The organism is Geobacillus thermodenitrificans subsp. thermodenitrificans DSM 465 (assembly GCF_000496575.1).
GTDB lineage: Bacteria > Bacillota > Bacilli > Bacillales > Anoxybacillaceae > Geobacillus > Geobacillus thermodenitrificans.
The window spans coordinates 1-46,640 of record NZ_AYKT01000022.1 but is presented as its reverse complement, the minus strand read 5'-3'; the positions used below and the strand labels follow the sequence as shown (position 1 = coordinate 46,640).

Genomic DNA, 46,640 nt, shown 5'->3' with positions numbered 1-46,640 from the left:
ATCCCCTCTTCTTTAACGACCGTCAAATATTTTTTCTCCACTGTTAGGACATTCGCCATTTTCATCCCTCCATAAATAATAGAATGATATATGTTAAGCACTGCTTACCATAGCTACGGTGATATTCACCTACAGGCTGTCTTGTTAAATGCCAAACAAGTTCAATGGCTTGCTGCCGATATAAGAGACGACACTTTTCGTTTCGGTGTACAAATTTAACGTTTCAAGCGCCAGCTCACGGCCAAATCCCGACTGTTTGTACCCGCCAAATGGCGTACCTGGGAAAGCGGAAATCGGCGAGTTCACCATGACAATTCCAGCTCGGATGCGCGAAGCGACGCGATGGGCTCTTCCGTGGTCTTTCGTCCATACAGCCGACCCTAAGCCGAAAATCGTCTCGTTCGCTTGTTGAATGACCTCTTCTTCGTCGCGAAACTTCATGACGACAACGACCGGCCCGAAAATTTCTTCCTGTGCCACGCGCATGTCATTTTTGACGTTTCCGATCACTGTCGGCATATACCAGTAGCCTTTCTCGAACTCTTCACCTTCGGGAATTTTTCCCCCGTACAAAACCTCGCCGCCTTCTTCTACTGCCAGCTTCACATAGCTGTCAATTACTTGCTGATGGCTTCGCGAAATGACCGCTCCCATATGTACCCCTTTTTCAAACGGGTTACCGACGCGGATGCGGGAAGCTTTTTCAAGAAATTTCTCCATAAACTCATCGTAAATGGCTTCGTGTACAAATAGCCGTGAGCGAGCTTCGCACGATTGCCCCGTATTGTAAAAAATGCCGTAAAGTGAACCATTGACAGCCGCTTCTATATCACAATCGTCAAACACGATATTTGGGGATTTCCCGCCGAGTTCGAGCGTCACCCGCTTCAACGTGCCAGAGGCGCGGCGCATAATGTCTTTGCCGGTTTCCGTCTCCCCGGTGAAAGCCACTTTATCAATCCCCGGGTGTTCGATCATATACGGACCGATTTCGGAACCGCTTCCCGTAATCACGTTAACAACCCCATCAGGAACCCCAGCTTCTTGGCAAATTTCCGCCAACATGTAAGCAGTGATCGGCGTGTAACTGGCCGGCTTTAACACGACTGTACATCCTGCCGCCAGTGCTGGGGCCACCTTCCAAGCCGCCATCATCAACGGATAGTTCCACGGGATAATTTGGCCGCATACGCCAACCGGCTCTTTCACTGTATAGTTGAAAAATCCGTTTGGAACTTGGTTGGTATCCCCTTGCAGCGTGATCGCCGCGGCCGCGTAAAATTCAAAATCCTCAATCGCCTGCAAAATTTGCCCTTTCGCTGCATCGACGGTTTTGCCGCTATTTAGCACTTCCGCGTACACGAAATCGTCGAATCGCTCTCTCATAAGGCTGGCGATTTGATTCAGCAAGCGTCCCCGTTTCGCAGCCGTCATTTTCGGCCATTTTCCCGATTCAAACGCCACGCGCGCCGCTTCGACAGCCCGGTCTACGTCCGCTTTTGTCGCCTTGGCGACCGTCGCGATCACTTCTTCTGTCGCCGGATTGATCACCTCAAACACTTCGCCGTTGCTGCTTTCGACATGCTGGCCATTAATGAACAACGGATAATGTCTCTTAATCTTCATGAATGGCCTCCCCTTTCCCCTTGTCATCGTTTCTCCATCTTACCCGTTCAAACACACTTTTGCATCGATGGCAATAATATTGCGACACAAGCTGAGCGGTTCCAAACATCGATAATGGCACCACATTCACCGAACCGCAAAATGAACAGCGTACCTCCTTACGTGCCGGCATCCGTCAGACACCTCTTTCGTTTTATTATGTTTTATTTAATATCGTATATTTAACATAATACTATATAAACCAACAATGCTTTGTCAATAATTCATACTGAAAAAACAGAATTTTTTGCTTTCAGCACTATCATCTATGTGCAATCACGCTCAGAAAATGAGTTTTTCTCAGTTCGAAACAACGAATTTTTTAACGTTACACTGCCGTTCACTGTATGAATTTCTTATTTTCACTTCTATGAAATGAAGACGATCGTTTAAATTTCCATAAAAATAAGACGGTGCTACGCACCGTCCCCACTGCTTTCGATCATTCCCGTTTCGTTTATGTATTTCGGGCGCGTCAACAAGCCTCTCACCCATTGGATCTGCGTGTTTCATCACTTTCCTCTTCAAGCAACGACAAAATCCATTCTTTTAAATCAATGACGCGCAAATGCTTCGGTGCTGAATTTGTTCCGGTGACGATCATCGGGATGAGCGAATCGTGACGATGCAATGCGCCATGGCTCGCCCCGCCGACATGGGTCGGTGACCCCTCGCCGATAAATTCAAATCCCGGAGCGGCGCTGGCAATCAGAAACGCCCCTCGGTGCGACGTCAAAGAACTATACAACCGAGCCAACGCGTCTGGATAGTCACCGTATGAAATGCGTCCGCTGCTAATCGTCAAATCGAGCACTCCTAGCTCCCCTTGGACATCCCACCGCTGCTCGTACTCGTCTATTTGCGCTCCGCCTGGCCGAAACATGAGTTTGCCGCCCCGAACGCCTGAAATGACGTGCGCTATGTTTCCCTCCAACCAGGCGATGACATCGATCCGATCGTCCTGCTGCAACACCTCGGCAAGTTTCACTAATGGAGCACGTTGTGGATCAAGCGTATAAATAAAAGCCATACGCTCATTCACCGCCAGAACGAGTTCGTCGTCGTTTTGCACTCCGCGTTTAAGCGCCATCACTTTGTACGGCTGAAGCAATCGGCGCAAGTCGATGAGCGCTTTGTTCCGGTCGGCGCGAATCGGTGCTTGCCCATTATCTCCGATGATCATCCAACATTGGTCGCGAAGCGCTTCCTCCCAACTCGGATAACAGTTTAAGATGGCTTGCAGCTGCTTGTCCGTTTGAGCGATCCCTTTCGTATCCATCGGCCCGTGCTTATGAACCATTTTGTCCATATCCGGAAAATAAACAATGGTAAAAGGCGGCAAACGGTCTGTCCGAATAAGATGAATGAGCTCTTGAGCAGAGAATCGATTGTTAAATCCATACCGTTGCCAAAAGTGGCCGTTCTGTTTTGATGGGCCGATCCGTGCAAATGATCCGTATGTAAACAAGCGAGCGCCATGCGTTTTCCGCCTAGTGCGAAATGGCTTGAACAAAGTGAGCAGCGCCGGCAGGCGAAGCGGATGATCTGTATTTCCGCGATACAAAAGCACGTTAATCGAGGCGCTTTCCTTTCCTTTGGCTGCTAGCTCCTCGTGGATCGTCGCGATACTCTGGCTTAAATGTTCGTTGTTCAAGCGGTATAACATATCATCGATCGCCCGCAAAAGACCAAGTTTCCATAACTCACGCACATGGCTTCCATAGTTGATCAACCGTTTTTCCTCGTCATGAAACCAAACAAGTCCAGGCACCCGGTGGACGTCCGCATACACCCCGGTCAAAAGTGAACTGTCGACCGTAACCGACATCGTCGGGAACGAAGTAACCACGTTCGGGTATACCGCCCCTTTTTCCATGAAAAACTGAAAAGCCGGGGCTGTTCCTTCGCCCACTGCTTTTTCTAGGGCGGGATACATTAATGAATCAATGATCAACAGAATAATCCGTTTTGGCACCGTTCATCTCCCTTTCACGATTATGTCGCCAAACCGCTGTAGAAAATCCCTTCCTACAGCGTTAGTTTAGCCAATATACATGAGAGGAAACCAAAGCGGGGGCATACTAACAGAAAAGGCCGGCAGTCACAGTGCTGCCGGCCGATTAAGCAAAAGAACAACAATCGTTATGTTTTCTCCTCATCTCTTGGCTGCCAAGGGGCCGTTTCTTGGGCGAATTCTGTTGTAGCGAGCGGCGCTGTTTCCATTCGGCGTTCCATCCATCGGTTTAAGCTGCGAATCATATTTTGCATAGGCATCCGGGACATCGGCGCCATACGCGTGCCTCTTTTGGCACCAAGCATCGCGGCGGCAACAGCGCCGAAACCTAAGCTGATAAGTGCCCATATAGCGTTATTGTTTCGCCGTCGTCTAGGAAGCATGAACCATTGATTCCATAGACCGCGCCGAACAGTGAACCATCGGGATAAGCGATCCATCACACATACACCTCCTTTGCCTAGCGGCTCCTGTTCAACGGTTAATATACGTTGCTGATGGAAAGTCATACGTGGAAAACGTTAGCGGACATGAACGGCCCGAATTGGCTAAAAAGATGCATAACAGTCGAAAACGATATTTGGGCGTATGGTGAAAAAGAGGAAAAAGGAGGCGCAAGCACGCAGATAAAAACGAACCGGCAACGAATGGTGCCTCTCTTGGGGGGGCAAGCTTCATAGCGGTTGGGAGCGCCTTAGCTATAAAATGGAAACTTGTCCAAACGTGAAAGGATGGCCGAAACAGAAGACCATCCGTTTTACTTCACTTCGTACGCTGTCCATGTCGGCGGTTTAATTTTTGCCGACAATGAGATAATTTTCTCTTTCACTCGGTTTGCTTCTTTTCCCGTAAGCGGCATCGGTTGATAATTGTTTCTTGTTGTCACCGACGAAATACAAAACGGGATGATGCGAATTTCTTTCTTCTCGGTCTGCTCGCCGTTTTGGAAATAAAACGTCTGCTGGAAGACAAACGTATCTTTGTCGCTCGGGTTTTTGTTTCCGCCAAATATAAAGTTACCGAGGCTGTAAACAATCATTTTGCCTTTATACTCTTCAATTCCTTGAACGACGTGCGGATGGTGGCCGACAACTAAATCGGCGCCGCTGTCAATCGCAAAGCGGCCGAGCGCTTTTTGTGTGCTGTTTGGCACATAGCTTCGTTCCACTCCCCAATGGAAATGAATGAGAACGAGATCGGCTCCTTCGTTTCGTAAGGCGAGAATGTCATCGGCAATTTGTTTGCGCAATGTACTTGTATCGCTCCAGCCTTCATAGCCAAGCGCTCCAATTTGAATGCCTTTGACAGTTTTCATCAGCCGGAGCGTCCGACCGAAATAGCCGATCTTTTCTTTTTTTAGATTGGCAATCGTATCGTTATACCCTTGTTGCAAGTAATCGTACGTATGATTGTTGGCCAAGTTGACAGCGTCAATGCCGCCATAAGTTAAAATTTTCGCATAGCTCGGATCACCGCGGAAACGAAATTGTTTGTTGGCCTTGCGCGTCGCAGTCGTCAGCGTCGTTTCCAAGTTGACAGTCGTAAAATCATCTTTTTGGAAGATCGGCTCAATATATTTTGTAAAGTAGCGCAAGCCATGCTTCTTCGCTTCATCGTCAAACGAATACATATAACCGTAATTTTCGTCGCGTCCAAGCGTCACATCGCCCGCTGCACTTAACGTGATGCTCACCTGTGAGGCACGTGCTATAGCCGCTTTGTCAGCTGGACTGGGCAGCGGCGGATGCGCAGCCACCGGCTTTGTCGCCTCGCTCCCTGTCGCTAACACCTCTTGAGCGCCACGCTCAGAGGCATTGCTGCATGAAAATAAACATAGCGATAAAATCAATATAAGTGCTGCATTTCTTCCCCTAACCAATGCATTCATTCCCCATTCCCCTATCTACCAATCGGTCTTTCCTCATGCAAGCAGAACGCCGAAAATTCAGCCCATGATACACCCGCTCCTCCCTTTCCCGACCGTCTAAGCCACCAAATGATCAGTTTTATACTTTTTCGACGATTTTCCCTTGTCTTCCTTTTTTGTCATTCTTTTTTATCTCATGAATGGTGAACCATTTACGGGCGATGCCCCCCTTATCTTTGGTATAATGAATATGTATGTATTTCCTCGCTAATTCCACACTTTGTACTCCCCTTTCTGCTCGGGTAATGTCCGAAACGATCCGATGGAAAAAGGCGTACTCACACAAGGCAGCTTCTTCATTAGTTAGCCAACCTTATGCGAAACATTGCGAACGATATGGCAGCGATGGAGCAGGGCATACAGACGACGAAGCAAGATATGAACGCCATGAAACAAGACATGAAAACATGAAGCAAGATAGAAACGGGATATGGACACTATGAGACAAGAAGTAGAGGCAGTAAAATAAAATAAAGAAGAAACGAATGGACAAACAGGAAGAAAAGCTTCATGGGCTGAAAGAAAATCAACCGATTCATCAAAAAGCCACACGAGATAGCCCCGTGTGGCTTTGCTTGCATCCTCATACGTCAATTCCATCAATTCTCCCCTTGCAATGCTCGACTCGTTGCTTCCACTGCTTTATTGAGGGTATCTTGCGCGTCAACTCCTTCGTATAACCGTTCCATCGCCTTCACGATACGTTGCCGCGATTCCGGAAAGACCGTGATGAGCGCCCCTTGGGTGGCAGGGGTTGATTTTGTTCCATGCAGTTGATCGACGGTCACTTTTAACTGCAGGTATCTGTGCCATTCATCTTTGACAAGCGGTTCCTCATAGGCTACCGGGTGGATGGCAAAATAACCCGTCCGCACATGCCACTCGGCTTGAACCGGAGCGGTTGTCAAGTATTTCATGAACTCCCACGCCGCCTTTTATTCCGCTTCGCTGCTTCCTTTTATCATCCAAAGCGAGACTCCTCCGATAATTGACCCCTTGGCGTTTGACCCCATCCGGAACAGGCAAATAGGAGACACCAACATCAAACGGTGAATGATTGATCACTGTTTTGACACCAGCGGACAAATCCAAGTACATCGCCACTTTCCCCACTTGAAAAGCGGCGCGCATATCATCCCAGTTTTGACCGGCGTGATAAAACGTGCCGCCCCGGTGCATGTTGCGGATCAGCTCAAACACCCGTTTTCCTTCCTCTTTATTAAACACTGCCTTCGTTGCATCGCCGCTTCGACCGTTATCACTGTTCACATCCAATCCCCCTTACACCGCCACCATTTCTTCAAAAAACCCGCCGTAGTTCAACATTGAAAATCCGTATTGCACTGTTTCGTTTCCTTCTTCGTCAGCTTTTTCTCAGCTTCTTTCAGCTCACTGTAGGTAAGCGGGGGGCTTCTTTGGATCGAGCTCGGCCTCGTGAAATGCATGTTTATTGTAAATACTGTCTAGACCTATTTTTTGATTTACGAGAAGAGTTTTTAGGGTAAAAAAAGACGCCCTGCTAACGCAGAGCGTCCTGCTTTTGAATTCCATTCTTTTCACTAAGTAACGACAAACCATCATCCAATCGCGATTAACGAACTCCTCTCATCAATCGCTGGATGCTTGGCGCTAGCGCGAATAAGATGAGACTCAATACGATGGCCGCCCCGCCGATCGTGCCAAAATACGCCGTTTCGTTTTCCGGCGTGTAAAAACGGACGAGTTGGGCGTTGATCGCTTGCGCTGCAGCGTTCGATAAAAACCAAAGGCTCATTGTTTGCGCCGAAAACGCCGCAGGGGCGAGTTTCGTCGTTGCCGACAGGCCGACTGGCGACAGACAAAGCTCACCGAGCACGACGATGAAATAGCTCAACACAAGCCAAATCGGATGGACGAGTTCTCCGGCGCTGAAATAACCTGGTACAAGGATGACGATAAACGACAGGCCAGCAAGCAAAAGACCAAGAGCAAATTTTTGCGGAATCGTCGGCTGCCGTTTACCAAGTTTCACCCACATCCAAGCGAATACTGGTGCTAAGGTGATAATAAACAACGGGTTCAGCGATTGGAACCAAGCCGGTGAAAGATGAATGCCAGCAACATCCAACTGTGTCCGTTTATCGGCATAATTCGCCAAAATGGTCGAACCTTGTTCTTGGATGGCCCAAAACATCGCCGAAGCGACAAACAGCGGTATGTAAGCAATGACGCGCGACCGCTCTTCGTCCGTCGTCTTCGGGCTGCGGTACATCACGACAAAATAAATAGTTGGAATGATGATACCTAAAATACCAACAAGCGAAATAAACGTTTCAATGGTAAACCAACCGTTTGGAATCAAGATAGCAAGCAATACAGCAATGACAATCGCTGCAACCGCAACGATCACAGTCGTTTTTTTCTTTTCAGCTGGCGTCAGCGGGTTCGGTACATACGTCCCAGCCAACCCGAGATTTTTCTTTCTTGTCGCCACAAATACAATAAGCCCAAGAAACATTCCAACAGCTGCGAGCCCGAAACCAAGATGGAAGTTGTATTTCATGCCGGCCGTGCCGACGACAAGCGGAGCCAAAAACGCCCCGAGGTTAATGCCCATGTAAAAAATGCTGAATCCAGCGTCGCGGCGGTCATCGCCCGGTTGATACATATCGCCAACAATGCTGGAGACGTTCGGTTTTAATAACCCTGTGCCAAGGACGATGAGCGCCATCGACACAAACAGCGCCGCCACCCCACCCGGGATCGCTAACGCAATATGACCGGCCATAATGAGAATGCCGCCATAAAAGACTGCCTTTGATGTTCCGAACACCCGGTCGGCAAGCCAGCCGCCGATAATGCCCGACATGTACACAAGCGCACCATAAATCGACGTAATCGCAAGCGCCAAATGCTCGTCGAGTCCTAATCCACCTTTCGATACTTCATAATACATGTAATACACTAAAATGGCCTTCATGCCATAGTACGAGAAGCGCTCCCAAAATTCTGTAAAAAAGAGCGTGAACAGCCCTTTCGGATGGCCGAAAAAGCCTCGCTGGGGAACGCTGGCAGCGATTTCTCGCTTATCGATTGGTGACATCAAAACCCCTCCTTCAATTCTTTTACTATAATAATTTATTATGTTTATATTGTCAAAAAACTTTTTGTAAAAAACTATAATTTATTTAACAAAAATGAGATTCTATCTTTTTATCTGAATAATACTATTTTGACAAAAATAATGAATGGTCGGAATATAATTTTCATCCCCGCCTACGCTCATGTTGAAGAAAGTGCCACATCGAGGCTGTCATCCCTCCAATACCTTTGCCGGCCAGCAGCAAGCCGCTGTTCGCCTTCTCATTTCTTCATCCGTTCACACTTTGTCCACACCGATAAATGACGATCGCGTCTCCATCAAAGCTTAGATCCTTGAAACAAGCATGAAACGCCCGCACTTCACACGCGGGCGTTTAGTTACGACAGACGACTTTTTGGGAGCGATGGAACAGGAAGAACAACAATGAAAAAGGACGTTTTCCGTTTGCATCATCCCCCCTTTATACAAAACAACGAGTTGAAGGGGGATGCTCTCCGTGCAACGGAAAACGTCCGAAGACTACTCCTTCATAAAATCTGTACAAAAGCTGATTGGATGAAAGCACGTTGCTGAGAGCCGCCTCTAGTCTGCTCGGGCATTACTTTCTGTCTGTCATGACGTTTCATTTCGTCAACCTTTAAGAGTCATTCATGACTTTTTCTATTGCATGCAAAACACGCGCCGGCGTTGGCAAATAGTCATCTTCATGAGCGAAGAACGGCACGGGGACATCAAATCCAGTCACCCTTTCGGCCGGTGCTTTTTGATAGAAAAACGATGTATCGTTGATGACAGCCAAAATATCATTGGCCAATCCACCTGTAGCGTGCGCTTCTTGAACAATCACTGTTCTTCCTGTCTTTTGCACTGACTCGGCGATCATATCTTTGTCAAGAGGATAAAGTGTACGAAGATCAATGACATCAGCATCAATTCCCTTTTTCGCTGCGGCTTCTGCCGCCTTCATAGCGACCGGCACCATCGCTCCCCACGCGATGACCGTCACGTCCTCCCCTTCGCGCAGTTTTTTTCCTTTGCCGATGTCAACCGTATACTTTCCTTCAGGAACGTCTTCGCGGAACGCCCGATAGTTGCGCATCGGCTCTAAAAACAGCACAGGGTCTGGATCTTCAATCGCAGCGATCAACAGCCCTTTGGCGTCATACGGCGACGACGGGCAAACGACTTTCACCCCTGGCATATGGGTAAACAGCGCTTCCGTGCTGTCTGAATGAATTTCCGGAGCTCGCACGCCTGCGCCATATGGAGCACGAATCACCAATGGAACCGTAAAATGCCCCCTCGTCCGCGAGCGCATACGCGCCGCGTGGGTCATGATTTGTTCATAGGCTGGATAAATAAAACCTAAAAATTGAATTTCGACAACAGGACGAAAGCCATTTAGCGCCATTCCAATCGCTGCACCTGTAAACCCCGCCTCGCTTAACGGAGTGTCAATCACCCTCTCCTCACCAAACTCCTGAAGCAGTCCGTCGGTGGCACGAAACACACCGCCGTTTCTTCCTACGTCTTCCCCGAGCAAAACGACATCGTCGCGCTCTTTTAACATGATGCGAAGCGCATCATTGACCGCCTGCACGAGTGTGAGCGATTTTGTGCTTACTTTTACACTCATCCTTCCATCACCCGTTTCCAATGAAGATAAGCCTCTTTCTGCTCAGCAATCGTCCACGTCGGTTCAGCGAATACGTAATCAAACATGTCGGACGCGTTGGCTTTTGGATAGCGCTCCATCTCAGCCACCGCCTGCTCGATCTCCGCGTTGACTTCTTCCTGTACTTGATTTGCCCATTGTTCATTCCACCAGCCTTCCCTTTGCATCAATCGCTCCACCCGCTTGATGGGGTCAGTGGTTTCACGCCGTTTCTTGCTCTCTTCTTGGTCACGGTATCTTGACGGATCGTCGGACGTCGTATGAGCGCCATAGCGCCATGTTACCGCTTCGATTAACGTCGGTCCTCCTCCGTGTCTCGCTCGTTCGAGCGCCTCAGCTGTTTGAAAATACACGGCAAACACGTCATTTCCATCGATGCGGACACCAGGGATGTCGTACGCCAACGCTTTTTGTGCAATCGTCTTTGACCTCATCTGGCGGGTGATCGGAACGGAAATCGCATATTGGTTGTTTTGATTGAAAAAGACGACAGGAGCATTGAAAACGCTCGCAAAATTCAATCCCTCATGAAAATCTCCTTCCGATGTCGCTCCATCCCCGAAGTACACAATGACGGCATTTTTCGTTCCCTTCCATTTCTCAGCACACGCTGCTCCCGCCGCATGGGGAAGCTGCGTGGCAATCGGAACGCTCGGCGGAACGATTTTTTTCCCTTTAGGCGGAACACACCCTTCTGTCCGCCCCTTCCAATACAAAAGTGTGTTCACTAAAGACCGGCCAAACGTCATCATCGCCCCGTGATCGCGGTAAGTCGGAAACATCCAATCCTCATCGTTGAGCGCTAGCGCACTTCCAACTTGACATGCCTCTTGCCCTTCGTACGGCACATAAGTGCCGATGCGCCCTTGCCGTTGAAGACTGACACATTTTCTATCAAACGTTCTCGTACGAATCAGATGGCGATACATCACCATCGTCAATTCTTTTGTTATTCGTTCGCGATACTCGGGCTGCACTACTGTTCCTTCTTCATTCAATACTTGCCAAATCGGAAAGTCCCGTTCCATAACATTCCTCCTCTCCATGATTGGCTCATTGTATAAGCATCTGACCGCTCGATTAGCTCAATACCGCCCGATCACTCGCTAGTTGTTCCCCACGGATGCGTCGGAATTCCGCCAATAGTTTTTCTACTGTTAAGCTTTTCTTTTCATGTTCATCTACCTCTAAAATGATCTGTCCTTTATCCATCATGATGAGACGGTTTCCTAAATCGATGGCTTGTTGCATATGATGAGTAACCATCAATGTGGTTAATTGATAGCGCGCAACAATCTCTTTAGTTAAGTGAGTCACCAGCTCCGCCCTTGCTGGGTCAAGTGCTGCTGTATGTTCATCAAGCAACAAAATGTCCGGTTCAGTAAATGTCGCCATCAGCAACGACAACGCCTGTCGCTCGCCGCCTGAAAGCAAGCCGACTTTCGTTTGAAGACGGTTTTCTAAACCAAGGTGGAGCGTAGAGAGCGCTTCTCGAAAGTCATCGCGCCGCTTTTTCGTCACTCCGCGGCGAAGTGTGCGCTTTTGACGACGCGCATACGCCATCGCCAAATTCTCCTCAATCGTCATGTTCGGCGCTGTTCCCGCCATCGGATCTTGAAACACCCTTCCGATATAGCGGGAACGAACATATTCTGGCATCATGGTGACATCTTGACCGTTAATAGAAATCGTTCCTTCATCAGGAAACAGCACTCCGGAAATCAAATTCATCAACGTCGACTTGCCCGCTCCGTTGCTGCCGATAATGGTGACAAAATCGCCCTTTTGCAGCGTTAAGTTAATATTTTGAAGCGCTATTTTTTCATCCGGAGTTCCTTCATGAAATATCTTATAAATTCCTTTTAACTGCAACATCCCCTTCACCCCTTTCGGCAGCAGCAGCCACAAAGGCTTGTGCCCGCTCTCGCCTTTTTTCCTCTTTGTACTTTTTCTCCCGTTGGTGCCGCACCATTTGCGGAACAACAAGGGCCAAAATAACGATGCATGCCGTAATGAGCTTCACATCTCCCGTTTCTAAAAATTGCGCACGCAATGCAAGGCTCACTACAATCCGGTAAATGATCGCCCCGCCGATCACAGCGAATGTGGCGCGCGCGATCGTTTTTGTTCCAAATATCGCTTCACCGATAATGACGGAAGCAAGGCCAATAATAATCATGCCGATCCCCATGCCGACATCGGCAAAAGCGCCGTATTGGGCAATGAGCGCACCTGAGAACGCCACCATGGCATTGGAAAGGCCTAATCCCAACACAATAAGCAAATTCGTATTTGCCGAAAAGCTGCGAATCATGCGTGGGTTATCGCCAGTGGCCCGAATGGCGAGCCCAATTTCTGTCTGCAAAAACCAATCGGTGAACCATTTAAACAGCAGCACAAGCAATGTCATCGACAGAAGAATTCCCCATGTTTTCGCCACAGCCGGTTCAAGGCCGATTTTCGTCCCCCATTCTTGAACGTTCGTAAAGATCGTTTCTTGATTGAGAAGCGGTACATTCGAACGTCCCATGATGCGAAGATTGATCGAATACAGCGCGATCATCATTAAAATTCCCGATAAAAGTGAGTTGATTTTCCCCATCGTATGAAGAAGCCCGGTCATGCATCCGGCAATGAATCCTACGAAAAGGGCCAGACATGTTGCCACCAACGGATGAACACCGCTGACAATCAGCGTTGCCGCCACCGCCGCACCTGTCACAAAGCTACCATCCACTGTTAAATCGGGAAAATCCAAAATACGGAACGACAAATACACCCCTAACGCCATAATGGCATAAATAATTCCTGATTCGATCGCACCAGTAATTGCTGTCAACAAGAGCGGTCATCCTTTCGAATTGGTTTATTCGATGTATTCGGCCATTTGATCCCATTCGGGCTTCAGTTTGATCCCTTGTTTTTCCGCCGCTTGCTTATTGATTACAAGTTTTAATTTTTTTGGATATTCCGGTTTGATTTCCGCTGGTTTTGCTTCCCCTTTTAAAATCGCTACCGCCATTTCACCAGCTTGATAGCCGATATCATAGTAGTCAAACCCGTACGCCGCAAAGCAGCCTCGTTTTAATGAATCAAGCTCCCCGGTAAAAACAGGGATTTTTTTCTCATTGGCAACGCTTACAACTGACTCAATGGCAGATACAACCGTATTATCTGTTACGATATAAAACACATCTGCTTTGCCTACTAACGACTCGGCTGCCTGCTTCACCTCTGCTGTTGTCGAAACAGACGCTTCTACCAGCTTCAAATCCGTTTGTTTTGCAGCCTCTTTCACTTTTTCAATTTGGGCCAAAGAGTTTTGTTCGCCTGCGTTATAAATGAGTCCCACTGTTTTAGCTTCCGTTTGCTCATCAATAAATTGAATTGTTTTTCGAATCGCATCGGGATGACTATCGGTTGTTCCGGTAATGTTGTCCCCCGCTTGATCCATTGATGGGACTAGACTGGCACCGACCGGATCTGTAACAGATGTAAACACGATCGGAATGTCCTTTGTTGCATTGAGCGCACTTTGGGCACTCGGAGTCGAATTGGCGAAAATCAAGTCAACCCCATCCGATACAAAATTATTGGCGATCGTTTGACTATTGTTCATGTCTCCTTGGGCATTTTGGATATTGTACTGAACATTTTCTCCCTCTTTAAATCCCCCGTCTTCTAACGCCTCCTTAAATCCGTCGAAGGCAGCATCCAATGATGGATGTTGAATAATTTGCGTGACACCAATAGTAACTGTTTTCTCCCCCTTTCCGTTCTCTTTCATGCCACTTGTTGCACTCTGTTCTTCTCCTTTACACCCCGAGAGTACCAATATGCTGAAAAGGATCGGTACACCGAAACGTTTGATCGTCTGTTTCATCCATATTCCCCCTTCTCCTTGAATAGCCATTGGCTAGATTGGTAGCTTTTTATTACTGAATTTTCTGCAAAAGATCTCTATAAAAAGTGGGCATGCCCCCGGTATAGCTGCATGAAAATTCGTTCATTTTTAGGTATGAAAGCGACTCTTTCCGATCCGTTTTCTCCTCTCCTAACGACGGATATCCCACTTCGGCCGTTTTTGATGCGCAAAGAAATGATTGCGTTGTTTACGCTTTTCGAGCCGCTCTTCACAAAATTGATCGGCGGCGTCCATCGTCGTTATCCCTTCCGATTCAGCTCGTGTATAAATGGCGATCAGTGTATCATAAATCGCTTTCGTTTTCGCCAACACTCGCTCTTTGTTCGCTCCGTACAGTTCATCGGCCACCTGAATCAGCCCGCCGGCGTTGACAATGTAATCGGGAGCATATACAATGCCTCTTTCTTTCAACATACGGGCATGGCGTTTGTCGACCAGCTGGTTGTTCGCTGACCCGACGACCGCTTTTACCCGCAGGCTGGCGGCTGTTTCATCGTTTATGACACCGCCAAATGCACACGGGACAAACACATCAGCATTGACGCGATAAATCTCCGTCCCATTGACAGGTTTTACTAACGCTCCGATTTGTTTCCCATACGCCACCACCTCTTCAACCGCCGCTTCGTTCAAATCGCATACATACAGATCAGCCCCTTCTTCAAGTAAGCGAAACGCCACTTTTTTTCCCACTTTCCCAAGCCCTTGCACCGCGTATGTTTTTCCATGCAAATTTTTGTTGCCAAACGCAACATAGTTCGTCGCCTGGATACCGTAAATGACACCGGCGGCAGTCGGCACCGATGAGTCGCCGCTTCCTCCATACGCTTCGGGGACGCCAACAATGCAGTTTGTCTCCTTCAGCGCATGCACGAAATCATCCGGTGTCGTCCCCATATCAGTGCCGGTGTAAAAGCGCCCACCTAGCGACTCAACGAACTGACCGAAAGCCCGAAACAATTCCGGTGATTTGTCTTTGCGCGGATCACCGATGATCACCGCTTTGCCGCCGCCAAAGTCGACATCGGCAGCCAAGCATTTATACGTCATCCCTTTGGATAGTCGAAGCACATCCGCTAACGCCTCTTCCGTTGTCGCATACGGATGCATCCGACAGCCGCCAAGCGCCGGTCCAAGCGCCGTGCTATGAATGGCGATGATCGCGTTCAGCCCGGTCGCTTCATCATGGCAAAACACAATTTGTTCATGCTCACGCATTTGTTCAAATAAGTCGAAGCTCTGTGCCCTTTCTGATGACAACATGACATTCATCGCTTCCTCTCCCCTTTGCTTTACCGCTTGAAAGCGTTTTCAAGTTAATATAACAAAAAATATGCAAACGTTAAAAAATCGTTATACTATTTCAATAGTAACTATGGTGGTTATAAGTGTCAACCCCCTTCCCAACCATTTTCTTTCGTCAAAAAAAGACGCCGTTTGACAGGCGTCTTTTTAATATCAGGAAAATATAGCGGATAATGAGCGCCATTGTGCTTTTGCTTCGGTCATCATTTGTTCAAACAACTCAGCGACGGTTGGCACATCATCGATGAGGCCGGCGATTTGTCCAGCATTGATAAACCCTTCCTGAAAATCCCCAGAGAGCGCGCCACGGCGATGGCGTTCTTCAGACGTATATTCTTGGAATTGCTCAGGCAGCATGCCTTGCCGCTCATATTCAAGCAGCTTCTCAGCATACGGCGTGCGCATAATGCGGCGGACGCGCCCGACCGAACGACCGACGATGACCGTTTCGTTGTCTTTCGCTTTGATAAGTTCCTGTTTATACGCTTCATGAAACGGAGCTTCTTTCGTTGCTACAAGCCTTGTGCCTAGCTGCACCCCTTGGGCGCCGAGAGCCATCGCAGCGAGCAAACCACGCCCATCACCAATGCCGCCGGCGGCGATGACAGGAATGCGAACAGCGCTGACAATTTGTGGAATAAGCGTCATCGTTGTCAACTCGAGCGGTGAGTTGATCCCTGCCGCTTCATACCCTTCGGCAACGACGATATCCGCTCCAGCTGCCTCCGCCTTTTTCGCTTGGTTGACCGATGCAGTAACAACCATAACTTTGATGCCGTGTGCGGCAAACTGTGGAATCCATGGCGCAGGGTTACCGGCAGAAAGGGAAACAACAGGCACTTGATGTTTGATGACAAGCTCGGCCATTTCGGCAGCGTGCGGTGTCACTTGCAACGGAATGTTCACCGCAAACGGTCGGCTTGTCCGATGTTTCGTTTCGACAATCAGCGTCTCCACCTCATCGGGTGGCATCGTTCCGACCCCAATCGTTCCTAGTCCCCCCGCCTCGGACACGGCGCTTGCCAGCTCAGCATTGCTGATGTTGCCCATCCCCCCTTGGATGATCGGATAACGAAGACCGAGCAGTCGACAAACATCATTCATAACATTCCCACCTCGTAAAAAATATGTTATACTAATCATAACGATACCATATTTTTGGGGGGATGGGAATGCTTTATCCGTATAACGGAAAAAAACCGAACGTTCACGAAAGCGTCTTTATTGCACCTGGAGCTCGAGTCATTGGCGATGTCACCGTCGGAGAAGAATCGACGATTTGGTTTAATGCCGTGTTGCGCGGCGATGAAGGGCCGATTACAATCGGTGCGCGAACGAGCATTCAAGACAACACGACATGTCATTTGTACGAAGGCTCTCCGCTTGTTATCGAAGATGAAGTGACCGTGGGGCATAATGTCGTACTCCATGGCTGCACAATCCGGCGCCGCTCAATCATTGGCATGGGATCAACTATTTTGGATGGAGCTGAAATCGGAGAGGAATGCATTATTGGCGCCAACACCCTCATCCCGTCCGGCAAAAAAATTCCGCCACGTTCGCTTGTGGTCGGCTCTCCAGGCCAAGTTGTGCGTGAATTAACGGACAAAGACTTGGCGCTTATTCAGCTGTCGATCGATACATACGTCCAAAAAGGGAAAGAGTACCGAAAACAACTGACAGCTGCTGAGTCAACTGACAAAGAAACAAGCAAACAAGTTTAAAGCGGTTTCAAAATCGTTGCGGCGCGTGTAGGGAAAGTTGGGAATCATCTCGCAGGTAAAGCCGCGTACTAATCCCTCTTTCCCACCGCTCTATTCCGTTTTCTGTCTCGGGCATCGTGGTCATTGGCAAAATGTTCATCATTACACAAAACGAGATGCATAGCTTGGCTTGCGCCATGCACCACGAATTCACTCAAACGACACCTTTTCTTTCTCCTGTTCTCCCTTTTTGCCAAGCTCCGCTCCTTCTCGAAATACCGCCTCAAAAAAGCGGCTGGCTGGCGCGGCAAGCTGTTGGTAGTAGTCATTGAACAAGGCAGCGGCATGGCTTCCCATCCACTCGTCTGGCAGCAATTCCTCAGGTAACCCCGGATCGATAAATAAAAACTTCCGATATTCATGAACGAGCTTCGTCCGTTCAACGAAACATTCCGCATCTGACATTTCGCCACGTTCGATTTTATGTTTATCAATCACGTATTTTTGACTATAAGTGACGATAAACTGCTCATATTTTTGATTGATTTCTTCTAAGTTCCAACACTTTTCGACGAGCTGTTTGTTCATGTGCGGCCCATCATACTCAGCAAGGAAAAAGTCAACGTACGGGTGAATATGATACTTGTCAATTAAGTCATACACTTGCTGCTCCAAATTATTCGGCGAGATCCAACAGCTGTTCGAAATCGTGCCAAACCCGCTCCAAACAAGCTCCTTTCGCAATTCGTCGCGCAAATGCCGCTTGTCTTCAGGAATCGTATAAATGAGAATGCGCCATTTGCCGTCCCAATGCTCGGGCCGCGTTTTATAAATGCGGCGCGCCGCCTCTTCCATCCGCTTCACACCGCGCTCAGTGAGTGAGTAATAGCTTTTATTGCCGCGTTTTTCAGCCCGAATCCAACCTTGTTTGCTCATGCGTGACACCGCTGCCCGCACCGCTTGGTCATTATGGCCAAACTCGCGAAGGAGGCGGATTAAGCTCCCGATCCAAATTTCACCGCCGTAATGGCGGATGTAGTCGCCGTAAATCGTGAAAATCATCGAGCGTGTATTCATCTGGACGGACTCCCTTTACCTTGTTTTTGAAATATAATCGTAACAAACTTTTATAACGGTGGCAAGTCGGGCGAGAAAAAAGCGGAATAAAAAGAGCCGCACCGCTGAAGGCAGGCGGCTCCCGACGGTTGCGAACAGGCGGCATTGGACGGAATGATCGAATGGCCGGCATTGAGGAAACAGCGGCACACTCAAGCATCCCTTCATCATGACTAGGTATCTCTCAACCCCTAGCCCAACGCTCTCACTGTTCGTCCGCATTTTTGACAATCGTTGCGATCCCTTGGCCGACGCCGATGCACATCGTCGCCAAGCCATAGGTGACGCCTCGTTTTTGCATTTCATAAATCAACGTCGTCAATATGCGGGCACCACTCGCCCCAAGCGGATGGCCAAGGGCAATCGCTCCGCCGTTGACGTTGACTTTCTCTCGGTCAAGCTCAAGCTGACGAATGCACTCGAGCGCTTGCGAAGCGAACGCTTCGTTCAGCTCGACAAGCCCGATGTCATCAACGGACAGGCCGGCGCGGCGCAGCGCTTTGCGCGTCGCAAAAATCGGACCGATTCCCATTACGGCTGGTTCAACGCCGGCGACGGCTGACGTCACATATTTGGCTAACGGCTTCAAGCCGAGCGCTTTCGCTTTATCGGCACTCATCAACAACAGCGCCGCCGCCCCGTCGTTCACTCCAGAAGCATTGCCGGCTGTCACCGTGCCGTTTTCAAACAGCGGCGGCAGTTTTGCCAGCTTCTCAAGCGTCGTATCCGGACGCGGATGCTCATCCTTGTCGACAACAATCTGGTTGCCTTTCCGATCATAGTACACAACTGGCACCAATTCATCCGCAAACCGGTTCGTTTCCATCGCCCGTTTCGCTTTCATTTGGCTCTCATAGGCAAACTCGTCCTGCGCCTCGCGCGTAATGCCAAACCGCTTCGCTACGTTTTCCGCCGTTTGTGGCATGCTGTCGGTGCCGTACATTTCCTGCATTTTCGGATTGATAAAGCGCCAGCCGATCGTTGTATCATACATTTCGATATTGCCGCGTGGAAAATCACTTGACGGCTTCGCCATCACAAACGGAGCGCGCGTCATGCTTTCCACGCCGCCGGCGATCATAATATCCGCCTCATCGGCGAAAATGGCCCGCGCTGCATAATTAACAGCATCGAGCCCGGAACCGCACAACCGATTGATCGTTACCCCCGCTACTTCCTTCGGCAATCCGGCTAAAAGTGCGGCCATGCGGGCAACGTTCCGGTTGTCTTCACCGGCTTGATTCGCATTACCGAAGACGACGTCATCAATTTGTTCCACCGGCAAGTTCGGATTCCGCTCGATCAGCGCGCGAATAACGACGGCGGCCAAATCGTCCGGCCGCACCTCTTTTAATGCCCCTTTGTAGCGGCCGATCGGTGTGCGCACAGCATCAACAATGACAACCTCTCTTCCCATCTTTTCTCCCCCTTGCCAACCGTAGCCGAGCGATCGGCTTGTCAGTCGTTTTCTCGATTCGTATAATCATAGACACCACGGCCAGTTTTGCGGCCAAGACGGCCGGCCTTCACGTATTGTTCAAGCAGCGGCGCTGGGCGATACTTTTCACCTAATTTTTCATGCAAATATTTTAAGTTGTTCAACCGTGTATCAAGCCCGACTAAATCAGCCAGCTCAAACGGGCCCATCGGAAAATTCAGGCCAAGTTTAATGGCTTTATCGATTTCTTCCGGCGTACCCACTCCTTCTTGAAGCATATAGAACGCTTCATTACCGACAAGCGCGCTGATTCGGCTTGTCACAAACCCCGGAAACTCATTGACAACAACGGTCTCTTTCCCCATTCGCTCAGCGACTTCTTTCACGACTTGCGCCGTCTCATCACTCGTCTCCAAGCCGCGGATAATTTCAACGAGCTTCATTTTATGCACCGGGTTGAAAAAGTGCATGGCGATCACTCGATCCGGCCGCTTCGTAAACGAGCCGATCTCCGTCGGGCTCATCGTGGACGTATTGGTGGCCAAATAACAAGATGCCGGCGCATGAGCATCGATTGTCTCAAATACTTGTTTTTTCAACTCTAGCTTTTCCGGTACTGCCTCAATAACCAAATCAGCTCCCTGTACCGCAGCAACTAGATCAAGCGAATACGAAAGACGCGTCTCCGCTTCTTGGCGCGCGCCAGGCGTCAATTTTCCTCGAGCGACCGCTTGTTCAAAAATGGAAGTGATTTCGTTCCGAGCACTGTCTAGTTGTTCTTGCTTCACATCAACCAACGTCGTCTGAAACCCTCCGACAGCGCCAACGTAAGCAATTCCTCTCCCCATCACGCCGCTGCCGACAACAACAAGACGTTCGATCATCGTCTTCCCCCTCTCCTATTTCACGTGTATAGCGGTGAACACTGCAAGTCGTCGGATGCTCGTCGCCAAACGGCGGAACCGTTTCCAACAACAACGATGGGGCACGGCCAACGGCCAAACACACCCCATCGCCGGTTGTCGCACACTCTATAAACTAAGACGTCATCCAAATGACAGTGTTGGCAGTCGTCTTAGACGCCAAACGGGTTGAGCGGACGCGGCCCGTAATACGACAGCACGCTCTTCGTCTCAGTATACAAATCAAGCGCTTCGACAGACAGCTCACGCCCAAATCCGGACTGTTTGTAACCGCCAAATGGCGTACCCGGGAAAGCGGAGAACGGACTGTTCACCATCACAATGCCGGAGCGCAGCTGTTTGGCGACGCGAACAGCACGCCCATGATCCTTTGTCCAGATAGCGGCAGCGAGCCCATAATCGCTGTCATTCGCCAGTTCAACCGCCTCGGCCTCATCGCGAAACTTCATCACAACAACAACTGGCCCAAAAATTTCTTCGCGAACCGCTTTCATTTGGTGATTTACGTTCGTCAAAATCGTCGGCTCATACCAATAACCATTTTCAAAGCCGGCGACCACCGCTTCTTTCCCACCGGCAGCGATCGTCGCCCCGTCGGCAACCGCCGATTGTACATATTCGTCAATCACCTCAAGCTGTCCACGGCTGATAATCGCCCCCACATGCGTGCTGGCATCAAACGGATTGCCGAGTTTCAACTGCTTCGTTTTAGCGACAAACGCTTCCATAAATTCATCATAGATGTCTTCGTGCACATACAAGCGGGACCGCGCCTCACAAGACTGACCGCTGTTATAGAAAATTCCGAACAACGAACCAGCGACAGCAGCCTCCAAATCAGCGTCCGCAAACACTAGGCTTGGCGACTTACCGCCCAACTCGAGTGTCACCCGTTTTAGGGTTTTCGACGCCTTCTCCATAATTTCCTTCCCAACCGGCGTCGATCCGGTAAACGCTACTTTGTCGACAAGCGGATGTTCAACTAAATAGTCTCCAACTTCCGCCCCAGCGCCAGTCACCACATTGACGACACCTTCCGGCACCCCAGCTTCATAACAAATTTCCGCCAGCACAAGGCAAGTGAGTGGCGTCAACGAAGCTGGTTTGACGACGACAGAACATCCGGCAGCAAGCGCTGGAGCAATTTTCCATGCTGCCATCATAAGCGGATAGTTCCATGGAATAATTTGCGCGCATACGCCAACCGGCTCTTTTTCCGTATAGTTGTGAAACGCCCCAGGCATCGGATTGACCGCTCCGCGATGGCCGATGATCGCCCCTGCGAAAAACTCGAAGTCTTCAATCGCTTGCATCACTTGACCTTGGGCAGCCGACAACGCTTTTCCCGTATTTAAAATCTCCAACTCTACTAATTCATTGAATCGTTCACGCATGAGCGCAGCGATTTGATATAAAATGCGCGCCCGTTTTTGTACCGGGAAATGGCGCCATTTCCCGCGGTCAAACGCTTGCCGCGCTGCCTGTACCGCCCGCTCAGCATCCTCACGCGTTCCTTTAGCGACGCGGGCAACCGGTTCGCCCGTCGCCGGATTGGTGACGACAAACGTTTCTCCTGAAGCACTTTCCACCCGCTCGCCGTTAATAATCAGCTGATAAACATCGCGTTTCGTCGGCATTCGCTCCATTTTCTTTTGTTTGACAGTTGCCATCATTTCTTCCCCCTTGCTTAGTTTCCCTGGAATATTGGTTTCCGTTTCTCAAAAAACGCCTTGACGCCTTCGCGGTGGTCTGCCGTCAATCCAGCAATGCGTTGGCATTCTGCTTCTCGTTCGAGGTAACGGTCAAACGTCGCTTCTTGACTTTCGTGAAGCAACCGTTTCACAAGTCCAATCGCCTTCGTCGGCATAGCAGCCAATCGCTCGGCAAACTGCCTCACTTCCTCTTCCCAACGATCTTGCGGAATGACGGTTGTCGCTAGTCCGAGCGCGACGGCTTCCGTAGCCGCTACTTTTTCCCCAAGCACAGCAAGTTCAAGCGCCTTTGCCGTCCCAATGAGGCGCGGCAAATAATACAGGTGACCAGCATCCGGCACAAGTCCCACATGGATAAATGCCGGGGCGAAACTCGCTTTTTCCGAGAGAAGACGGAAATCACACGCGAGCGCTAAGCTCATGCCCGCACCGGCCGCTACCCCATTCACCGCGGCGACAACCGGTTTTTCTAGGCTGTGGAGCGCTTTCATCATCGGTGCGTATCGAGTGCGCAGCACTTCCCCATGATCCATCTCTTCCGTTACGCCGCTCAAATCTTCCCCAGCACAAAACGCCCGTCCTGCGCCTGTGATGACCACACAACGGACATCACGATCTGCTCCGGCCTGTTTTAGCGCCTTTGTCATTTCCTTGTTCATTTGTTCCGTAAAAGAGTTGAGCTGCTCCGGGCGGTTGAGCGTCAGCCAAGCAACTTGGCCATCCACTTCATATCGAATTGTCTCGTACATGAGGCGCCCCCCCTTATTTCCCACGGAATTGCGGTTTTCGTTTTTCAAGAAACGCCGCCATTCCTTCTTTTTGGTCTTCTGAAGCAAACAAAAGGTAGAAGTTTTTCCGCTCAAACTGCATGCCTTCATAGAGCGGATAGTCTACTGCTTTTTGCACTGCTTCTTTGATAAGGCGAAGGGCTAGCGGCGGCTGTTCGGCAAGGCGCCGGGCAAGCCGCATCGTCTCTTCCATTAACAGTTCCGGACTCACAACGCGGGTGACGACACCCAATGCATGCGCCTCTTTCGCCGATAAGCGCTCCCCCGTCCATAACCACGCGAGCGCCTGTTTCGGTCCGATGAGCTTCGTCAACCGCTGCGTACCTCCCGCCCCTGGCATAACGCCAAGGTTAACCTCTGGAAAACCGAATTCCGCCGCGGCGGAGGCGATGATCAAATCACAGGACAACGCCAGCTCGAATCCGCCGCCGAGCGCTAAGCCGTTGACGGCAGCGATCATCGGCGTTTTTACAAGCGAAAGGCGATCCCAATCCGCAAATTGGTTCAACCACTCGAGCCGAACCGGATCATCGTTGGCCATCTCTTGAATATCCGCCCCAGCAGCGAACGCCCGCCCACGCCCGGTGAGCACGATGACGCGCACTTCTTCATCCCGATCGAACGATTCGACCGCCGCAACAATTTCTGACACCATTTGGCGACTGAGCGCATTCAATACATTCGGACGGGCGAGTTCAATGACGCCAACCGGCCCCTCTTGGCGCACAGCGATCGAAACGAACTCACTCATGTTCCACTTCCTCACCAACCATAAAGGTGACAAGATCCCCGGCAAATGACATGACATCTTTTGCTGATGCTTTCGCTTCTTTTGTTTTCATCGCCTCTTGGAACGCCTCTTGGTTGTCGTAATACATTTCGCATAACAAATAATAGTCACTTTCCGTCCCCATCGGCGTCCCTGTAATTTTCGTGACCTTGATTTTTCGAAGGCCAGGGATTTTTTCCGTCAGCGGCACATGCGTGTTGTAATAATGAGCATCAAACTGCTCTTTATCTTTCGGCTGTTTGTACAAGGCGATCATTTTAAACAACGTCACCATCCCCTTTCTATTCCATTGCTAAAGGCAGTACAGGCTTCATGGCTTCAAACGGATTTTTGCATTGCCTACAGTAGAAAATGCTGCGGCAAGCTGTCGGACCAAATAGATTTTCCATGACAGTCCGTTCCGCCCCACAATACGGGCATTCCACTTGCCAAGCTCCCGGCTCCATTTGCCGCGGCGGCGGAGCAATGCCAAACTGCTTTAACCGCTCCCGTCCCACTTCGCTAATTCGGTCGGACGTCCAGGGCGGATGGCGCAGAAATTCGACCGTCACCGCTTGTGCCCCCGCCTGCTTCACCGCTTCCTCCACCCGTGAGCGAATGATGTCAAGCGCCGGGCATCCAAGAAACGTCGGCAGCAAATGAATCGAGACCATGTCATCACGAATCTCAACTTGTTCCACCATGCCGAGGTCAACAATGCTGACAGAATCGATTTCCGGATCTTTCACCGTTTCTAACGCTCTCCAAACCTCTTCGTTTGTCATGGTTCTCCCTCTCACGTTTCGGTTGCCTATATGCTTCCCGCCCCTTGCCAAGGGCGGCATTGTGCGCCGTTTCGCCTTTCATGCAGCCGGCTGTGCTTGCTGCCAACCCGAGGGGGGCAGGAAAGCGGCGGCACCGTCTTTTGCGAAACAGAGTGCAACTGCTTACCATATAGCTTGCGGAACGGAGCGATAAACTTCTGACAGCGTCGCCAACGCGTCATCCAAATCCGGCGTATGCTCACCGTTGCGGCCGTTACCGTGCTTCATACCAAACGGCATCGGCCACTCCAGACCTACTTCGGCAAACGCTGGCGCCAGCGCTGCGATCGTTTTTTCCGTTAATACGTCTTCCCCTTCGATCAGTCCCCATCGCTCCATCTCCGCCCCTCTTGCCCCAAGCGTCAACACACCGGCAAAATCGGCGGCTACGTCTTGAATGGCTTTTATCATTCGCGTCCGCGCTTCACCAGGGGCATTTGTCAACTGGACGAACCACGTATGCCAATGAAGCAAATGATAGTGAAGCTCGACTTGGACTTTCGCCGCCACTTCCGCGAGCGGCTTGTACGCACTTTTTCTCAGTGACTCGAGACGGATGTGCTTCGCTTGCGTGTAAAAATATTGGCGGACGACAGTGAACGCCCAGTCATAGCGGGGTTCGCGCAAATAATGTCCCGGACCGTTCGGCAGTTCAAGGAGCACGGCGTTACGCCGCTCCGTGGCCGGCCGGGCATGTGCTAGTTCATCAGCCGTCCCAAGGCCAAACTCCTCGAGCAGCTGATAATACATGGCGGCATGGCCCATCGTATCTTGATTGATCGAAGAAAACGCAATATCTTCCTCAATATGCGGTGCCAATCCAAGCCATTCTGAACCGCGATACGCAAGTAAAAAATCATCATCTGCAAGCTGGAACAACAATTCAACAAGCGCTTCCTGACCATCGGGATGAAAATACATCGATTTTTCGCTCATCGCCGAATCTCGCCTTTCCATGATAAAATTTCTTTCTCATCGAACACGTTTTGCTCGTATTTGCGCCACCGCTTTTTCAAATCCCCATATCCCCTCGTTAACCGATAATCTTTGTTGTCAAGCCGCTTAAGCGCAACTTTTTCCTCTTCATTGATCCGCCGGATATAATCCCGCTTCACCACCCAAAGGTCGGCAACTGGCTCGCGGCGCATAAAGTTTTCTTGCGCCATCACGAGGGCGAGCTCCTCGTTCGGGGCGAGCAGACTGAACTGGTGCTGAAGCGGGGCCTCTGGTGTTCTGCGGCTGAACACTTCGAACACTTGGTAAAAGCCTTGTTCTTTCCCCATCACGGTCATCCCCCTTTCACCCAACTGTCCGTACAGCGCTGAGCGCTTCACGCACCCACGCGTTCTGTTTATGCGCAATCCTTCGCAGCTCGAGCCGTTCTTGCGATTTCGGTCCGTTGTTGCGGATAATTTCTTTAAATTTCTCCCAATCCGGTTGCCGGTAAATCCACTTCCCTTGCGTTTTGTCAAAATGCATCGTCTCGTCAGGAAGCTTCAATCCGAGCGCCCAAATGCGCGGCACGTATTTCGTAAAGTAGTCTTGGCGCAATTGTTCATTCGTTTTTGTACGGATGCGGTATTTGATCGTAATATCCTGCTTGGATGTTCCCGTCGTTTCTGCCGTCGGTGGACCGAAAAACATGAGAAGTGCCTCCCACCAACGGTTGAGCGCTTCTTGAAGCATGTCTTTTTGCTCCTTCGTTCCTTCAGCTAGCGCCAAAATGATCGATTCTCCGTGTTGGGCATGAAACACTTCCTCAGCACAAATGCGCTTCAACGCCCGTGCGTACGGCCCATATGATGCATCAAGCATGTTCGTCTGCGTCATAATCGCCGCTCCATCAACAAGCCAGCCAATCAACCCGGCATCCGCCCATGTCGGCGCTGGCATATGGAAGACGTTATGGAACTTCAGCCGCTCGTTCAATAAATCTTGGATAATGTCTTCCCGCGTTTTGCCAAGCGGCGCCATCAAATCTTCCGCCACCCGAATCAGCAGCTGGCCGTGCCCCATTTCGTCCTGCACTTTAGCCATAATGCCTAGCTTTCGCCGCAATGTCGGCGCTTTCGGCACCCATTCCTTTTCCGGAAGCGCTCCCATAATTTCGCTAACCGCATGCATCGCAACGAGTTTAATGAGCGTCATCCGATATTCATCCGGCATCCAATCGTCCGCTTCGATTTTCTCCCCCGCTTCGATGCGGCGCATGAACAGTTCATGTTTCTCGTCCTCAGACAGACGAGTGAACGTCATGATCGTCCCCATCATTCATCCCCCTATTAAATATAATTAAAAATCATATAACGTTTATCTAACGTTATTATATTTTAATGTTATATAATTTTGCAATCTTTTTTTCTACTTTTCTTTCAATTCAAACGGATTGTTTCGCTTCGAACTTACGTCGGTCGATGACACGCACCGCTTTCCCTTCTGAACGAGGGAGGGTTTTCGGAGGATGGAGACGAACACCAATCGAAACGAGACAGTGTGTTTTCAACAGCGATTGAACTCGCCGAGCAAGCGCAACGGCCTGCTCACTTTGTAAATCGCCGCCGATCTGGCTGTAAAAATCATCTGTCACTTCCGCGTGCAACTCCACCGCTTCCAAATGACCGTGGCGGAACCGGTGTAGCTGATAGTGCGGAGCCAGTTCCGAAACACGAAGCAGATGGTGTTCAATTTCTGATGGGAACACATTGACGCCACGAATGATAATCATATCGTCAACACGTCCCTTCACCCGTGACATGCGCACCGTTGTTCGCCCGCAAGCACATCGCTCCCTTGTCACCGAAGCAATATCGCCCGTCCGATAGCGGATGACTGGAAACGCCTCTTTCGTCAAACTCGTAAAGACAAGCTCTCCTTCTTCCCCTTCCCCTACCGGTTCAAGTGTGTTCGGATTAATGACCTCGACAAAGAAATGGTCTTCGGCGATATGAAGTCCATCTTGCGCTTCATGACATTCCATAGCCACCCCAGGGCCAATCACTTCACTTAACCCATAAATGTCGCACGCTTTGATGTCAAATGTCTCTTCAAGCGTGCGCCGCATCTCTTCCGACCACGGCTCCGCTCCAAAAATCCCGTATTTCAGCGATGTTTGCCGCGGATCTTTGCCCAACTCTTTCATCCGCTCAGCAATGTTCAACACATAGGACGGTGTCCCGCAAATGATGGTCGGGCGGAAATCTTCAATAATCATTATTTGCCGTTCCGTATTGCCGCCAGAAACAGGAACAGTGACCGCTCCGAGCCGCTCACTGCCGTAATGAAGCCCGAGCCCGCCGGTAAATAACCCGTATCCGTACGCATTGTGAACGACATCTCCCGGCTTTCCACCAGCTATCGCCAACGCCCGCGCTACAATATCGGCCCAATGATCAATGTCACGCTTTGTATAGGCGACAACGGTCGGTTTTCCACTCGTGCCGCTTGACGCATGCAAACGGACGCATTGAGTGAGATCAACTGCTAGCAAACCGAACGGATAATGCGCGCGCAAATCGCTTTTTGTCGTAAACGGCAGCCTGCGCACATCATCCAATGTCCGGATATCCTCAGGTTTCACTCCTGCTTCGTCAAATCGCTCACGATAAAATGGCACCCGCTCATACACGCGTTCCGCCGTTGCCCGGAGCCGGCTGAGCTGGAGCCCTTCAAGCTCACTGCGCTCGGCCCTCTCAATGTCATGCAAAATCATCCTTCCTGACTCCCCCTTAATATAAAGCGTTTTCAAAGATACAAAAATATATAACGTTATATTAACGTTATATAAATTACATATCACACCTAACTTTAAAATAGTATGAATATTATAAAATGTCAATATGATTTTTCCTGTATGAATGTGGAATGGGATCAGATAGCTGTCCCTCCGAGGCAAAACAAGATCGATGGTGATGTAGGTCGAATGAGAAAAAGCGCCCCGTTTTTCTTTCGGGACGCCCGTTTTTTACCAAGTCGCAGCCATGGCTATATTTCCTCTCACTCTTCATGGAATATTTACCTAAATAAGCGGGCATCAGACAAGACATCGAACAGAAGTGTTTGCTTCCTCGTGAGGATTTGACGACAAAAACGGTTTTTCGCTCGCTTCACAATGGTGGATACACCACATTGCGAAGCAAATTGTGCAAGCTCACGGCGGAACCATCGAAGTCAAAATCCAACGGGGAAAAGGAACCTCGTTTACTCTTTTTCTTCCCATCCAACCAAACGAGGGCGATATATCATGATGAAAAAGCCTGCCTGTTTTCACTCGTCCAGGCAGGCTTTCTCTTTTACGGCAGGGCGCTCATTCATCGGAAGCCGCTGCTACCTTAAAGCTTCATAACCCCCCCTGTGCTCGCTGAAGTGACGTGCTTCGAGTAGCGGGCGAGATACCCGGTTTTTACTTTCGGCTCAAAGCCTTTCCAGTTCGCTTTGCGCCGTTCAAGCTCTTCGTCAGACAATTTGACATTGATCGTCCGCTTGACCGTGTCGATTTCGATTATATCGCCGTCTTCGATGAACGCGATCGGTCCGCCTTCTGCTGCCTCCGGAGAGACGTGCCCGATCGACAAGCCGCGCGAAGCGCCGGAGAACCGCCCGTCAGTGACAAGCGCCACTTTTGTGCCGAGCCCCATGCCGACAATTTGTGAGGTTGGCGCGAGCATTTCCGGCATGCCTGGGCCACCTTTTGGCCCTTCGTAACGGATGACGACGACATGGCCTGGCTTGATTTTGCCGCTGGCGATGCCTTCAAGAGCTTCTTCCTGCGAATCGAAGACGATGGCTGGCCCTTCATGGCGCGTGATGCCGCCTTGAACCGCGCCGGTTTTAATGACCGCTCCGTCCGGTGCTAAGTTGCCGAACAAAATGGTGAGCCCGCCCGTTTCCGAATACGGGTTATCGATTGGCCGGATGACATCATAGTTTTTCACTTCACAGCCGGCAATGTTTTCGCCAAGCGTTTTACCGGTGACAGTGAGCGTGTCTAAATGGAGTGCGCCTTCTTTTTTCGACAATTCATTGAGCACCGCCGAGACGCCGCCCGCTTCGTGCAAGTCTTCAATATAATGGACATCCGATGCCGGAGCGAGCTTCGCTAAATGCGGCACGCGTGACGCCACTTCGTTAATCCGCTCGAGCGAATAGTCAATGCCGGCTTCGTTGGCGATGGCCAACGTATGTAGTACCGTATTCGTCGAGCCGCCAAGCGCCATATCGAGCGCGAACGCGTTATCGATTGCTTTTTCCGTGACAATGTCGCGCGGTTTAATATCATGTTCGATCAAATACATAAGCTGTTTCGCCGATTCGCGGACAAGCTCTTTACGCGCCGGGTCAACCGCTAAAATCGTCCCGTTGCCTGGTAAGGCGAGCCCGAGCGCTTCGGCCAAACAGTTCATTGAATTGGCCGTGAACATGCCCGAACACGACCCGCACGTCGGACAGCCGTACTGTTCGAGTTCCATCAGTCCTTTCTCATCGAGCGAGCCGCCTAAATACGCCCCGACTCCTTCAAATACGGACGAGAGTGAAATTTTCCGCCCATCTTTCGTTACGCCGGCTTTCATCGGCCCGCCGCTGACAAAAATCGTCGGGATGTTGAGCCGCATCGCTGCCATCATCATTCCTGGCGTAATTTTGTCGCAGTTCGGAATGCACACCATACCGTCAAACCAATGCGCGGAAACAACCGTTTCAATCGAGTCGGCGATAATTTCCCGGCTCGGAAGCGAATAGCGCATCCCGATATGCCCCATCGCGATGCCATCATCAACGCCGATCGTATTCATTTCAAACGGCACGCCACCCGCTTCACGGATCGCTTCCTTGACGATTTTTCCAAACTCTTGTAAATGGACGTGTCCAGGGATAATGTCAATATATGAGTTGACCACCGCAATAAACGGTTTGTCAAAATCTTCTTCTTTCACGCCAGCCGCTCGCAATAAACTTCGGTGCGGAGCGCGGTCGAATCCTTTTTTAATCATGTCGCTGCGCCGTGTTTTCATGAAGAGTCCCTCCATCGTTCAGATTAATAGGTTGCTAGTATTGTACCACTTTTTTTAATAAATTGACAATTACCTTTATTCTGAATGCGTTTTCATTGTTTTGTCTAGAGTAAGGCAACGTAAAAATAGGCTGCTCCCCTTGACATCAACAACGTTTAGGGGCATAATTTCTTACAAACTATAAAATTGTTGAACCTATCCTTGACAATCAACGAATGAGAACGGCACGGGACTAGTAAACCGAGGGAACGCGCCAGAGAGTGGAACCCATAGGCTGGAAGGTTCCTCGCGGGAAGCCGGTTGAACCTGCCCTAGACGGCCGCTTATGCAAACATAAGCCGCATGCCTGCGTTACAGGCTAGAGGTGGGCGCTTTGTGCGCCAAAAAAGGTGGTACCGCGGAACGCTTTTCCGTCCTTTTCAAAGAGGAGGAAAAGCGTTTTTTTATTGTCCTCTTCCCAGTTGTGGTCAAGAGACAGTGGAATAGACGACAGAAAAAATCCAAAGGAGGGAATGCGATGAAACGGCAGCGCGTCGTTGTGAAAATCGGGAGCAGCTCACTCACCGATCCAAAAGGCGGCCTTTGCCATGATAAACTGCTTGATCATGTTCAAGCGATCGCTTATATGAAACAGCTCGGCCATGACATCATTCTCATCACATCCGGTGCAGTTGCGGCCGGCTTCGGGCCGTTAGGCTACCCAACACGGCCGACGACGATCGCCGGCAAACAGGCGGCTGCTGCCGTCGGACAAAGCTTATTGATGCAGGCGTACAGCGCACAGTTCGCCCAATTCGGCTTCACCGCCGCCCAGTTGTTGTTGACGCGCAGCGATTTTTACAGCCGTGAGCGATTTCGCAACTTGTTTGCCACGATCACCACATTACTCGAACACGGCGCCGTGCCGATCATTAACGAAAACGACTCCGTTTCCGTCGAAGAGTTGACGTTCGGCGACAATGATATGTTGTCAGCGCTTGTGGCAGGCTTCTTGCATGCCGATGCGCTCGTTTTGCTCACTGACATTAACGGGCTGTACGACGCCAATCCGAAAACGAACCCGCAGGCGAAGAAATACGCCTTTTTGCCAGAGATTACGAGCGAGATGCTCGCCTCAGCTGGCGGCAGCGGCTCGACTGTCGGCACCGGTGGCATGCGCTCAAAGCTGTTAGCTGCGCAAAAAGCTCTCTCCTTCGGCGTCAGCGTCTTCATCGGCACGGGAAGCGGCAAAGAAAAACTGGCTGATATTTTAGCTGGAAAAGGCGACGGTACATACATCGGTGTTCCTTTTCCGAAACAGATGCAAATGCGCAAGCAATGGATCGCTTATCACGCCCCCGTTTCCGGCACAATCACTGTGGACAGCGGCGCCGAGGAAGCGCTGCTTGACCGCGGGAAAAGTTTGCTGCCGGCCGGCGTCACGGCGGTTTCCGGCGACTTTCATGCGATGGATGTCGTCGATGTCATCAACGAAAAAGGTGTTACCATCGGCCGCGGTCAAGTATATTACGCCGCCGCCGATTTGAAAAAAGTGAAAGGGCGGCCGAGCGAAGAAGCGCGGCAATACTCTTACCTTCACCGCCCGGAAGTCATCCACCGCGACAATTGGGTTACTTTGCGAAAGGAGCGTGTCAAAAGATGAACGAATTGCTCGAAAAAGCCGAACGGTTGAAAACGGCGTCACAAACGTTGGCCATGCTGTCGACAGAAGAAAAAAACGCGGCATTAGAACAGATCGCCAAAGCCATCGACCGCAAACGCGCCGTCATTTTAGCGGAAAACGAAAAGGATATGGCCGCCGGCCGCGCGCAAGGGCTGTCACCGGCTTTGCTTGATCGGCTGCAGCTCACGAATGAACGGATCGATCAAATCATCAGCGGTGTCCGCCAAGTCGCCTCATTGCCGGATCCGGTTGGAGAAATCATCGAGGAGTGGACGCGGCCAAACGGCCTTCGCATCCAAACAGTGCGCGTGCCGCTTGGGGTGATCGGCATGGTATATGAAGCGCGCCCGAACGTGACAGTTGACGCCGCCAGCCTTTGTCTGAAAACAGGCAACGCCGTCCTGCTCCGCGGCAGCTCATCGGCGCTTCATTCCAACAAAGCACTTGTCAGCGTCATGAAAGAGGCGCTTCGCACAACGGCCATCCCGGAAACAGCCATTGAGCTGCTCGAAGACACGAGCCGGGAAACAGCCCAGCGCATGTTCCGCCTAAACGATTATCTCGATGTCCTCATTCCGCGCGGCGGAGCGGGGCTCATTCGCTCGGTCGTCGAAAACGCCACCGTACCGGTGCTTGAGACCGGTGTCGGCAACTGCCATATTTTCGTTGATGAATCGGCCGAACGATCGATGGCGATCGATATCGTCTTAAACGCTAAATTGCAGCGTCCATCTGTCTGCAACGCCATCGAAACCGTGCTCATTCATGAGCGGTGGCCGTACGTCGGCGAACTGCTTGAGGCACTTCATGCTCGCGGTGTTGAGCTTCGCGGCGACCGACGCCTTGCCGCCGCCTATCCGTTCGTCACCGAAGCGACGGAAGAAGACTGGCATACAGAATATTTGGCGCCGATTTTAGCGATCAAACTCGTCACTGATGTCGATGAAGCGATTCAACATATCCACCGCTACGGAACGAAACATTCCGAAGCGATCATCACGGAAAACGAAGCGCATGTCCGCCGCTTTTTCCAAGCGGTCGACGCGGCGGTGTTATACCATAACGCATCCACCCGCTTCACCGATGGTGAACAGTTCGGCTACGGGGCGGAAATCGGAATCAGCACGCAAAAGCTGCACGCGCGCGGACCGATGGGGCTTATTGCCATCACCACAACGAAATCGCTCGTATACGGGACGGGGCAAATCCGAACGGTTTGACCGGGACGGGGAAGCGGAACAATCCGCTTCCCCGTCCTTTTGATGTATACCATCGCGAAAAGATCCAACATGCCGTTGATGGATTTTCGCAGCAATGAACAGCGTTTTTCCTACAAAAAACGTCCGGGCCGCACATGGCTTCCGGATTGTTTTTATCGTTTGCTCCGTTTTCCGTCAACGTTCGCTTGTCGATTCCACAAACACCCAACAGCGACTGCCAATGAAATTGACCGCCATACCAGCCATCGTGGCCGCACCTTTCGCGAACCAAAGCGGCCCGAACGGTTCGGCCACCAACAAGACAACGAGCGACACACCAAGTGATAGGCCGTTGACAACAAGAAACCGGAACAACTCCCCGATATTCACCTTTTGCCGCATTTGAAACGTCCAACGCCGATTCCAAATGTAGCTGTTTATCACCCCAGCGCCATAAGAAACGACTTGCGCAGCGGCCGCTGGAACACCTGCAGCAGTGAGCAGAAAAAAGACAACAAAGTCAACGATCGTATTGCTTGCCCCAACAACGGCAAAACGCCATGCTGTTTGTTTTTCTTTACGGAATGTACGAAGCATTTCGTTCATGTTTCGTTCCGACTCCCCATGTTTCGTTGATGACATAAAGTGGCCGCTCTTTCCCCTCTTCATTCATTCGCCCCATCTATTTTCTAATGATGCCAAGTATCATCATCACCCCATTGCAAAGAGGCATCACGACCAACAATGACGCCCAACCGGCAACCGTTGAATGCGTAAACCATTATAGGACAACCATCATGCCGACGGCACTTCCCACCGACTGCCAAAACACAAATACGTTCGCCAGCTTGAGCGGTTTGTGCGAAAACGACGTGATCCATTGAGCGAAAAGCGAATCATTTTTTTGAGCGGATCCTTTGTCTCACCAGCCGCGGCTCTCTCATATTCGACCGCCGTCTGCCGGAGGCCGAGCCAACTTGCCGCGAACAAACCGGCTGCGCTCTTTCATATAGACTAACTGATCGCACACCTTTCGGTCAATCAAGCGAAAATCGTCGGTATCTACGAGAATGTCAATTTCAGTCACTGAGCGCAATACGCGATAAAACATATAGGCGAGGCGGTCCATTGTTTGAATCGTGTCTCTCCTTTTCACTTCACGCGTCGAGCATAAACGACATCATATCCTTCTTTCCAACGGGCGATCATTTCGAAAACCAATTCAGGAGGAATCCGAACAACAGCTTCGTCAAGCGAGGCACGATCCTAAAAAGCGGGAGACAAGCGGTTCGAATGCATCGAACCAACACGCGGCTGCTTGCGTCCCAAATCGTCAAAGCTGACTTCCTCGCTCGCCCCTCCAAACGAATGACAACGCCGCGTTTGGGCTGACCAAAAATGAACTCCCCCATAAAAGCCATCGGCCGCCAAGCTGTAAGTCTATGGCGGCCGATCGTGCTTCTTCTTTATTTAATGACCTGGGCGTTCGAAATTATACTTACACTGGAGGATAGATCATTTTGAAGCGAGAAGCTGATCAGAATATAATAAAAAAACGAGTTAGTCAACTCGTTTTTCATCATAAGAAATTCAGCTCGCTCTTTTGTCCTCTCTTATTGCTTTTGAATAGTACTGAGCGAAATTTATTGAAACTCTCATAGGATATAATAATACCGATTAAGGAATGACAAAGTGAAAATATACGCAGCCTTAATAAAAGACAAAACTAAGGAGAGCTCATAAGTTGAGATGGATTTTTGCTATAATATTGATTCTAATTAGGGCTTTTTTATCTTCCTTGACCATTGATCAAATGAACAATATAGGTCATATCATTATGAGAATTATAGGATTTGGAAGTATTTTTGTTGCTGGTTTCGTTGTTAGAGGGAAGAAAGAAGAATAATAAAGTAGTCAACCTTCTTATTAAATATTGTCTCTGTTAAAAGAGATTATCGATAGTGGATACGTTTCCTCATATCATTTTTCCTAAGAACAAGTATTCGAAAGACCTTGTCGCAAGAGACCGTACAAAACCAACGATCCCCAAAGTTTCTTGTATAGGGTATGGTGAAAAATCATTGGCTCTAAACGATCTTCTGCCAACGTGCGTGTAGCTTTCATATAGTGTGGAAAGGTAGTGAACAAGAGTGAAACTCCCTAATGGAATAACCGGCTTTTATCATGCAAACGTCGATCCCCCTCCTCCTCAAGTAGATGGGAAACCATTCAAGCAATTATGTTTTGATGTTGCCATTCGCAGCGGTGGAAAGATCATTGATTTTAAAAGCCCGCAATATCCAGCCAATTTTTATTATGCGCAAGTTCAGATGGTCGATGATCCATTGTATATATTGCTTAATGCCCATTATCCTTACCTTGCTGTTGCATCGACAGTTGAATGTGGAAACATCCAATTTATCGACCATCCTGTTATTGATGAGCAGTTTTCTCCGTTTTATCAAGTATTGCAATCAGCCGAACTAAACGCTCCGATTCACCCCAATTTGATATCGGGATTGAACAGTGCAGAATTGGAGCAAATTTCCTACTGGAAACCGAAAACCATCGGAGAAATCATCTTTAACTACTGGGATTAAACCATCCAGGAACCCCCATAAAAAAGGAGTTCCTGTCTTCTTTTCAAAAGCCAACATAAACATTGAACAGAGCAAACACACCACTTCATCGGTTTGGTTCGTACACATCCCACATCCATTTGATCGACTCAACGATTTGATCGGCCGCTTGTTCGGCTTCAAGCTCATTGATGACCACGCGGGAATGATGGAGAGCGTAAGCCGACTGCCGCTGGAAAAACAGCTGCTCCACCTCTTCCAACGTTTTGTTTTTCAACACCGGGCGGCTGTCGACAATGAGCGGCAGCCGTTCCTCTTTCCAATAATCCCATGACAAGTCAAGAAAAAAGACGATGCCATGAGCGAGGCACGCGCGTCGCACCTCCTCCTGCAAATACGCACCGCCGCCGAGCGACAAAATTTTCAGCCTCGTATTCGTGCATAAATCGACGATGAGTTCCCGTTCCACTTTTCGAAAGTACGCTTCTCCTTTTTGCGCAAATATCTCAGGAATCGACATCCCTTGTCGCCGCTCAATTTCCGCATCGACATCGATAAAATCGCGATACAGCTTTTTCGCGACCAGCTGCCCGATCGTCGTTTTTCCCGCTCCCATAAAGCCGATTAAAATGATGTTTCGCTCACGGAACGGGATGGTGGTTTGCCTATTCATGGTGCACTCCCCTTTCTCCTTCAACCAACAACTCATTGTCTTTCCGTATGTAACCCAACGAATCAACGGCTATATTTTTGCAATACCGACAGCACCGCCCGTACGTCCTCCATCGGAATTTGCCCCGGAGCAGAGCTTTGTTTCCCAACGGCGAACGTAACCGCCGAGCCAAACAGCCATCCGACGAGCCGCGTCATCGCGCCTAACCCACCCATCGACATCGTAATAAGCGGAATGGAAAGCTCGCGCCGCGCCTGTTGCGTCGCCTCTAGCAACACCAGCACATCTTCCGGAGACGTCGGCATGACGGCCACTTTCGCAATGTCAGCGCCGCCCTGCTCGGCCCGACGCATGATGTCCACCAACATCTCTTTCGACGGCGTACCGTCAAAATGATGGCTTGAAATGATAAGCCGCACCCCGCATTCATGGGCAGTACGGCGCACATCGGCGATACGCTCCCCGTAAGCCAGCTCGCAGTCAATGAGATCCACGGCTCCGCTTTCACACACCACTTTCATTACTTGCTGCTTTTCCTCTTCATCAAGCGGAATCGGCTGTCCTCCTTCCCGCTCCGAACGGATAGTAAACAAAATCGGGATGTCCCCCGCCACACGCCGCAGCTCGTTTGCTACCTCCAGCACACGCTCCTGATCGCCGATGTGGCGAAAAAAATCGGCCCGCCATTCAATCAAATCTGGCTTCTTTCGGCAAACCTCCTCCGCTTCGCGCAGCACTTGCCCAGCATCCTCCCCGACCACCGGGGCGCAAAGGCATGGCTCATCGCCGCCGATGACCGCATTTCGAACTTTGATGATGTTCGCTGAAATATCCATCCATCGTTCCCCCATTCATGACTTTGCCAAATCAAACACGGCGGCTAGCCGTCTAAAAGACAGAGCCACACAAATCAAACCGTCCGCCTTCCGGTGAACAGCTGGAAGGCAACATCCATCTCCTTTGATCCAATCTAATATTCTTGCTTCTCTTTCATTCAATGATTTTCATGCTTTGTGATCATCGCAAAAATCATTTCGTCGGCCGCCCACCTCTTAGTAGAAATATAACTGAAAAATCATTCCTAAGCAATGTTCGAATAGTCGAAATGTTCCTGTGAGCCTTCGGTTTATCCGTCATCGACGCCTCTTTTACGACCAATCCGAACATCGCCCTTCTTTACATTTCGATGTCTCTCGACACTTTAGCTATCATATCATCACTCGCTTACAACCTCCCAACGTTTATCGCTTCTAAAGGGACTGTCGAAACATGGATCGGTCTTTTGACGTTTGGCAACCATTCCATGGACACTGTCGTGCCGATCACCGAAGTGACCGCTTCGTTTATGTACACGTTTCTCGTCGCTGCGATCATTTTGCTCACCGATATCTTCAGCGATATTTTCCTGCTCACCGATTTAGAGACGATTGAGCCGATGGACGAGCCGGCAAATAAGGCAGACATTTCACGATCAAACGGACACTAACAAAAAAGCGTCCTCCTCCCGGCGTAAAAACCGAGCAAGGACGCCTTTTTCTTTCTCATCATCAGCTAGCCTCTATCTCCCTAAAAGACAAACATTTCCTCATGTGACTACAACAACTTTTTCATCGTTCTAGGCCAAAAACCCAGGAACACAGCAACCATTCCTCTTCCCGAGTTTTCATACCACCCACAAAACGCTTTCTCCCAACATACATCCACCCGTTTCGAAGAAACATGGCGAGACGGATGGTTCTGATCCTCTAAACGAGGCCTATCTCTTTCAACAGCTCCTTCATTTTACCATTGATTTTCTAAGGCGGTAAGGGGCCATTTTGCACACCCCTTTCACCCCCCCAAAAAATAAAATGTGATTATGTTAACTTGTGCAACTGACCAAGATCGTCAACCGTCCAAAGCATGGATCTATCAACGAAATATTTCGAAAGACGAAAGAAAAAGAGGCTTGCACACCCCTGCCGTTTTTCCGGCCATTTTGGGGTGTGCAAAACGGAAAGAAGCCGCCCGCTACACGATCAAGTTGTTCCACGGGAGATGATCGAAAGGTGTGCCAATGACGTACTTGTTTTCGTAGCTTTCCACCGTTAGCTCATATACGCGCAAGGAATCCCCTTCCCCGATCCACGGCCGGGCTCCTTCCACCATTTCCTTTGCCTCTTTCGCAGTCAAATACGCTTCGAATACGCTTTTTTGCACCCGAATGCCGGCGTTCAGCAACCACTTGGCAAGTTTATTTCTCTTTTTTATGTCTTCCATTTTTCCAAAATTTTCGCCTAGATCTCTTTAACCAATTCATCTGGAGAGGAAATGTCATCCATAAGAATCTCATCGATGCCAGCATCTCTGTTGTTTTTGCCCATCGTTCCTACTCCTTCTCATACAGTAAATCCTCAAAAAAGACATGTGGCTGCCCCCATCATTCTCCTTAACCAAAATATTTAAGATCCGATCAGTCCCTTCTATTTTCACACACTTCGTCTAGCAGTAATGATTTTTACACAAAAAATCCTACCAGCATTGGCTGGCAGGAAAGCAGAAAACGCACCTGAACGATGCTTGTCACACCTTGATGGTTCAACAATCAAGAACACCACCCATTGTTAAGTTCGTGGCAATATCAAGGGTGATTCCTCCCTCGTTATACGAATAGCGTACGCTGAACGAAACGATGCGCCCTCCTTCCCTGATTTCACGAGTTCGTTTCGCTACTTTCTCACAACGTTCCAACACAACCGTTAACATTTCATTTTCCCGCCAGGAATTGCGCAGTACATGAAGGGATTGACCAAGTCAAACAAGTATTGATTAATATAGAGTGAAGACTAGAAGAAATGAGGGAGAACGTTGGCACGAGTTTTATACATAGAAGATGAACAGGAAATCGGCCGTTGGGTGACGATGAACCTTACGGAACGTGGGCATCATGTGACTTGGCTTCAATCCGGAGAAGAGATCGAAGAACACTTGGCCCATTGCGACCTTGTCATTTTGGATGTGATGCTGCCGGGGCTGGACGGCTTTTCCATCGGCAAACGGATAAAAAAGGAGCAGCCAGATCTGCCGATTTTGATGCTTTCGGCGCGGACTGCCATTGAGGACAAAGTGGAAGGATTGAGTTTCGCCGATGATTATCTGACCAAGCCGTTCCACCCCGATGAGTTGGCCGCCCGCGTGGAGGTTTTGCTCCGGCGCTTCAACAAAAACGATGAAATCCTGAAACTGAAGCATTTGACCATCCATACAAAAGATATGCGCATCGTCAATCATGAAACGGGAGAAGAAATTCTACTGACAGGAAAACAATATCAAATTTTCCAATACTTCCTTCGCCATCTCAATCAAATTTTGACAAAAGAGCAGTTATACGAGGGTGTTTGGGGTGAGCCTTATATTGAAGGAGATAAAACATTGATGGTGCACATCCGTTATCTTCGTGAAAAACTGGAAAAAGATCCAAAAAACCCAGAAATCATTGAAACGATCCGGGGAATCGGTTATCGGGTGAGAAAATGAAAAGCGTAAAACGATTGCGGTCGCTGACGGCAAAATATATGGCCATTATTTTAACCGCTCTGTTTCTCATCTATCTTCTTATCATCGGAACTAGCCTTTTGGTCTTCAATGTCTATGACCATAAAGACCCAGAAACGTTGCAGATCGAAAAAGCCTGGCACCAGGATGCCCGTAGTCTCAAAAACCCCGGAAGCGAAGATATCAACCGGATGTTTGAAAAATGGCAAAACCGTTATCCGAAAGCGCGCTTGTTTTGGGTGGACAGCAACGGCCGGCTCGCCGCCGGGAGGAACCTTGCTGCGAATATTCCGAAACATTGGAATGCCGCCTATACCGCCAACTTCATCAAAGCGCGTTATGACAACGACCCTTTTACGGTCATTGCCTTTCCAAACAATGATGCATCCTATGGATTCGTCGTTTTTGAAATCGAGCGGAAGCTGCTTCAACCCGCATTTACTGAAGCCAATGCCGACTTTATGTATTTTATTGTTCCCGGGGGAATTGTGTTATTTGTGACCGTCTCGTATTTGTTTTTCTTGGGGATCCGCAAACGTCTCCTTTATTTGCAACAGGCCATGGAGATACGGGACGTGGACGGATTGCCAGTAGCCATCACGGTGAGAAAACAGGATGAAATCGGCCAACTGGAGATGGCCTTCAATCAAATGGTGGATGAGCTCCGAGAAAGCCGGAAACGGGAAGAAGCGGAAGAGCAGCTGCGGAAAGAACTGATCGCCAATTTATCCCATGATTTGCGTACGCCGCTTACCAAAATCCGGGCGCATGCCTATACGTTGGAGAAAGAGGCTTTGACTCCAGTAGCAAGACAAGCTGTCAACATGATCGAACAGTCGGTTTCGAAAATGGACCGATTGATCGAGAATTTGATATCGTATACGCTTTTAAACGCCAAAAAATTGAAATATGAACCGACTCCGACGGATGTGGTCCGGCTTGCCCGTTCCTTCATCGCCGCCTGGTATCCAGCTTTTGAAAAAGAAGGTTTTTTTATAGATGTCCAGCTGGATGATTTGGAACAAAAGCATTGGAACGTCGATCCGCTTTGGATGGAACGGATTTTTGACAATTTGTTTCAAAATGTCATCCGCCACGCCAAGGACGGAAAATATATCGGGTTGAAAACGAAAAAAACCGATTCTTATGACGCGTTGGTCGTGCTTGACCGTGGCAAAGGATTCCGGCACAAAAGTTCCGAAAAAGGGGCGGGAATCGGGCTTGCCATTGTGGATTTGATGGTGAAGAAGATGGAGTTGGACTGGAAAATCGAATCATCGGAAACCGGGACAATCATAACAATCATTCATTATCGATCATGCTAGGAAAGGAATCCATTTCCTTTCCTTTTTTATTTTTAAACAAATTTTAAACTGTCTCGACACCTCATTTTAACCTTCGATTCCTATGATGGTATAGCGAGGTGATGGAAGGATGGAATATATCGTCGAAACTCATCATTTGACGAAACGGTTTGGAAAGGAGATCGCCGTAAACGCCCTGAACCTGAAAATTCCCAGAGGGGAAGTATACGGGTTTTTAGGTCCGAACGGAGCGGGGAAATCGACAACTCTCCGGATGCTTCTAGGCCTCATGAGACCGACGGCTGGATCGATCCGGATTTTTGGCAAAGACTTAAAAAAAGAGCGGATTTCCATTCTTCGGAATGTTGGGTCATTGGTGGAAAGCCCGTCTTATTACTCCCACTTGACCGCCTATGAAAATTTGGAAGCCATGCGAAAAATCTTGGGCTCCCCCAAAGAAAAAATTGATGAAGTTCTGGACCTTGTCCGCCTGAGTAACGCTGCCGATAAAAAGGTAAAAAGCTTTTCTCTTGGGATGAAACAACGATTGGGGATTGCGATGGCATTGTTGAACGATCCAAAATTGCTGATTCTGGATGAACCGACAAACGGCCTCGACCCTTCAGGAATCATTGAAATGCGGAATTTAATCAAGCGTTTACCGAAAGAAAAAGACATCACCGTGCTGATTTCAAGCCACTTACTTTCTGAAATCGATCAAGTCGCTACCTACGTCGGTGTCATTTCGAAAGGAAAGCTGATTTTCCAAGATTCCATTAAAGCCATGCGCAATAAAGCCCAGCTGAAAATCCGATTAAAAGTGAGCGACGCCAACAATGCCTACCGTTCTTTGCTGGCAAAAGGAATAAAAACACACTATCAGGATCACATCATTTATTTGTATGAACAGTCGGATGAAGCGGTTGCCGCAGTGGTCGAAACCCTCGTCGATGAAGGATACTCGGTTTACCGGGTGGAAGAAGAGCATCAATCACTGGAAGACATTTTCCTAAAAATGACCGCAGGTGGTGACGACAGATGATCATGAAACTGCTTGCGACCGATTTTTTGAAAATCAAACGGAAAGGATTATGGTTTTTGACCATCCTAGGTCCACTTGGTGTCGTCTTGCTGCAGTGGGTCAATTACGAGCTCGTCCCCGGCAGGAGAGAATGGCTCCTTCAAAGAAGCGATGATGATTGGCTGTTTTATTTGCAAAATGTCAACAGCTTCACACCGCTTGCACTGGTACTCGGGATCACTATTTTGACATCCCTTGCAGCCAGTATCGAAAATGAGACGAACGCCTGGAAACAACTTATCGCTTTACCGATATCGAAAATGGGGGTGTTTTTGTCCAAATTCACGGTATTGGCATTCTTGTTGGCTATCGCTTCAGTTCTATTATTCTTTTTCACATGGCTTTTAGGTATTTATTTGGATCTCGGTGCTGTCATACCGTACGCGCAAATCGCCACATTCAGCTTCTACCCATATTTTGCATCACTTCCTTTGTTGGCTTTGCATCTTTGGGTAGCAACCGTAAGCAATAACCAAGGGATTCCGATCTCCCTCGGAGTAATTGGATTTTTGTTTACCTCCTACAGCTTTAAGCTGCCGGATTGGCTGCCATGGAAGTGGCCGTCGTTGCAAAACCAATGGGATGAACCGCTCGTCAATGTCGTTTTGGGCATTTGTGTCGGTATCATCCTTTATATCATCGGGATGCTGGATTTTGCACGAAGGGATGTGAAATGAATGATTTCTCTTTTGCAGTCGGAGTGGTTTAAGTTAAGAAAATCCAAATTCGTCTTCACCGCCATTTTGCTTGGTCCACTCATTACGTTTTTCTATGCACTGATGCTCCAACCGGACACATTCGGATTGGAAAAAAGATTTTTGTGGGAATTTTTGATCGCGTTTACCACGCTTCTTTACGCCTTGCGTTTTTTGCCACTCACGACCGGCATCTTGGCTGGCCTCATCTGCCGGTATGAGCATCAAAACGGAGGATGGAAGCAACTGTTGGCCCTGCCGGTGACAAGGAGCCGGGTATTTCTCGCCAAATATACGATCCTCATGCTCATCACCTTGACCATGCAATTGCTCTATTTGCTTGCTATTTGGACTTCCGGAGTGCTAAAGGGGGCGGAGGAGCCGTTTCCTATGATGCTCCTTTGGAAAAGCATTTTTGGCGGCTGGATCGCGACGTTGCCTCTTCTTGCTTTGCAATTGTGGATGTCGATGCTTTTTAAAAGTTTCGCCGCGCCCTTTGCCGTGAACGTCGTTTTCACTTTGCCCGCCATTCTGGCAGTAAACTCGGAAAAATTTGGACCATTATACCCTTGGGCACAGCCATTTTTGATGATGTATGTATCCGGGGATGCGGAAAATGATATATTCTTTGTCCCATGGGAACAAGTCTTAACAGTGGTCGGCGGCAGTTTTCTCATTTTCTTCTTTGGCGGCCTGTTATATTTCCGGCGAAAAGAAAATATCTAAAAACAGCTAGTTTCCTTAATATTGTGGAGGCTCTTGTCCATAGCCAGAAAGCAAAAAGAAAATAATAATGTAGATGAGTACATGAAGTTCAAAATCGATCGCTTTGTTTCTAGAACATTCATGTTTTCCATTTTATTGGTCATTTTACTACTATCAAACTTTCTCCATCTATTTTACCTTTACGGGTGCAGGAAATATGATAAGGAAAAATCAATGAAGAAGACCGGAGGTGTAAAAACCTTTGGTCTTCTTCGTTGCTTTCTATACTAAAGCACAAATTGCCTTTGCTCCAAAATAGCAACCAACAGATACTAAGACTACACAGATAGGCTCACAAGTAGAAAATCGCACAACAAACTTGATTAGAACTTCGATAACGCCTCCACCGCATCCGCCAAATCACTGTAGCTGTCCTTTACGTACCGCGATGTGGTGGCGATATGGCTGTGACCGGCCAACCGGCGCACCTTTTCGATATCATTGTTCGTTGCTTTTAACATCCACTTGCAGAAGGTGTGGCGAAACATATGCGGCGTCAGTTTCTTGCCCGGCGGGCTGTAGCTCTCGACCATGCGCTGAATCCCACGCACAGAGAACTTAGGAGATCGCTGGCTATAAAAAACATAGGGAGATGCTTCGACATGTGGTTTCTTTTTCGCCATTTCCGCACGAAATGCCAACCAATCCTGAAGCTCCGCCAACAAGATGTTTGAAATCGGCACCGTCCGTACCTTCATCCCTTTGCCCACGATGCGAAGATGCCTCATCTCGAGATCAATGTCCGTCAGTTTCAAGTTCGACAGCTCTTCCACCCGCAGACCAGCATAAACAAACAGGTAGACAATCGCCCGGTCACGTCGATCCTTTTCCTCCGGGTCGACGCCTCGACTTTGAATGCAGATAATATGTCTAGTGTAAAGAGCGAATCTCTCTGCGATGATCTCATGCTCCAACATATGTGATCTCCTGCTTTAGATGCAAAAACTGGGCATTTACCTAGCCCATCTTATGACCCAGGGCATATACTGGAGTATCCTGTTACCCAGGACATATGCTGAAGTATCTTAGTGTAAAGAGGTGAAACACATGTCAAAATGTCAAAATGACAACCAGGTGATAAGAATACGATGTGGTTGCACCAATCTGAGAACCGTGACTGTGCATAGACCTATCTCACCAGAACCGCCAGAACCGGGTGGTCCGGATGATCCGGGTCCATCAATTTTTGCCTATGTGACCAATGCCGCTGACAATACGGTATCAGTCATTGATACCTCAACCAATGCCGTCGTCGCAACGATTCCGGTGGGAGCATCTCCTAATGATATAGCCATGACACCAAATGGCACGCGCGCGTATGTTACCAATCAAAATGACAATACAGTATCAGTCATTGACACCTCAACCAATACAGTCGTCGCAACGATCCCGGTGGGAGCCCAGCCTTTTGGCGTAGCCGTTTCACCAGACGGCACGCGCACGTATGTGGCTAATATCGCTGACAATAATATATCAGTTATTGATACCTCAACCAATGCTGTCATCGCAACGATCCCGGTGGGATTAGGTCCTTTTGGTGTAGCCGTTTCACCAGACGGCACGCGCGCGTATGTGACCAATGCCAATGACCATACGGTATCAGTTATTGATACCTCAACCAATGCCGTCATCGCAACGATCCCGGTGGGATTCGCTCCTTATAGTGCTACCATTACACCAGATGGCACGCGCGCATATGTTGCCAATGCCAATGACAATACGGTATCAGTCATTGATACCTCAACCAATACAGTCATCGCAACAATCTCGGTAGGAAACATGCCTGATCGTATCGCCATTACGCCAGATGGCACGCGCGCATATGTGGGTAATGTCCTTAGCAATACGATATCAGTCATTGATACCTCAACCAATACAGTCATCGCAACAATTCCGGTAGCATCTCCTCATGATATAGACCTGACACCAGACGGCACTCACGCGTATGTTACTAATACCACTACCAACACTGTATCAGTCCTTAACACCGCTACCAACACCGTGATCACAACGATTCCTGTAGGAAATGCCCCTCATGGTATAGCCATTACGCCGGTTGCTATATAAACCCATCTCCTCCATGAATCCTCCCTTGAAACATCACAGGGGATAATCGTTTTGGGGCAAACTATATCATCATTCGCATGAATACCTTAATACCAACTACTAATACTGAAAGTCCCGTCGCACCCTGTTCCAATTGGAGCCCATCTAAATTCACATTGTGCCCAAATATAATAACTACCCGTGGTGCTAGATAAAATCAAACAAGC

Annotated in this window: 44 protein-coding genes and 3 pseudogenes; 12 read left to right on the top strand and 35 right to left on the bottom strand. The window is 49.3% G+C overall.

Annotated features, from left to right (window positions below):
- Positions 1-144 precede the first annotated feature (144 nt).
- The 15 genes and pseudogenes from DSM465_RS0116275 to DSM465_RS0116200 all read right to left on the bottom strand — a co-directional run bounded on the left by DSM465_RS0116275 (position 145) and on the right by DSM465_RS0116200 (position 16,697).
- Positions 145-1,626, bottom strand: coding sequence for an aldehyde dehydrogenase family protein (locus DSM465_RS0116275; RefSeq protein ID WP_230459216.1), 1,482 nt, complete (start codon positions 1,624-1,626; stop codon positions 145-147).
- On the bottom strand, positions 1,616-1,798 hold the full coding sequence (locus DSM465_RS0116270; protein WP_008880628.1) for a PaaD-like zinc ribbon domain-containing protein: 183 nt from the start codon (positions 1,796-1,798) through the stop codon (positions 1,616-1,618). Before DSM465_RS0116270 ends, DSM465_RS0116275 begins: the two co-directional genes overlap by 11 nt.
- 354 nt (positions 1,799-2,152) lie before the next feature.
- Complete coding sequence (locus DSM465_RS0116265) at positions 2,153-3,640, bottom strand: alkaline phosphatase family protein (RefSeq protein ID WP_008880627.1); 1,488 nt, start codon at positions 3,638-3,640, stop codon at positions 2,153-2,155.
- Between the two features lie 167 nt (positions 3,641-3,807).
- A complete protein-coding gene (locus tag DSM465_RS0116260) occupies positions 3,808-4,119 on the bottom strand; it encodes a hypothetical protein (RefSeq protein ID WP_008880626.1) in 312 nt (103 codons plus the stop codon).
- A gap of 317 nt (positions 4,120-4,436) precedes the next feature.
- A complete protein-coding gene (locus DSM465_RS0116255) occupies positions 4,437-5,567 on the bottom strand; it encodes a CapA family protein (RefSeq protein WP_008880625.1) in 1,131 nt (376 codons plus the stop codon).
- A 342-nt stretch (positions 5,568-5,909) separates the two neighbouring features.
- The gene (locus DSM465_RS19135; protein ID WP_008880623.1) at positions 5,910-6,206 is read right to left on the bottom strand and encodes a hypothetical protein; all 297 of its coding nucleotides are present in this window, start codon (positions 6,204-6,206) and stop codon (positions 5,910-5,912) included.
- Positions 6,206-7,064: pseudogene (locus tag DSM465_RS20330) on the bottom strand (extracellular solute-binding protein); the annotation flags it as partial. The pseudogene DSM465_RS20330 and the gene DSM465_RS19135, both read right to left, overlap by 1 nt.
- 133 nt (positions 7,065-7,197) lie before the next feature.
- Positions 7,198-8,688, bottom strand: a complete 1,491-nt coding sequence (locus DSM465_RS0116240) for a peptide MFS transporter (RefSeq protein ID WP_029761808.1) — start codon at positions 8,686-8,688, stop codon at positions 7,198-7,200.
- 637 nt (positions 8,689-9,325) lie between these two features.
- On the bottom strand, positions 9,326-10,324 hold the full coding sequence (locus DSM465_RS0116230) for an alpha-ketoacid dehydrogenase subunit beta (RefSeq protein ID WP_011887591.1): 999 nt from the start codon (positions 10,322-10,324) through the stop codon (positions 9,326-9,328).
- The gene (pdhA, locus tag DSM465_RS0116225) at positions 10,321-11,391 is read right to left on the bottom strand and encodes a pyruvate dehydrogenase (acetyl-transferring) E1 component subunit alpha (protein ID WP_029761807.1); all 1,071 of its coding nucleotides are present in this window, start codon (positions 11,389-11,391) and stop codon (positions 10,321-10,323) included. Before pdhA ends, DSM465_RS0116230 begins: the two co-directional genes overlap by 4 nt.
- A 52-nt stretch (positions 11,392-11,443) precedes the next feature.
- Positions 11,444-12,238, bottom strand: coding sequence for an ABC transporter ATP-binding protein (locus DSM465_RS0116220; protein ID WP_011887592.1), 795 nt, complete (start codon positions 12,236-12,238; stop codon positions 11,444-11,446).
- The gene (locus tag DSM465_RS0116215; protein ID WP_008880613.1) at positions 12,213-13,205 is read right to left on the bottom strand and encodes an ABC transporter permease; all 993 of its coding nucleotides are present in this window, start codon (positions 13,203-13,205) and stop codon (positions 12,213-12,215) included. The genes DSM465_RS0116220 and DSM465_RS0116215 overlap by 26 nt, the downstream gene beginning before the upstream one ends.
- A gap of 24 nt (positions 13,206-13,229) precedes the next feature.
- On the bottom strand, positions 13,230-14,246 hold the full coding sequence (locus DSM465_RS0116210; RefSeq protein ID WP_029761806.1) for an ABC transporter substrate-binding protein: 1,017 nt from the start codon (positions 14,244-14,246) through the stop codon (positions 13,230-13,232).
- A gap of 171 nt (positions 14,247-14,417) precedes the next feature.
- Entirely contained in the window at positions 14,418-15,560 is a 1,143-nt protein-coding gene (locus DSM465_RS0116205) for a Glu/Leu/Phe/Val dehydrogenase dimerization domain-containing protein (RefSeq protein ID WP_029761805.1), read from the bottom strand.
- A 186-nt stretch (positions 15,561-15,746) separates the two neighbouring features.
- On the bottom strand, positions 15,747-16,697 hold the full coding sequence (locus DSM465_RS0116200) for an NAD(P)H-dependent flavin oxidoreductase (RefSeq protein WP_029761803.1): 951 nt from the start codon (positions 16,695-16,697) through the stop codon (positions 15,747-15,749).
- Positions 16,698-16,765: 68 nt separating this feature from the next.
- Here DSM465_RS0116200 and DSM465_RS0116195 point away from each other — a divergent pair, with 68 nt between their 5' ends.
- On the top strand, positions 16,766-17,317 hold the full coding sequence (locus DSM465_RS0116195; protein ID WP_029761802.1) for a gamma carbonic anhydrase family protein: 552 nt from the start codon (positions 16,766-16,768) through the stop codon (positions 17,315-17,317).
- A gap of 189 nt (positions 17,318-17,506) precedes the next feature.
- Here DSM465_RS0116195 and paaX read toward each other — a convergent pair whose 3' ends face one another.
- The 13 genes from paaX to ilvD form a co-directional block, all read right to left on the bottom strand.
- A complete protein-coding gene (paaX, locus tag DSM465_RS0116190; protein ID WP_008880608.1) occupies positions 17,507-18,373 on the bottom strand; it encodes a phenylacetic acid degradation operon negative regulatory protein PaaX in 867 nt (288 codons plus the stop codon).
- Positions 18,374-18,617: 244 nt separating this feature from the next.
- Positions 18,618-19,829 (bottom strand): 3-oxoadipyl-CoA thiolase, encoded by a 1,212-nt coding sequence (gene pcaF, locus DSM465_RS0116185; protein ID WP_029761801.1) that lies wholly within the window; start codon positions 19,827-19,829, stop codon positions 18,618-18,620.
- Between the two features lie 41 nt (positions 19,830-19,870).
- Positions 19,871-20,734, bottom strand: a complete 864-nt coding sequence (locus DSM465_RS0116180; RefSeq protein ID WP_008880606.1) for a 3-hydroxyacyl-CoA dehydrogenase — start codon at positions 20,732-20,734, stop codon at positions 19,871-19,873.
- Positions 20,735-20,925: 191 nt separating this feature from the next.
- Positions 20,926-22,443: an aldehyde dehydrogenase family protein gene (locus DSM465_RS0116175; RefSeq protein WP_029761800.1), complete on the bottom strand. Its 1,518-nt coding sequence runs from the start codon at positions 22,441-22,443 to the stop codon at positions 20,926-20,928.
- Between the two features lie 17 nt (positions 22,444-22,460).
- Positions 22,461-23,234 carry an enoyl-CoA hydratase-related protein gene (locus tag DSM465_RS0116170; RefSeq protein ID WP_029761799.1) on the bottom strand — a complete coding sequence of 258 codons (774 nt, stop codon included), beginning with the start codon at positions 23,232-23,234 and terminating at the stop codon, positions 22,461-22,463.
- A gap of 13 nt (positions 23,235-23,247) precedes the next feature.
- On the bottom strand, positions 23,248-24,024 hold the full coding sequence (locus DSM465_RS0116165) for an enoyl-CoA hydratase/isomerase family protein (RefSeq protein WP_011887594.1): 777 nt from the start codon (positions 24,022-24,024) through the stop codon (positions 23,248-23,250).
- Entirely contained in the window at positions 24,017-24,328 is a 312-nt protein-coding gene (locus DSM465_RS0116160; protein WP_029761798.1) for an EthD family reductase, read from the bottom strand. The genes DSM465_RS0116165 and DSM465_RS0116160 overlap by 8 nt, the downstream gene beginning before the upstream one ends.
- Before the next feature lie 16 nt (positions 24,329-24,344).
- Positions 24,345-24,827, bottom strand: a complete 483-nt coding sequence (gene paaD / locus DSM465_RS0116155) for a 1,2-phenylacetyl-CoA epoxidase subunit PaaD (protein WP_008880601.1) — start codon at positions 24,825-24,827, stop codon at positions 24,345-24,347.
- A 162-nt stretch (positions 24,828-24,989) separates the two neighbouring features.
- Positions 24,990-25,823 (bottom strand): 1,2-phenylacetyl-CoA epoxidase subunit PaaC, encoded by an 834-nt coding sequence (gene paaC, locus DSM465_RS0116150; RefSeq protein WP_011887597.1) that lies wholly within the window; start codon positions 25,821-25,823, stop codon positions 24,990-24,992.
- Entirely contained in the window at positions 25,799-26,158 is a 360-nt protein-coding gene (gene paaB, locus DSM465_RS0116145) for a 1,2-phenylacetyl-CoA epoxidase subunit PaaB (RefSeq protein ID WP_011887598.1), read from the bottom strand. The genes paaC and paaB overlap by 25 nt, the downstream gene beginning before the upstream one ends.
- A gap of 7 nt (positions 26,159-26,165) precedes the next feature.
- Complete coding sequence (paaA, locus tag DSM465_RS0116140) at positions 26,166-27,134, bottom strand: 1,2-phenylacetyl-CoA epoxidase subunit PaaA (RefSeq protein ID WP_029761796.1); 969 nt, start codon at positions 27,132-27,134, stop codon at positions 26,166-26,168.
- A gap of 109 nt (positions 27,135-27,243) precedes the next feature.
- Positions 27,244-28,575, bottom strand: a complete 1,332-nt coding sequence (gene paaK / locus DSM465_RS0116135; protein ID WP_008880597.1) for a phenylacetate--CoA ligase PaaK — start codon at positions 28,573-28,575, stop codon at positions 27,244-27,246.
- Between the two features lie 619 nt (positions 28,576-29,194).
- Entirely contained in the window at positions 29,195-30,874 is a 1,680-nt protein-coding gene (gene ilvD / locus DSM465_RS0116130; RefSeq protein WP_029761795.1) for a dihydroxy-acid dehydratase, read from the bottom strand.
- Between the two features lie 517 nt (positions 30,875-31,391).
- Between ilvD and proB the strand changes: the two genes are divergently transcribed.
- Positions 31,392-32,516: a glutamate 5-kinase gene (proB, locus tag DSM465_RS0116125; RefSeq protein ID WP_008880595.1), complete on the top strand. Its 1,125-nt coding sequence runs from the start codon at positions 31,392-31,394 to the stop codon at positions 32,514-32,516.
- Entirely contained in the window at positions 32,513-33,757 is a 1,245-nt protein-coding gene (locus DSM465_RS0116120; RefSeq protein ID WP_029761794.1) for a glutamate-5-semialdehyde dehydrogenase, read from the top strand. The genes proB and DSM465_RS0116120 overlap by 4 nt, the downstream gene beginning before the upstream one ends.
- Positions 33,758-33,931: 174 nt before the next feature.
- Here DSM465_RS0116120 and DSM465_RS0116115 read toward each other — a convergent pair whose 3' ends face one another.
- Positions 33,932-34,342 carry a GtrA family protein gene (locus DSM465_RS0116115; RefSeq protein WP_029761793.1) on the bottom strand — a complete coding sequence of 137 codons (411 nt, stop codon included), beginning with the start codon at positions 34,340-34,342 and terminating at the stop codon, positions 33,932-33,934.
- Positions 34,314-34,984, bottom strand: a pseudogene (locus tag DSM465_RS19990) (glycosyltransferase); the annotation flags it as partial. The pseudogene DSM465_RS19990 and the gene DSM465_RS0116115, both read right to left, overlap by 29 nt.
- Before the next feature lie 496 nt (positions 34,985-35,480).
- Between DSM465_RS19990 and DSM465_RS19655 the strand changes: the two are divergent.
- Together DSM465_RS19655 and DSM465_RS0116095 are read left to right on the top strand one after the other, a co-directional pair.
- A complete protein-coding gene (locus DSM465_RS19655; protein ID WP_169817289.1) occupies positions 35,481-35,642 on the top strand; it encodes a hypothetical protein in 162 nt (53 codons plus the stop codon).
- A gap of 244 nt (positions 35,643-35,886) precedes the next feature.
- Complete coding sequence (locus DSM465_RS0116095) at positions 35,887-36,336, top strand: hypothetical protein (RefSeq protein WP_029761792.1); 450 nt, start codon at positions 35,887-35,889, stop codon at positions 36,334-36,336.
- An 85-nt stretch (positions 36,337-36,421) separates the two neighbouring features.
- Here the strand turns inward: DSM465_RS0116095 and DSM465_RS0116090 are convergent, their stop codons facing one another.
- Positions 36,422-36,988, bottom strand: a complete 567-nt coding sequence (locus tag DSM465_RS0116090) for a shikimate kinase (protein WP_029761791.1) — start codon at positions 36,986-36,988, stop codon at positions 36,422-36,424.
- 62 nt (positions 36,989-37,050) lie between these two features.
- Positions 37,051-37,824, bottom strand: coding sequence for a type I 3-dehydroquinate dehydratase (gene aroD, locus DSM465_RS0116085; protein WP_029761790.1), 774 nt, complete (start codon positions 37,822-37,824; stop codon positions 37,051-37,053).
- A 446-nt stretch (positions 37,825-38,270) separates the two neighbouring features.
- Between aroD and DSM465_RS0116080 the strand changes: the two genes are divergently transcribed.
- A complete protein-coding gene (locus DSM465_RS0116080; protein WP_029761789.1) occupies positions 38,271-38,474 on the top strand; it encodes a hypothetical protein in 204 nt (67 codons plus the stop codon).
- Positions 38,475-38,998: 524 nt separating this feature from the next.
- Here the strand turns inward: DSM465_RS0116080 and cas2 are convergent.
- Positions 38,999-39,247 (bottom strand): CRISPR-associated endonuclease Cas2, encoded by a 249-nt coding sequence (cas2, locus tag DSM465_RS19985; protein ID WP_223812871.1) that lies wholly within the window; start codon positions 39,245-39,247, stop codon positions 38,999-39,001.
- Between the two features lie 318 nt (positions 39,248-39,565).
- Positions 39,566-39,733, bottom strand: a complete 168-nt coding sequence (locus DSM465_RS19650) for a hypothetical protein (RefSeq protein ID WP_008880570.1) — start codon at positions 39,731-39,733, stop codon at positions 39,566-39,568.
- A 102-nt stretch (positions 39,734-39,835) separates the two neighbouring features.
- Here DSM465_RS19650 and DSM465_RS0116065 point away from each other — a divergent pair, with 102 nt between their 5' ends.
- The 5 genes from DSM465_RS0116065 (at position 39,836) to DSM465_RS0116045 (ending at position 44,328) form a co-directional block, all read left to right on the top strand.
- On the top strand, positions 39,836-40,504 hold the full coding sequence (locus tag DSM465_RS0116065) for a response regulator transcription factor (protein ID WP_008880569.1): 669 nt from the start codon (positions 39,836-39,838) through the stop codon (positions 40,502-40,504).
- Positions 40,501-41,847: a sensor histidine kinase gene (locus tag DSM465_RS0116060; RefSeq protein WP_029761788.1), complete on the top strand. Its 1,347-nt coding sequence runs from the start codon at positions 40,501-40,503 to the stop codon at positions 41,845-41,847. Before DSM465_RS0116065 ends, DSM465_RS0116060 begins: the two co-directional genes overlap by 4 nt.
- A gap of 109 nt (positions 41,848-41,956) precedes the next feature.
- The gene (locus DSM465_RS0116055) at positions 41,957-42,868 is read left to right on the top strand and encodes an ABC transporter ATP-binding protein (RefSeq protein WP_029761787.1); all 912 of its coding nucleotides are present in this window, start codon (positions 41,957-41,959) and stop codon (positions 42,866-42,868) included.
- Positions 42,865-43,584: an ABC transporter permease gene (locus DSM465_RS0116050; protein WP_008880566.1), complete on the top strand. Its 720-nt coding sequence runs from the start codon at positions 42,865-42,867 to the stop codon at positions 43,582-43,584. Before DSM465_RS0116055 ends, DSM465_RS0116050 begins: the two co-directional genes overlap by 4 nt.
- Positions 43,585-44,328: an ABC transporter permease gene (locus tag DSM465_RS0116045; protein WP_029761786.1), complete on the top strand. Its 744-nt coding sequence runs from the start codon at positions 43,585-43,587 to the stop codon at positions 44,326-44,328. It abuts the gene before it with no gap.
- A gap of 362 nt (positions 44,329-44,690) precedes the next feature.
- Here the strand turns inward: DSM465_RS0116045 and DSM465_RS0116035 are convergent.
- Positions 44,691-45,224 (bottom strand): annotated as a pseudogene (locus tag DSM465_RS0116035) (tyrosine-type recombinase/integrase); the annotation flags it as partial.
- A 190-nt stretch (positions 45,225-45,414) separates the two neighbouring features.
- Between DSM465_RS0116035 and DSM465_RS0116030 the strand changes: the two are divergent.
- Entirely contained in the window at positions 45,415-46,434 is a 1,020-nt protein-coding gene (locus DSM465_RS0116030) for a YVTN family beta-propeller repeat protein (protein WP_051358544.1), read from the top strand.
- Positions 46,435-46,640 lie beyond the last annotated feature (206 nt).

Excerpts from the sequence above, each read along its gene's own strand:
- DSM465_RS0116275 (WP_230459216.1), bottom strand. The coding sequence starts at position 1,626 with ATGAAGATTAAGAGACATTATCCGTTGTTCATTAATGGCCAGCATGTC.
- DSM465_RS0116270 (WP_008880628.1), bottom strand. The coding sequence starts at position 1,798 with ATGCCGGCACGTAAGGAGGTACGCTGTTCATTTTGCGGTTCGGTGAAT.
- DSM465_RS0116260 (WP_008880626.1), bottom strand. The coding sequence starts at position 4,119 with ATGGATCGCTTATCCCGATGGTTCACTGTTCGGCGCGGTCTATGGAAT.
- DSM465_RS0116255 (WP_008880625.1), bottom strand. The coding sequence starts at position 5,567 with ATGAATGCATTGGTTAGGGGAAGAAATGCAGCACTTATATTGATTTTA.
- DSM465_RS19135 (WP_008880623.1), bottom strand. The coding sequence starts at position 6,206 with ATGGAATTGACGTATGAGGATGCAAGCAAAGCCACACGGGGCTATCTC.
- DSM465_RS0116240 (WP_029761808.1), bottom strand. The coding sequence starts at position 8,688 with ATGTCACCAATCGATAAGCGAGAAATCGCTGCCAGCGTTCCCCAGCGA.
- DSM465_RS0116230 (WP_011887591.1), bottom strand. The coding sequence starts at position 10,324 with ATGAGTGTAAAAGTAAGCACAAAATCGCTCACACTCGTGCAGGCGGTC.
- pdhA (WP_029761807.1), bottom strand. The coding sequence starts at position 11,391 with ATGGAACGGGACTTTCCGATTTGGCAAGTATTGAATGAAGAAGGAACA.
- DSM465_RS0116220 (WP_011887592.1), bottom strand. The coding sequence starts at position 12,238 with ATGTTGCAGTTAAAAGGAATTTATAAGATATTTCATGAAGGAACTCCG.
- DSM465_RS0116210 (WP_029761806.1), bottom strand. The coding sequence starts at position 14,246 with ATGAAACAGACGATCAAACGTTTCGGTGTACCGATCCTTTTCAGCATA.
- DSM465_RS0116205 (WP_029761805.1), bottom strand. The coding sequence starts at position 15,560 with ATGAATGTCATGTTGTCATCAGAAAGGGCACAGAGCTTCGACTTATTT.
- DSM465_RS0116200 (WP_029761803.1), bottom strand. The coding sequence starts at position 16,697 with ATGAATGATGTTTGTCGACTGCTCGGTCTTCGTTATCCGATCATCCAA.
- DSM465_RS0116195 (WP_029761802.1), top strand. The coding sequence starts at position 16,766 with ATGCTTTATCCGTATAACGGAAAAAAACCGAACGTTCACGAAAGCGTC.
- paaX (WP_008880608.1), bottom strand. The coding sequence starts at position 18,373 with ATGAATACACGCTCGATGATTTTCACGATTTACGGCGACTACATCCGC.
- pcaF (WP_029761801.1), bottom strand. The coding sequence starts at position 19,829 with ATGGGAAGAGAGGTTGTCATTGTTGATGCTGTGCGCACACCGATCGGC.
- DSM465_RS0116180 (WP_008880606.1), bottom strand. The coding sequence starts at position 20,734 with ATGATCGAACGTCTTGTTGTTGTCGGCAGCGGCGTGATGGGGAGAGGA.
- DSM465_RS0116175 (WP_029761800.1), bottom strand. The coding sequence starts at position 22,443 with ATGGCAACTGTCAAACAAAAGAAAATGGAGCGAATGCCGACGAAACGC.
- DSM465_RS0116170 (WP_029761799.1), bottom strand. The coding sequence starts at position 23,234 with ATGTACGAGACAATTCGATATGAAGTGGATGGCCAAGTTGCTTGGCTG.
- DSM465_RS0116165 (WP_011887594.1), bottom strand. The coding sequence starts at position 24,024 with ATGAGTGAGTTCGTTTCGATCGCTGTGCGCCAAGAGGGGCCGGTTGGC.
- paaD (WP_008880601.1), bottom strand. The coding sequence starts at position 24,827 with ATGACAAACGAAGAGGTTTGGAGAGCGTTAGAAACGGTGAAAGATCCG.
- paaC (WP_011887597.1), bottom strand. The coding sequence starts at position 25,823 with ATGGAAAGGCGAGATTCGGCGATGAGCGAAAAATCGATGTATTTTCAT.
- paaB (WP_011887598.1), bottom strand. The coding sequence starts at position 26,158 with ATGACCGTGATGGGGAAAGAACAAGGCTTTTACCAAGTGTTCGAAGTG.
- paaA (WP_029761796.1), bottom strand. The coding sequence starts at position 27,134 with ATGGGGACGATCATGACGTTCACTCGTCTGTCTGAGGACGAGAAACAT.
- paaK (WP_008880597.1), bottom strand. The coding sequence starts at position 28,575 with ATGATTTTGCATGACATTGAGAGGGCCGAGCGCAGTGAGCTTGAAGGG.
- ilvD (WP_029761795.1), bottom strand. The coding sequence starts at position 30,874 with ATGAAAACACGGCGCAGCGACATGATTAAAAAAGGATTCGACCGCGCT.
- proB (WP_008880595.1), top strand. The coding sequence starts at position 31,392 with ATGAAACGGCAGCGCGTCGTTGTGAAAATCGGGAGCAGCTCACTCACC.
- DSM465_RS0116120 (WP_029761794.1), top strand. The coding sequence starts at position 32,513 with ATGAACGAATTGCTCGAAAAAGCCGAACGGTTGAAAACGGCGTCACAA.
- DSM465_RS0116115 (WP_029761793.1), bottom strand. The coding sequence starts at position 34,342 with ATGAACGAAATGCTTCGTACATTCCGTAAAGAAAAACAAACAGCATGG.
- DSM465_RS0116090 (WP_029761791.1), bottom strand. The coding sequence starts at position 36,988 with ATGAATAGGCAAACCACCATCCCGTTCCGTGAGCGAAACATCATTTTA.
- aroD (WP_029761790.1), bottom strand. The coding sequence starts at position 37,824 with ATGGATATTTCAGCGAACATCATCAAAGTTCGAAATGCGGTCATCGGC.
- cas2 (WP_223812871.1), bottom strand. The coding sequence starts at position 39,247 with ATGGAAGACATAAAAAAGAGAAATAAACTTGCCAAGTGGTTGCTGAAC.
- DSM465_RS19650 (WP_008880570.1), bottom strand. The coding sequence starts at position 39,733 with ATGTTAACGGTTGTGTTGGAACGTTGTGAGAAAGTAGCGAAACGAACT.
- DSM465_RS0116060 (WP_029761788.1), top strand. The coding sequence starts at position 40,501 with ATGAAAAGCGTAAAACGATTGCGGTCGCTGACGGCAAAATATATGGCC.
- DSM465_RS0116055 (WP_029761787.1), top strand. The coding sequence starts at position 41,957 with ATGGAATATATCGTCGAAACTCATCATTTGACGAAACGGTTTGGAAAG.
- DSM465_RS0116050 (WP_008880566.1), top strand. The coding sequence starts at position 42,865 with ATGATCATGAAACTGCTTGCGACCGATTTTTTGAAAATCAAACGGAAA.
- DSM465_RS0116045 (WP_029761786.1), top strand. The coding sequence starts at position 43,585 with ATGATTTCTCTTTTGCAGTCGGAGTGGTTTAAGTTAAGAAAATCCAAA.
- DSM465_RS0116030 (WP_051358544.1), top strand. The coding sequence starts at position 45,415 with ATGTCAAAATGTCAAAATGACAACCAGGTGATAAGAATACGATGTGGT.